The sequence below is a fragment of the Nocardia sp. NBC_01388 genome (assembly GCF_045040085.1).
Classification (GTDB): Bacteria; Actinomycetota; Actinomycetes; order Mycobacteriales; family Mycobacteriaceae; genus Nocardia.
In genome coordinates this window covers 2,178,857-2,234,085 of the sequence record NZ_CP109553.1, presented here as the reverse complement: position 1 = coordinate 2,234,085, position 55,229 = coordinate 2,178,857, and the positions used below count along the sequence as shown (strand labels likewise).

58 protein-coding genes and 2 pseudogenes (1 of these 60 cut by a window edge) are annotated in these 55,229 nt (G+C 64.9%); 23 read left to right on the top strand and 37 right to left on the bottom strand.

Annotated features, from left to right (window positions below; all coding sequences use genetic code 11):
* The first annotated feature begins 74 nt into the window (after positions 1-74).
* From OG716_RS10475 to narI, 4 genes and pseudogenes are all read left to right on the top strand, one after another.
* Complete coding sequence (locus OG716_RS10475; protein WP_405137431.1) at positions 75-815, top strand: ADP-ribosyltransferase; 741 nt, start codon at positions 75-77, stop codon at positions 813-815.
* A gap of 560 nt (positions 816-1,375) precedes the next feature.
* Positions 1,376-1,852 (top strand): annotated as a pseudogene (gene narY / locus OG716_RS10470) (nitrate reductase subunit beta); the annotation flags it as partial.
* Complete coding sequence (narJ, locus tag OG716_RS10465) at positions 1,849-2,487, top strand: nitrate reductase molybdenum cofactor assembly chaperone (RefSeq protein WP_405137430.1); 639 nt, start codon at positions 1,849-1,851, stop codon at positions 2,485-2,487. The pseudogene narY and the gene narJ, both read left to right, overlap by 4 nt.
* A pseudogene (gene narI, locus OG716_RS10460) lies at positions 2,484-3,217 on the top strand (respiratory nitrate reductase subunit gamma). Before narJ ends, narI begins: the two are co-directional and overlap by 4 nt.
* Positions 3,218-3,228: 11 nt before the next feature.
* On the opposite strand, the gene OG716_RS10455 reads toward narI, so the two are convergent.
* The gene (locus tag OG716_RS10455) at positions 3,229-3,603 is read right to left on the bottom strand and encodes an avidin/streptavidin family protein (protein WP_405137429.1); all 375 of its coding nucleotides are present in this window, start codon (positions 3,601-3,603) and stop codon (positions 3,229-3,231) included.
* A 123-nt stretch (positions 3,604-3,726) separates the two neighbouring features.
* On the opposite strand from OG716_RS10455, the gene OG716_RS10450 reads away from it, so the two are divergent.
* Both OG716_RS10450 and OG716_RS10445 read left to right on the top strand, forming a co-directional pair.
* Positions 3,727-5,772, top strand: a complete 2,046-nt coding sequence (locus OG716_RS10450; RefSeq protein WP_405137428.1) for a M3 family metallopeptidase — start codon at positions 3,727-3,729, stop codon at positions 5,770-5,772.
* 200 nt (positions 5,773-5,972) lie between these two features.
* Complete coding sequence (locus OG716_RS10445; protein WP_405137427.1) at positions 5,973-6,338, top strand: DoxX family protein; 366 nt, start codon at positions 5,973-5,975, stop codon at positions 6,336-6,338.
* Positions 6,339-6,362: 24 nt separating this feature from the next.
* Here the strand turns inward: OG716_RS10445 and OG716_RS10440 are convergent, their stop codons facing one another.
* The gene (locus OG716_RS10440; protein ID WP_405137426.1) at positions 6,363-7,436 is read right to left on the bottom strand and encodes an aldo/keto reductase; all 1,074 of its coding nucleotides are present in this window, start codon (positions 7,434-7,436) and stop codon (positions 6,363-6,365) included.
* A 71-nt stretch (positions 7,437-7,507) separates the two neighbouring features.
* Here OG716_RS10440 and OG716_RS10435 point away from each other — a divergent pair, with 71 nt between their 5' ends.
* Positions 7,508-8,110, top strand: coding sequence for a TetR/AcrR family transcriptional regulator (locus OG716_RS10435; RefSeq protein ID WP_405137424.1), 603 nt, complete (start codon positions 7,508-7,510; stop codon positions 8,108-8,110).
* Between the two features lie 234 nt (positions 8,111-8,344).
* Here the strand turns inward: OG716_RS10435 and OG716_RS10430 are convergent, their stop codons facing one another.
* Both OG716_RS10430 and OG716_RS10425 read right to left on the bottom strand, forming a co-directional pair.
* Positions 8,345-9,178 (bottom strand): alpha/beta fold hydrolase, encoded by an 834-nt coding sequence (locus tag OG716_RS10430; RefSeq protein WP_405137423.1) that lies wholly within the window; start codon positions 9,176-9,178, stop codon positions 8,345-8,347.
* Positions 9,175-9,759 (bottom strand): TetR/AcrR family transcriptional regulator, encoded by a 585-nt coding sequence (locus OG716_RS10425; RefSeq protein ID WP_405137422.1) that lies wholly within the window; start codon positions 9,757-9,759, stop codon positions 9,175-9,177. The genes OG716_RS10430 and OG716_RS10425 overlap by 4 nt, the downstream gene beginning before the upstream one ends.
* Before the next feature lie 165 nt (positions 9,760-9,924).
* Between OG716_RS10425 and OG716_RS10420 the strand changes: the two genes are divergently transcribed.
* From OG716_RS10420 to OG716_RS10410, 3 genes are all read left to right on the top strand, one after another.
* Positions 9,925-10,389, top strand: coding sequence for a hypothetical protein (locus OG716_RS10420; protein WP_355127739.1), 465 nt, complete (start codon positions 9,925-9,927; stop codon positions 10,387-10,389).
* Positions 10,386-10,697 (top strand): transcriptional regulator, encoded by a 312-nt coding sequence (locus OG716_RS10415; RefSeq protein ID WP_405137421.1) that lies wholly within the window; start codon positions 10,386-10,388, stop codon positions 10,695-10,697. Before OG716_RS10420 ends, OG716_RS10415 begins: the two co-directional genes overlap by 4 nt.
* 78 nt (positions 10,698-10,775) lie before the next feature.
* Positions 10,776-11,678: an SGNH/GDSL hydrolase family protein gene (locus OG716_RS10410; RefSeq protein ID WP_405137420.1), complete on the top strand. Its 903-nt coding sequence runs from the start codon at positions 10,776-10,778 to the stop codon at positions 11,676-11,678.
* A 10-nt stretch (positions 11,679-11,688) separates the two neighbouring features.
* On the opposite strand, the gene OG716_RS10405 is transcribed toward OG716_RS10410, so the two are convergent.
* Entirely contained in the window at positions 11,689-12,090 is a 402-nt protein-coding gene (locus OG716_RS10405) for a heme-binding protein (RefSeq protein WP_405137419.1), read from the bottom strand.
* A 119-nt stretch (positions 12,091-12,209) separates the two neighbouring features.
* Between OG716_RS10405 and OG716_RS10400 the strand changes: the two genes are divergently transcribed.
* Positions 12,210-13,136 carry a helix-turn-helix transcriptional regulator gene (locus tag OG716_RS10400; protein ID WP_405137418.1) on the top strand — a complete coding sequence of 309 codons (927 nt, stop codon included), beginning with the start codon at positions 12,210-12,212 and terminating at the stop codon, positions 13,134-13,136.
* Between the two features lie 26 nt (positions 13,137-13,162).
* Entirely contained in the window at positions 13,163-13,990 is an 828-nt protein-coding gene (locus OG716_RS10395; protein WP_405137417.1) for an alpha/beta fold hydrolase, read from the top strand.
* A gap of 59 nt (positions 13,991-14,049) precedes the next feature.
* Here the strand turns inward: OG716_RS10395 and OG716_RS10390 are convergent, their stop codons facing one another.
* The 3 genes from OG716_RS10390 to OG716_RS10380 all read right to left on the bottom strand — a co-directional run bounded on the left by OG716_RS10390 (position 14,050) and on the right by OG716_RS10380 (position 15,672).
* Positions 14,050-14,370, bottom strand: a complete 321-nt coding sequence (locus tag OG716_RS10390; protein ID WP_405137416.1) for a hypothetical protein — start codon at positions 14,368-14,370, stop codon at positions 14,050-14,052.
* A gap of 101 nt (positions 14,371-14,471) precedes the next feature.
* Positions 14,472-15,308, bottom strand: a complete 837-nt coding sequence (locus OG716_RS10385) for an SMP-30/gluconolactonase/LRE family protein (RefSeq protein ID WP_405137415.1) — start codon at positions 15,306-15,308, stop codon at positions 14,472-14,474.
* Between the two features lie 235 nt (positions 15,309-15,543).
* Positions 15,544-15,672, bottom strand: coding sequence for a hypothetical protein (locus OG716_RS10380; protein ID WP_405137414.1), 129 nt, complete (start codon positions 15,670-15,672; stop codon positions 15,544-15,546).
* A 96-nt stretch (positions 15,673-15,768) separates the two neighbouring features.
* On the opposite strand from OG716_RS10380, the gene OG716_RS10375 reads away from it, so the two are divergent.
* Positions 15,769-15,951: a hypothetical protein gene (locus OG716_RS10375; protein WP_405137413.1), complete on the top strand. Its 183-nt coding sequence runs from the start codon at positions 15,769-15,771 to the stop codon at positions 15,949-15,951.
* 246 nt (positions 15,952-16,197) lie between these two features.
* Here the strand turns inward: OG716_RS10375 and OG716_RS10370 are convergent, their stop codons facing one another.
* Positions 16,198-17,307 (bottom strand): alkene reductase, encoded by a 1,110-nt coding sequence (locus tag OG716_RS10370; RefSeq protein ID WP_405137412.1) that lies wholly within the window; start codon positions 17,305-17,307, stop codon positions 16,198-16,200.
* Between the two features lie 59 nt (positions 17,308-17,366).
* Here OG716_RS10370 and OG716_RS10365 point away from each other — a divergent pair, with 59 nt between their 5' ends.
* On the top strand, positions 17,367-17,744 hold the full coding sequence (locus OG716_RS10365; protein WP_405137411.1) for a MerR family transcriptional regulator: 378 nt from the start codon (positions 17,367-17,369) through the stop codon (positions 17,742-17,744).
* A 166-nt stretch (positions 17,745-17,910) separates the two neighbouring features.
* Positions 17,911-18,066 carry an alpha/beta fold hydrolase gene (locus tag OG716_RS10360; RefSeq protein WP_405137410.1) on the top strand — a complete coding sequence of 52 codons (156 nt, stop codon included), beginning with the start codon at positions 17,911-17,913 and terminating at the stop codon, positions 18,064-18,066.
* Between the two features lie 54 nt (positions 18,067-18,120).
* On the opposite strand, the gene nuoN is transcribed toward OG716_RS10360, so the two are convergent.
* The 7 genes from nuoN to OG716_RS10325 all read right to left on the bottom strand — a co-directional run bounded on the left by nuoN (position 18,121) and on the right by OG716_RS10325 (position 28,657).
* Positions 18,121-19,737 carry an NADH-quinone oxidoreductase subunit NuoN gene (gene nuoN / locus OG716_RS10355; protein WP_405137409.1) on the bottom strand — a complete coding sequence of 539 codons (1,617 nt, stop codon included), beginning with the start codon at positions 19,735-19,737 and terminating at the stop codon, positions 18,121-18,123.
* On the bottom strand, positions 19,734-21,350 hold the full coding sequence (locus tag OG716_RS10350; protein ID WP_405137408.1) for an NADH-quinone oxidoreductase subunit M: 1,617 nt from the start codon (positions 21,348-21,350) through the stop codon (positions 19,734-19,736). The genes nuoN and OG716_RS10350 overlap by 4 nt, the downstream gene beginning before the upstream one ends.
* Positions 21,347-23,218, bottom strand: a complete 1,872-nt coding sequence (gene nuoL, locus OG716_RS10345; RefSeq protein WP_405139627.1) for an NADH-quinone oxidoreductase subunit L — start codon at positions 23,216-23,218, stop codon at positions 21,347-21,349. The genes OG716_RS10350 and nuoL overlap by 4 nt, the downstream gene beginning before the upstream one ends.
* Positions 23,219-23,237: 19 nt before the next feature.
* Entirely contained in the window at positions 23,238-23,537 is a 300-nt protein-coding gene (gene nuoK, locus OG716_RS10340) for an NADH-quinone oxidoreductase subunit NuoK (RefSeq protein ID WP_297617092.1), read from the bottom strand.
* Positions 23,534-24,352, bottom strand: a complete 819-nt coding sequence (locus OG716_RS10335; protein ID WP_405137407.1) for an NADH-quinone oxidoreductase subunit J — start codon at positions 24,350-24,352, stop codon at positions 23,534-23,536. The genes nuoK and OG716_RS10335 overlap by 4 nt, the downstream gene beginning before the upstream one ends.
* Positions 24,349-26,121 (bottom strand): NADH-quinone oxidoreductase subunit NuoH, encoded by a 1,773-nt coding sequence (nuoH, locus tag OG716_RS10330; protein WP_405139625.1) that lies wholly within the window; start codon positions 26,119-26,121, stop codon positions 24,349-24,351. Before nuoH ends, OG716_RS10335 begins: the two co-directional genes overlap by 4 nt.
* A gap of 70 nt (positions 26,122-26,191) precedes the next feature.
* Positions 26,192-28,657, bottom strand: a complete 2,466-nt coding sequence (locus OG716_RS10325; RefSeq protein WP_405137406.1) for an NADH-quinone oxidoreductase subunit G — start codon at positions 28,655-28,657, stop codon at positions 26,192-26,194.
* Between the two features lie 113 nt (positions 28,658-28,770).
* Here OG716_RS10325 and OG716_RS10320 point away from each other — a divergent pair, with 113 nt between their 5' ends.
* Complete coding sequence (locus tag OG716_RS10320) at positions 28,771-29,925, top strand: RNA-guided endonuclease InsQ/TnpB family protein (protein WP_405137405.1); 1,155 nt, start codon at positions 28,771-28,773, stop codon at positions 29,923-29,925.
* Between the two features lie 35 nt (positions 29,926-29,960).
* Here the strand turns inward: OG716_RS10320 and nuoF are convergent, their stop codons facing one another.
* From nuoF to OG716_RS10285, 7 genes are all read right to left on the bottom strand, one after another.
* On the bottom strand, positions 29,961-31,277 hold the full coding sequence (gene nuoF / locus OG716_RS10315; RefSeq protein ID WP_405137404.1) for an NADH-quinone oxidoreductase subunit NuoF: 1,317 nt from the start codon (positions 31,275-31,277) through the stop codon (positions 29,961-29,963).
* Complete coding sequence (gene nuoE / locus OG716_RS10310) at positions 31,274-31,969, bottom strand: NADH-quinone oxidoreductase subunit NuoE (protein WP_327139452.1); 696 nt, start codon at positions 31,967-31,969, stop codon at positions 31,274-31,276. The genes nuoF and nuoE overlap by 4 nt, the downstream gene beginning before the upstream one ends.
* Positions 31,966-33,315 carry an NADH dehydrogenase (quinone) subunit D gene (nuoD, locus tag OG716_RS10305; protein ID WP_405137403.1) on the bottom strand — a complete coding sequence of 450 codons (1,350 nt, stop codon included), beginning with the start codon at positions 33,313-33,315 and terminating at the stop codon, positions 31,966-31,968. Before nuoD ends, nuoE begins: the two co-directional genes overlap by 4 nt.
* On the bottom strand, positions 33,315-34,109 hold the full coding sequence (locus OG716_RS10300; protein WP_405137402.1) for an NADH-quinone oxidoreductase subunit C: 795 nt from the start codon (positions 34,107-34,109) through the stop codon (positions 33,315-33,317). Before OG716_RS10300 ends, nuoD begins: the two co-directional genes overlap by 1 nt.
* Positions 34,106-34,660 carry an NADH-quinone oxidoreductase subunit B family protein gene (locus OG716_RS10295; protein ID WP_327139455.1) on the bottom strand — a complete coding sequence of 185 codons (555 nt, stop codon included), beginning with the start codon at positions 34,658-34,660 and terminating at the stop codon, positions 34,106-34,108. Before OG716_RS10295 ends, OG716_RS10300 begins: the two co-directional genes overlap by 4 nt.
* A 74-nt stretch (positions 34,661-34,734) precedes the next feature.
* Positions 34,735-35,115, bottom strand: coding sequence for an NADH-quinone oxidoreductase subunit A (locus tag OG716_RS10290; protein WP_405137401.1), 381 nt, complete (start codon positions 35,113-35,115; stop codon positions 34,735-34,737).
* Positions 35,116-35,381: 266 nt separating this feature from the next.
* On the bottom strand, positions 35,382-35,717 hold the full coding sequence (locus OG716_RS10285) for a hypothetical protein (RefSeq protein ID WP_405139623.1): 336 nt from the start codon (positions 35,715-35,717) through the stop codon (positions 35,382-35,384).
* A gap of 296 nt (positions 35,718-36,013) precedes the next feature.
* Here OG716_RS10285 and OG716_RS10280 point away from each other — a divergent pair, with 296 nt between their 5' ends.
* The 3 genes from OG716_RS10280 (at position 36,014) to OG716_RS10270 (ending at position 39,498) form a co-directional block, all read left to right on the top strand.
* Positions 36,014-37,393: a dihydrolipoyl dehydrogenase family protein gene (locus tag OG716_RS10280; RefSeq protein WP_405137400.1), complete on the top strand. Its 1,380-nt coding sequence runs from the start codon at positions 36,014-36,016 to the stop codon at positions 37,391-37,393.
* Positions 37,394-37,653: 260 nt separating this feature from the next.
* Entirely contained in the window at positions 37,654-38,892 is a 1,239-nt protein-coding gene (locus OG716_RS10275; protein ID WP_405137399.1) for an RNA-guided endonuclease InsQ/TnpB family protein, read from the top strand.
* Between the two features lie 177 nt (positions 38,893-39,069).
* Entirely contained in the window at positions 39,070-39,498 is a 429-nt protein-coding gene (locus OG716_RS10270; RefSeq protein WP_405137398.1) for a CBS domain-containing protein, read from the top strand.
* Between the two features lie 117 nt (positions 39,499-39,615).
* On the opposite strand, the gene OG716_RS10265 is transcribed toward OG716_RS10270, so the two are convergent.
* Positions 39,616-40,182: a winged helix-turn-helix transcriptional regulator gene (locus OG716_RS10265; RefSeq protein ID WP_405137397.1), complete on the bottom strand. Its 567-nt coding sequence runs from the start codon at positions 40,180-40,182 to the stop codon at positions 39,616-39,618.
* Positions 40,183-40,275: 93 nt separating this feature from the next.
* Here OG716_RS10265 and OG716_RS10260 point away from each other — a divergent pair, with 93 nt between their 5' ends.
* Both OG716_RS10260 and OG716_RS10255 read left to right on the top strand, forming a co-directional pair.
* Positions 40,276-41,487 carry a pyridoxal phosphate-dependent aminotransferase gene (locus tag OG716_RS10260; RefSeq protein ID WP_405137396.1) on the top strand — a complete coding sequence of 404 codons (1,212 nt, stop codon included), beginning with the start codon at positions 40,276-40,278 and terminating at the stop codon, positions 41,485-41,487.
* A gap of 108 nt (positions 41,488-41,595) precedes the next feature.
* Positions 41,596-42,054 (top strand): VOC family protein, encoded by a 459-nt coding sequence (locus OG716_RS10255; protein ID WP_355127721.1) that lies wholly within the window; start codon positions 41,596-41,598, stop codon positions 42,052-42,054.
* Positions 42,055-42,135: 81 nt separating this feature from the next.
* Here OG716_RS10255 and OG716_RS10250 read toward each other — a convergent pair whose 3' ends face one another.
* From OG716_RS10250 to OG716_RS10230, 5 genes are all read right to left on the bottom strand, one after another.
* Complete coding sequence (locus OG716_RS10250; protein WP_405137395.1) at positions 42,136-42,732, bottom strand: DUF4352 domain-containing protein; 597 nt, start codon at positions 42,730-42,732, stop codon at positions 42,136-42,138.
* A 192-nt stretch (positions 42,733-42,924) separates the two neighbouring features.
* The gene (locus OG716_RS10245; protein WP_405137394.1) at positions 42,925-43,293 is read right to left on the bottom strand and encodes a hypothetical protein; all 369 of its coding nucleotides are present in this window, start codon (positions 43,291-43,293) and stop codon (positions 42,925-42,927) included.
* Positions 43,294-43,542: 249 nt separating this feature from the next.
* Positions 43,543-43,887: a hypothetical protein gene (locus OG716_RS10240; protein WP_405137393.1), complete on the bottom strand. Its 345-nt coding sequence runs from the start codon at positions 43,885-43,887 to the stop codon at positions 43,543-43,545.
* Positions 43,888-44,038: 151 nt separating this feature from the next.
* A complete protein-coding gene (locus tag OG716_RS10235; protein WP_405137392.1) occupies positions 44,039-44,518 on the bottom strand; it encodes a MarR family winged helix-turn-helix transcriptional regulator in 480 nt (159 codons plus the stop codon).
* A gap of 4 nt (positions 44,519-44,522) precedes the next feature.
* Positions 44,523-46,289, bottom strand: coding sequence for an MFS transporter (locus OG716_RS10230; protein WP_405137391.1), 1,767 nt, complete (start codon positions 46,287-46,289; stop codon positions 44,523-44,525).
* A 423-nt stretch (positions 46,290-46,712) separates the two neighbouring features.
* On the opposite strand from OG716_RS10230, the gene OG716_RS10225 reads away from it, so the two are divergent.
* On the top strand, positions 46,713-47,906 hold the full coding sequence (locus OG716_RS10225; protein ID WP_405137390.1) for a hypothetical protein: 1,194 nt from the start codon (positions 46,713-46,715) through the stop codon (positions 47,904-47,906).
* A 46-nt stretch (positions 47,907-47,952) separates the two neighbouring features.
* On the opposite strand, the gene OG716_RS10220 is transcribed toward OG716_RS10225, so the two are convergent.
* The 8 genes from OG716_RS10220 to OG716_RS10185 all read right to left on the bottom strand — a co-directional run bounded on the left by OG716_RS10220 (position 47,953) and on the right by OG716_RS10185 (position 54,263).
* Positions 47,953-48,273, bottom strand: coding sequence for a YciI family protein (locus tag OG716_RS10220; RefSeq protein WP_405137389.1), 321 nt, complete (start codon positions 48,271-48,273; stop codon positions 47,953-47,955).
* On the bottom strand, positions 48,242-49,165 hold the full coding sequence (locus tag OG716_RS10215) for a LysR family transcriptional regulator (protein WP_405137388.1): 924 nt from the start codon (positions 49,163-49,165) through the stop codon (positions 48,242-48,244). Before OG716_RS10215 ends, OG716_RS10220 begins: the two co-directional genes overlap by 32 nt.
* Before the next feature lie 304 nt (positions 49,166-49,469).
* A complete protein-coding gene (locus OG716_RS10210; protein WP_405137387.1) occupies positions 49,470-50,051 on the bottom strand; it encodes a TetR/AcrR family transcriptional regulator in 582 nt (193 codons plus the stop codon).
* Positions 50,052-50,074: 23 nt separating this feature from the next.
* A complete protein-coding gene (locus OG716_RS10205) occupies positions 50,075-51,325 on the bottom strand; it encodes a KasA/KasB family beta-ketoacyl-ACP synthase (protein WP_405137386.1) in 1,251 nt (416 codons plus the stop codon).
* Positions 51,326-51,338: 13 nt separating this feature from the next.
* Entirely contained in the window at positions 51,339-51,644 is a 306-nt protein-coding gene (gene acpM / locus OG716_RS10200; RefSeq protein WP_355127711.1) for a meromycolate extension acyl carrier protein AcpM, read from the bottom strand.
* A 216-nt stretch (positions 51,645-51,860) separates the two neighbouring features.
* Entirely contained in the window at positions 51,861-52,817 is a 957-nt protein-coding gene (locus tag OG716_RS10195; protein ID WP_405137385.1) for a MerR family transcriptional regulator, read from the bottom strand.
* Positions 52,818-52,851: 34 nt separating this feature from the next.
* The gene (locus tag OG716_RS10190; protein ID WP_405137384.1) at positions 52,852-53,265 is read right to left on the bottom strand and encodes a DUF1707 domain-containing protein; all 414 of its coding nucleotides are present in this window, start codon (positions 53,263-53,265) and stop codon (positions 52,852-52,854) included.
* Between the two features lie 122 nt (positions 53,266-53,387).
* Complete coding sequence (locus OG716_RS10185; RefSeq protein WP_405137383.1) at positions 53,388-54,263, bottom strand: LysR family transcriptional regulator; 876 nt, start codon at positions 54,261-54,263, stop codon at positions 53,388-53,390.
* Between the two features lie 124 nt (positions 54,264-54,387).
* Here OG716_RS10185 and OG716_RS10180 point away from each other — a divergent pair, with 124 nt between their 5' ends.
* A protein-coding gene (locus OG716_RS10180) for a form I ribulose bisphosphate carboxylase large subunit (RefSeq protein WP_355131685.1) crosses the window boundary here: on the top strand, positions 54,388-55,229 show its 5' portion. 616 nt of this gene lie beyond the right edge of the window; 842 of the gene's 1,458 nt are visible here — the first part of the coding sequence; the start codon lies at positions 54,388-54,390; its stop codon lies off the right edge, out of view.

The window sequence follows — 55,229 nt, the reverse complement described above, 5'->3', positions numbered from 1 at the left end:
GATCGGCTTTCGTATGTCTTTGGCCGCTGCACACGCGCGATGTCGCGGCCCACCGATGCCCGCCGAGAAGATTCATGGAAGATCCATTAAAAACAGCACTGCGGGATGTGATCACAAGACTCAAGGGCTCGACCGAACATCCTGGATTCTTGCAAGCGAGCGAAACGATCGCGAAGCACATTGAGAATTTCGGTGGGTCGGCTTCGCGTGCAGCTAAATCATTTATAGATGAAGATTCGCTGTCTGCGAGAAACATTTTGGAGCATTATGCGACGATAGGCGAACCGGAAGCTGTAAAACTTGCACCACCGGGTAGCTTGCCGCAATCGGCCAAGACATTCGGGATATGGCGTCGCGATGACATTCTTACCCGGGGCGAGCGTAAAGAGCTTAGGAGATACACCGGTGCCGGGTGCTACGACCTGAACGTTGCACTCCGAAATGATTATGTGACACCCGAACATCAGGTACGAATCGATGCCATCAACAGTGCGCTCGCCAAACTCCCCAACTACGAAGGCGTCGTGCATCGCGGCGCACAGCTACCGGCCGAGGTGCTGGCAAAATATCAACCTGGAGTTGTAGTCACCGAGAAAGCGTTTACCAGCACTTCGCGCGGCCTGTCACAGGCGTTTCTCGGAAACGGAAACGTGAGGTACAACATCTTCTCGAGATATGGTAGTCCACTGGGTAGATACTCGCAGAACCCTTGGGAGCGCGAGGTGCTATTTGGCTCGGGATCGAAATTTCTCGTGGTCCGCAGGATGGAGGATCCCCGTGTAGAAGAAGTCGAAATTGATATGATAGACCTCTAGTGGAACGGACTTCGGATGAGTGAGCACATAGCAGGGAAGACGTTCTCCACGCCGGAGGAAGCCGGCGTTACCCTCCCGGCTCCAGATGTAGTCGCTGAAGCTCTGCGTGCAATCGATGACAGCAAGCGGCTTCGCGACTCCGTTCCACCGAGTGAACGGATGCTGATGTCTCCGAAGTTCTCGGATCATTGACGGATGAACACCGCCCAGGTCAATGGCCACACCCGAGGCCGCCTGACCACCTGATCCACGTCGACACCTCCTGAATTCCACGATTGCTGGACCTTTGCCGGTACGGTTCGGCTATTCGTGTGCTCGAGGAGATCGTGCGACGAGACGCCGCCCGGTCACGGTGAGAGGCAGGGCGGATGGCGCGTAAGAACGGGACTGTGCTCGACGGGGAGCTGACCGAGGCGCTGATCAAGGCGAGACGGTTTTTCACCCGGGCGGACATATCACCGGATCTGCGCAGTGAATACCGCACCGGCGGACGCCAAGCCGACGATTTCTATCGTGACCGCTGGTCCCACGACAAAGTGGGTGCGCTCCACGCACGGCGTGCCGGCGATCCGGCGCCGGTCGACGCCGTACTGCGCCGTCTCGCCGCTATGCGCGGCTATATGCGCGATCTGAATCTGGGCCGCGAGGCGCGCCCGGAGATCGCCGCCAAGGTCGGCATGAGCGAAGAAGACCTCTACGACATGTACCGCCTGCTGGCGCTCGCCAAATACGAGGACCGCTACGTCATTCCGCCCGCGCACGCCGAACAGGCGCACGGCCTGGAGGAATTGGCCACCGACTGCAGCCTCGACTACGACGGCGGCCCCGGCATGACCGGTTCGGGCCCGTTCGGCGAGAGCTCCGGCCCCCTGACTCCCGTTGCGGTGGAGAACTTCCGCATGCTGCAGGAACGCCAGGCCGCCGATACCGGGGCGGCGATCGAAGGAGCCGGACGCGTCAATCTGCTCAATTGGGACGGCCGCGGAGCCCCGGACGGGCTCATGCCACAGACCAACGGCGGAAGGCACCGCAAATGAAGCTGACGGATTCTGTACGTTCCGGAGCGTGGCAGGTGCAATCGATGCTGCTCGGATATCCCGATGAGCGGCTGCTGGATTCGCTGTCGCTGCTGTGCCGGACGGCCTCGGCGCTGCCGGAGGCAGTCGGTGCACCGTTGCAACCGCTGTTGAATCATCTCGAACGCAGCCAACCGCTCACGCTGGCAACCGAATACGTCGAGACGTTCGATCATCGCAAGCGGTTCAGCCCGTATCTGACGTGGTTCCTGTACGGGGACACCCGCAAGAGGGGGATGGCGCTGCTGAAATTCAAACAGCTCTATCGCGCGTCCGGGCTGGTGCTCGATGACGGCGAGCTGTCCGATCACCTGTGCGTGGTGCTGGAATTCGCTGCCGCGTACCCGGAACCGGGGCAGCAGCTGCTCGAGGATCACCGCGCGGGAATCGAGGTCATGCGCCTTGCCCTGCGTGCCGCGCAGTCGCCGTGGACCGGGGTTCTCGAATCGCTCTCGGCGACGCTGCCCGCCCTGCGTGGCGACGAACACGATGCCATCGCACGGCTTGTCGCTGCCGGACCGCCCGGTGAGGACGTCGGCCTGGAACCGTTCGCCCCGCCGACCTACATGCCGCAGGTGATCGGAGCGCGGCGATGACGCTCAGCGCCGAGGATGTCCTGCTGTGGGTGGCGGTTCCCTATGCCGCACTGGCGATCTGCGTGGTCGGCCTGATCTGGCGGTATCGCTACCACAAGTTCGGCTGGACCACCCGCTCCTCGCAGATCTACGAGAACCGGCTGCTGCGGCTCGGCAGCCCGCTGTTCCACTACGGCATCATCTTCGTCTTCCTCGGGCATGTCATCGGCCTGGTGATTCCGGAGTCGTGGACCGATGCCGCCGGGATCAGCGAAAGCATGTATCACGCGCGTCATTCAGCCTCGGCGCGATCGCGGGGGTGGCCACCGTCGCCGGGCTGCTCATCCTGATCTATCGGCGGCGGACCGTCGGCCCGGTGTTCTCGGCGACCACGCGCAACGACAAAATGATGTACGTCCTGCTGGGTCTTACGCTGGCGCTCGGCCTCGGTGCGACGCTGCACGGCAATCTGACCGGCTACGCGCACAATTACCGCGAGGACATCGCGCCCTGGTTCCGCTCCATCTTCTACTTCCGGCCGAAGCCGGAGCTCATGGTCTCCGCACCACTGGGCTTCCAGCTGCACGCGCTCTGCGCCTGCGCACTCTTCGCCTTCTGGCCGTTCAGCCGTCTGGTGCACGTGTTCTCCGCGCCGGTCGGCTATCTGACCCGCCCGTACATCGTCTACCGCAGCCGTGAGGAATCCCTCGGCGCCCAGCGCCCGCCGCGCGGCTGGGAGCGGGTCCAGTAGTACTCGCTGGATCAGCTTGTGCGAGTGAAGGTATCGCTATTGGTCAGTACCGCGTGCGCCCAGGGCAGAGCCATCAGCTTGGGCTCTGCTCCCGGATAGGGCGGTTTGATCGCCTCGTCGGAGACCGCATGCCAGGCGGCGTGCAACTTCTCCTCCCGCAGCAGCCCGGTGAACGAGCAGATGCTGGCAATATCACCGGCCGCCACGAACGAGAACTGCGCGCACGGGCCGCGGTGCAGGCCGATGATGGGCACCGCGGAGGCGGCGAAGGCGCTGTCGCCCAATGCCGTCTCGAAGGTGCCGGTCAGCCGCCCGTCCGCATCATCGGTGATCGTCAATCGCGATCCGTACTCATTGACCCAGGAGCCATTCCAGTGCAAATCCATCACAGCTCCCGTATACCCGGATGACGCGAGGCTAATTCGAGATGATCGAGCCGGTGCGACCGCCCCGCGCGCGAGCACCGGGTTCGGTGGGCTTCCCGCGCGGTTCCGGCATAGGGTTCGGTGGTGACGAGCAACCCGTTCTTCGAACCCAGCACCCTGCCGTACCAGCTGCCGCCGTTCGCGGAAATCCGCGCGGAGCACTATCTCCCCGCCTTCGAGGCGGGCATGGCCGAGAAGCTGGAGGAGGTCAACGCCATCGCCGCCGCGGCGGACGCGCCGACCTTCGCGAATACGGTCGTGGCGCTGGAGCGTTCGGGGGCCGTGCTGACCCGGGTCGCCAATGTGTTCTTCAATATCGCCTCCTCGGACTCCACCAAGGAGACGGAGGCGATCGAGGCCGAGCTGTCGCCGAAGCTGGCAGCGCTCAGTGATGCGATGCTGTTGAACCCGCAGCTCTTCGCTCGCATCCGGGCGCTCCACGAACAGCGCGACAGCTTGGGTCTGAGCGCCGAGGAGTCGCGGCTGCTCGAGCGGTACCACACCCGATTCGTCCGGGCGGGCGCCGCGTTGAACGACACCGAGCAGGATCAGCTGCGGGCCTGGAATATGGAGTTGGCCTCGGCGACAACCGAGTTCGGGCACAATATTCTGGCCGCAACCAATGCCGCCACCCTGCTGCTGGATTCCGAGGAGCAGCTCGCCGGGCTCGCGCCCACCGCGGTCGCCGCGGCGGCCGAGAACGCCAAGTCGCTGGGACACGAGGGGGAGTGGGCGCTGAGCCTGCAGAACGTCTCCAACCAGCCGGTTCTCGCCGATCTGGCCGACCGCGATGTGCGGCACCGGATGATGATGGCCTCGCTGGGCCGTGGGTTCGGTGCCAGCAGCCCCAATAGTGAACTCGCAGGCCGGATCGCGAGCCTGCGCGCCGCGCGGGCCGCACTGCTCGGCTACCCGGACCATGCCACGTACATCGTGGCGGACCAGACGGCGAAGACGCCGGAGGCGGTCGAGGAGATGCTCACCCGCTTGATCGGACCGGCCGTGGCCAATGCCGAGCGCGAAGCAGCCGAGTTGACGGTGGCCATGCACGCTGCCGACCCGGCGGCGGGTGAACTGCACTCCTGGGATTGGCTGTATTGGTCGGAAAAGGTGCGGGCCGAACGGTTCTCGGTGGATGCCGATGCGCTGCGCCCCTACCTGGAACTGGAGCGCGTCCTGCGGGACGGCGTTTTCTATGCCGCGCAGCAGGTTTACGGCATCACCTTCCAGGAGCGTACGGATCTGGTGGGCTACCACCCCGAGGTCCGGGTCTTCGAGGTCTTCGACACCGACGGGAGCGGTCTGGGCCTGTTCCTCGGCGATTTCTTCGCTCGCCCGTCCAAACGTGGTGGCGCCTGGATGAACTCGCTCGTCGACCAGTCCGGTCTGGAGGGCACCAAGGCGGTGGTGATCAACAATCTGAATATCGTGAAGCCGCCCGCCGGCGACCCGGCGCTACTGACCTGGGACAACGTCCGCACCCTCTTCCACGAGTTCGGGCACGCGCTGCACGGGCTGTTCTCGGATGTGCAGTACCCGTTCTTCTCCGGCACCCAGGTGCCGCGTGATTTCGTGGAATTCCCGTCCCAGGTCAATGAGATGTGGGCGGCCCGGCCCGAAATCCTGGCCAATTACGCCCACCATGTCGAGACCGGCGAGCCCATGCCCGCCGAACTGATCGAAAAGCGTGTGGCCGCAGAACAATTCGGCGAGGGCTTCCGCACCGTCGAATACCTCGGTGCGACGCTCCTGGACTGGGCCTGGCACCGCATTACCACCGACCAGACCTCCGATATCGACGCCGAACTCTTCGAAGAAGCCGCCCTGCACAAGGCCGGCCTCGCCCTCACCGCGATCCCGCCCCGGTATCGCACCGGCTATTTCGCCCATATCTTCGCGGGCGGCTACGGCGCGGGCTACTACTCCTACATCTGGAGCGAAGTCCTCGACGCCGACACCGTCGAATGGTTCGAAGACGGCGCCGCCACAATCCGTGAGAAGGGCGAACAATTCCGGCGCGGACTGCTCGCCCGAGGCGGTTCCGTAGACCCCCTCACCGCCTTCGAATCCTTCCGCGGCCGCGCCCCGGAAATCCAGCCGCTCCTGGTTCGCCGCGGATTGACCACCTGAGTCTCACAGCCCGACCGTGAGGTTCTGGTTCCCGATCACCGACAGCAGGTCGAGCTTTTCCTGGCTGCTGCTGCCGGGTGTGTGATGAACAGCAGCAGGGCCTGATGCTGATCGGGATCGAGCAGGGTCTGGCAGTGCACTTCGATGATCCCGACCTCCGTGGGTGCCCCCGACAACTTGTAACAAGAGGGATGTGCTGAATGAACGTGGCGTATTGGATCGTCGGCGGCGTGCTGGCCGTGTTCTACCTGTATTCCGGTGGGACCAAAGTGGTGCAGTCCAAGGAAAAGTTGCGGCCGATGATGGGCTGGATCGATACCGTGCCGATGAGCTTCGTGCGCGGTATCGGCGGGCTGGAGGTGCTCGGCGCGTTCGGGCTGATCCTGCCGCCGCTGACCGGTATCGCGCCGGTGCTCGCCCTGCTCGCGGCTGTCGGTCTGGCATTGGTGCAGGTCGGTGGGCTGGCGCTGCACATCAGCCGGCGCGAGTTCCAGGTGATCGGGTTGAATATCTTCCTGCTCGTCCTGGCATGTGTTGCCGCTTGGCTCGCGACCACCTGGCTGTAGTGCGAACGTATCGGAACACGTCGCTCAGGCCTGTGCGCTGTAGCCGGCCGGCTTGTTCCGGACATCGGCATTGAGGCCGCCCTGCAGCAAGGTCATGAAGCTGTAGGGCACGGCCGCAGGGGGAGCGCTGATCTCGTCCAGCCGGTGGCGGAGTTCTTCGGGGAGAGTGAAGTCGAGAGACGTCACGGTCGACTGGATCTGGTGAAGTTTGCTGGCGCCCAAGAGAACCGAGCCCACCGCAGGCCGGTTGGCCACCCAGTTCACGGCCACTTCGGCGGGGCTGCGGCCGACCTCCTCGGCCACCGCGGCCAGTTCGGTCACGATGCGCCAATTGCGCTCACTGCGGTTGTCCTGCGAAGGCCGGTGGATGGCAGCGACTTTGACGCGGCCCTCGGGCAGGTCCTCGGTGGCCGAGGCATCGGCGGAGTACTTGCCCGACAGCAAGCCCTTGGCCAGCGGACCCCATGTCATCAGACCCATGCCCAATTCCTGCGCCAGGGAAGGGAATTCGTATTCCAGTCCGCGCTCGGCCAGTGAGTACTCCAGCTGCAGTGCGATCAGCGGCGCGTAATCGCGCCACTCGGCCAACGTCTGGGCACGTGCGGCGTACCAGGCGGGGACGTCCGAGAACGCGATGTAGCGCACCTTGCCCGAGGACACCAGATCGTCCATCCCGCGCATCACCTCCTCCACCGGAGTCAGGCCGTCCCACGCGTGCATGATGTAGAGATCGATGTAGTCGGTGCCGAGCCGGCGCAGTGAATCCTCCAGGCAGCGCAGCATGGCTTTGCGGCCGTTGCCCGCCAGATTGGGATCACCGGGCCGCGCCCCGAGGGTGAACTTGGTGGACAGCACCGTGCGATCCCGAATCCCGCGCTCGGCGAGCAGTTTCCCGACCAGTTCCTCGCTCGCGCCACCGCTGTAGGCGTTCGCGGTATCGACAAAATTGCCGCCAGCCTCCAGGTAGGCGTCGAAGATCTGCCCCGAGGTCTCGGCATCCGCGCCCCAGTCCGACTGCCCGAACGTCATGGTGCCCAGAGCGAGTGGGCTGACCCGCAGTCCCGAACGGCCCAGCGTGTAATAGGTATCGAGCGCCATGATGCCTCCGTGCTGATCAATTTCTCATTACGATACTGAACGTGCAGTATCGTAATAGTAGGCTGGTCATCATGACAACCCCCGGTGAACCGGCCACCCCCGGCAGGCCACGCAGCGAGCGCGCCCGCCAAGCAGTCCTCACCGCGGCGCGCGAGCTACTCACCGATAAGGGTCTCCCCGGCCTGAGCGTCGACGACATCGCCCGCAGCGCCGGCGTCAGCAAGAACACCATCTACCGCTGGTGGCCCAACAAAGCAGCAGTCCTCATGGACGCCTTCGCCGAAGCCACGAGCCCCAAACTGGAATTCCCCGCCGACGGCGATGCCCTCACCAATCTCCGAACCCAGGTCCGCCAGGTCGCCCACCTGATGAACGCCCCCCGCGCCCGCCGCCCCTTCGTCGCCCTCGTCGCCGCCAGCCAGCACGACCCCGAACTGGCCACAGCCCTCCGCGAACGCTTCATCGCCACCCGCCGAGCAGGCGCCCATGCCCTGATCTCGAAAGCCATTGATATGGGCGATTTCCGCCAAACCTTGGACCCCGACATCGTCATCGACCTGATCTACGGCGCCCTCTACTACCGCCTCCTGATCACCGGTGCCCCCCTCAACGCCGACTACGCCGACCACCTACTCGACAACATCGAACCAGCCCTCCGGCCGGACGGACGATAAGCCGATCGCCGAACCGGTGGTTTAGCGGAAGGCTTCGGCGTGGGTTGTGGCCCACTGGGCGAAGGTTCGGAGGGTGCGGCCGGTGACGTGTTCGACGGTGGGGCGGACTAGGGATTCGTCGATGGCGCCGTTGACGTAGAAGTCGAAGAAGGCGTCGATGTATTCGACTGATCATGGATCGACGCTAGCAGTGCGCGGTCATCCGCTTCGGCCGATCACGGGGTGCGTCGAGCGTCAGCTCCGCACCGGGGCGAGCAGCGTTTCCAGCAGCAGGCGGGCGAACGCTTCGGGTTCATCGGTGAAACCGCTGTGGCCGCCCGGGAATTCGGTGACCTCGATGCCGAGCCGGTTGGCGAGTTCTGTCGCTGGACGTGCCGGAAGGTGTGTTCCGGTCTCCCGGCCCGAGCCCAGCACCAGCCGATCGACAACACCGGCGAGCGCATCGACATTCGGAATATGCGAAGTGAACTGGCGCAGTTCGTGTTCCATCATGATCGGGGAATTGGCCTGCAGGCGCGTCATCATGGCAGCGGCCCTGGGCGGCAGCTCCGCAGGCGCCGGCATCGGCTTCAAAGTTCCGCCGATCCCTTCCAGGAATCGCATACCCGCCGCGACCAGGCCCTCGGTGCGGAAGAGCGTGTACACCTCTTCGACGAAGGCACGCTGCTCCTCGGCATCGGGAAGGATTGCGAAGCACGGCGGTTCGTGCGCGACCAGCCGCCGGATGCGCTCCGGATGCCGAGCCAGCAGATCCAGGCCGGCAATCGCCCCGCTGCTGCCGCCGAATACGCAGGCGGGCTCATCGGTGAGATGCGTGATCAGCCGGTAGGCGTCATCGCTCTGCACCTGCACCCGCTGGTCCCGCGGCTCCGCGCCGTCGAGGGTGCTGCGGGAGTAGCCGCGCGGATCCAGGCAGGCCACGGTGAAGTGCTCGGCGAGCAGATCCGCGATCGGATCGACCACCGCGGCATCCCCGCCGCCACCCGGAATCATCAGCAGCAGTGGACCATTGCCGCGCACCTCGTAATAGAGGTGTGCGCCGGGCACGCGGAGGGTATCGGATCTCATCGGTTCTCCTTGACAGTCGGCCACTGCAGTAGCAGGACGTGCAGGGCATCCAGAATGTGCGCCCACGAGCTGTCGGTCTCGCGGGAGTGTGTGAAGCCACCGCTCGTCTCGAGCGTGGCGTAGCCGTGAAAAGTGCTGCGCAGCAACCGCCCTGCGTCGATGAGGTCGTCATCGTCGAGGTTGTAGGCGCGCAGCATGGCGGTCGTGAGTTCCACACTGCGCCGCAGGCCGGGGGCGTCGGCGATCGCGGTGGGATCGACCCGGCCCTGCGTGGCGGCATAGCGGCCCGGATAGCGAACCGCGAAGTCGCGGTACGCATCTGCGAAGGCGACAAGCGCATCCTTGCCCGCGCGTCCCGCGACGGCCGCGGCAATCTTGTCGGTCATCTCGACGGCACCCAACAGCGCGATACGCGTGCGCAGATCCTGCAGATTGCGCACATGCGAGTAGAGGCTCGGATCCTTCACGCCGAACTTCCTGGCGACCGCGGACAGCGTCACATTGTCGAACCCCACCTCGTCGGCGAGTTCGGCGGCGGCGCGGGTAATGCGATCGGCGGACAGACCCGCTCGGGGTGCCATCGCAGCTCTCCATTCTTCCTATGATGATTAGGCAAAAACCTAATATACATAGGTTTCCAGCATCGGCAAATGGTCCCGAACCCGTCTACCTGCGCGATGGCCCTTGACTTTCCTGGTGGGAAAGTGGGAATCTTACTTTCCTAGTAGGAAAGTAAGGGAGTCGTCATGGACAACACCGCACCTGATCAAGCCCGCGCCGCACTCGATGCGGCCGCCGCCGCGCAACGCCGAGTGGCCGAGGAGGTCGGCCTGCCGCGCGGTTACTGGTGGGCAATGGCCGCAGGGTGGCTCGTGCTCGGAGTGATCGGCGGTGTCGGGCCGACGTGGCTCATCACGGTCGCCACCCTGGCCTTCGGCATGGGGCATTCGGCCCTCGCGTCACGATTGCTCGATGGTCGGCGGCGCACGGATCAACTCCAGGTCAGCTCATCTGTCGCGGGTCGCCGCACCCCGCTGGTTGTGATCGGCATGCTGCTGGGGCTCGTTGCGCTCACCATCGGTGTGGCATTCGCGCTCGATGCCGACGGAGCCAGGCATGCCGGTATCTGGGCGGGCGTATTCGTCGCGGCCGTCATCGGATTCGGCGGCCCGGAGATGCTGCGGGTGCTGCGCCGCTGGGCCCGGGCATGACAACTGCGCGGTTCGACGAACTGATTCATCCGAGCACCCGGCTCACCCTCGTCGCGACTCTCGCCGCCGCCGACTGGGCCGAGTTCGCCTTCCTCAAAGATCGTCTGGGGCTGTCGGATTCGGCCCTGTCCAAACAGCTCGCGACGCTCGAGGAGGCCGGATACGTCCTCACCGAACGGCGGCTCGACGGTGGCCGGCGCAAGGTGCGCGCCCAATTGACGAGTACCGGGCGCGACGCCTTCAACGGTCATATCGCGGCACTGCAGGAAATTGTCGCCGGTGTCGCGTCACCGGTGGTAGGTGAGTGAGGCAGCGGAATCTAAGGTGAGGGCGCGCGTTCGTCGATGCCCGGCACGAGAGATCGTCTGCCGAGCGAGGAGTTGGTCATGCCCACAGCCGAGATCGCGAGCCGGCGAAGTCTGCGTCGGCTCGCCGCGGTGGCGGCGGCGTGCACCACGGCGGGCATCGCGACCGGTACGGCACATGGCAATTCGCCCCTGATCGAGGCGGGAACGACGTACGTCGCGCTGGGCAGCTCCTATGCCGCCGGTCCGGCTCTCGAGCCGATTGCCGACGTCGATTGCCTGCGTTCCGGGGCCGACTACGCGCATCTGGTCGCGGACCGCTTCCATCTGAATCTGGTCGACGCTACCTGCAGCGGCGCCACCAGCGCCGATATCCTGACCAACCACCTGCACGGAGTCACCGGCCGTAGCCTCGCACCGCAGATCGATGCCGTCACCTCAGACGCACGTCTGGTCACCATCACCATTGGCGGGAACGACCTCGGATACGTCGGGGCGCTGACAACACTGAGTTGCCGAAATAACTTCGGCCCCAATGCCTGTAGCGGCACGGCCGTGCAGGCCACGGCCGCCGACCTGGACCGGGTGAAAAGTTCGCTCACCGAGGTGGTCAATACCGTTCGTGCGAAGGCCCCGGACGCGACCGTCATGCTGGTCGACTATCTACCCGTTCTCGACGCATATGCCGAGACCTGCGCCGCCGTGCCCCTCACCCCGGACCAGGCAACAGCCTTGCGCGCCACCTACACCGGCCTGCTCGACGCGACCCAGCACGCCGCCGACGCCACAGGTGCGACAGTGGTACGCGCTGCCGCGGACGAATCCCAGCACGCCGCGTGCGGGCCCCAACCCTGGGTCACCGGCTTCGAGCTGCCGAACCCGATGGCGGGCAAGGGCGCTCCGTACCACCCCAACGCCGCCGGGATGGCCGCCGTCGCGGATGCGATCACCACAATTCTCGGCCACGAGACGAGTGAGCTGTAGCGCAGTTCCGCTACAGCGCCGCGAGGCAGGCCTGTGCGATCTGCACGTCCTGATCGGCGGTGCCGCCCGATACTCCCACCGCGCCGATCGCCCGGCCGTCCGCATCGGTGACGGGCAGTCCACCACCGAACGAGATCAGTCCGCCATTGCTCACTTCGATGCCGTAGATCGGACCGTCCGGGTGCGACAGGGTGCCGAGAACAGCGGACGGCATGCGGAAGAGGATGGCGGTCTTGGCTTTTCGCAAGGCGATGTCGATAGAGCCGAGCAGCGCATCGTCCATGCGAGAGAAATGCAGCAGATGACCGGCGGCATCGACCACCACGATGTTCATGGGAGTGTTGATGGTTTCGGCGGCCTTGTGGCCGGCGGCGGCGAGGCGGGCTGCGGTATCGAGCGTCAATTGCGTCATGACATCGAGATTCGCGGTGCGCGGCGTTGTGAACCAGGGTGGTGTCGTGGCTGGGGTGGTCGTTCCGGGGGATGACAGCCCCAGGAACCGGACGGTCGGAAAATGCGAGACTGGGCGACGTGAGCGAGCTCGGCGATTTCCTCAAGGCAAAACGCGCGACCCTGTCCCCGGAGGATGTCGGGCTGCCCGCGGTGGGGAATCCGCGGCGGGTCGAAGGGCTGCGGCGTGAGGAAGTCGCACTGCTGGCGGCGGTGAGCGTGGACCACTACACACGTCTCGAACAGGGCCGGGTAGCGGCGGCCTCGGACAATCTCTTGGCAGGGATAGCGCGAGCACTGCGGTTGACCGACGAGGAACATGAGTACCTGCGAATGCTCGTGCAGGCGCGACCCACTCGGCGCGGCCGGTCCGAGCCGGAGGTGAGCACCGCCATGCGGGATCTCCTCGACGCCCTGCCCACTCCCGCACTCGTCTTGGGCCCGCGCACCGATATCCTCGCGTGGAATGCCGCTGCCGCGGCACTATTCGTCGACTTCGCCGAGATCCCGGCGCATCAGCGGGCCCTGGTCCGCCTGGTGTTCCTCGAACCCCGTATACGCACCCTGTTCAAGAACTGGGAGCAGGTCGGCGCGGAAGCCGTGGACCGCCTGCGCATGGCGGCCGCCCGCACACCCGGCGATCCGCGCCTGCTGCAACTGGTGGGGGAGCTGTCGGTCCACGATATCGACTTCCGCCGCTGGTGGGCCGGACACGGCGTGCGCACGATGGCGGGTGGCCGTAAAACGCTGCGCCACCCGGTGGTCGGCGATCTGGAAATCGATTGGCAAGTGCTGCAGGTGCTTTCGTCACCCGGCCAGACTCTGGTCACCTATACCGCGCCCGCGGGCTCGCCCGGTCACGAGGCGTTGCGGATCCTGGGTTCCTGGTCCGCCGTGGCTCCGGGTCGCAGCGAGCCGACTGTGGCCGGTGAAGTGCCCGGCGCCGATCTCGCGGAGTTGGCAGGTTCCGATGAATCCGGTCCGGGCGTACCGTCTCGAGTGGTGTAAGCGTCGCCTGCCCATTGGGAGTAACCATGACCTCGACCACCCCCGTGACCACCGGCTATCTGACCGTGCCCGACGGCCGCCTCTACTACGAAGTACGCGGCAGCGGGCCGCTGCTGGCGCTGGTGGGTGCGCCGATGGATTCGGGGCCGTTCGTTCCCGCCGCGGAACTGCTCGCGTCCGACTACACGGTGCTCACCCCGGACCCGCGCGGGCACGGCAAGAGCACACTGAACGATCCGAATCAGGACTCCACCCCCGAACTGCGTGCCGATGATCTGGCACGGCTGATCACCGATCTCGATGTGGGCCCGGCCATTGTGATCGGCTCCAGCGGCGGCGCCATCACCGGTCTCGCGCTGGCCCTGCATCATCCCGGCGTGGTGTCCACCCTCATCGCGCACGAGCCGCCGCTGCGTGAACTCCTCGACGATCGTGACGCATTGCGCGCCGAGGCCGAGGACGTCATCTCTACGTACAGCTCCGTCGACGCCGAAGCCGGCGTGCGCAAGTTCTTCGCCATGACCGGATTGGCCATGCCGGAGCCGGTCATGCGGCAGATGTTCGCCAACCCGCGCAATCCCGAGGCCGTCGCCTCCGAGTCCTTCTTCTACGAGCACGAATTCCGCGGCACTGCCGGTTGGGAGCCGGACCTCGAGGGTTTGCGTACGACGCCCACCCGCGTCATCATCGGCATCGGTGACACTTCCACCGACAAGTTCTGCGATCGCACTTCCCGCAAGCTCGCGGCGGCGCTGGGTATCGAGCCGGAGCTGTTCCCCGGCGGCCACGGCGGCTTCGCGGAGGATCCGGAAGCCTTCGTCAAGCGGGTGCGAGAAGTACTGCGGGACAACTGAAGACCGTGCGGCCGGGTCGAGATCCGGCCGCATCCGCTCGCCTGTCGTAGGACATTCCGTCAGTTCGGCGGGATGACCCAGCGGGTGTAGGTGTTCTCCGGATTGACGATGATCACATCGGCCAGATCGATGATTCGGTCGGGAACTTCGCCGTCGAAGTGTTCGAGGCCGACCGTGATGACCGCATCGGCCTCGAGCTGCGATACCGCATCACAGAGCTGCTCGATCGGCTCGTCCGTCTCCGGTCCGAACACCAGCATCTTGCACAGGTCATAGCCCAAACGTTTTGCCAGGTGCTGTATTTGGGCGATATCCCACTGCTGATGCGCGGCAGACACATCATGGCGCAGGTATCCGATCGCCCCCGGTTGCTGTCGCATCTGCCCCTCCTTCCGCGAATCCGGCTCGGTTCTACATCAACGCTATGGCACTGCCCGGCATCTCGCGAGAGAAACTCCTGGGAGTGCGGGGCAATTGCCCATCAGGGTTTCCCTGCGCCCGGAGCGGGTGCGGGGAACGCGACGACCTGCCCGGTCGGTTCCGATGCCTCGGGCCCGCCCCAATTCTGGCCCACCACATACAGATACGGATTTTCACCCCGGCTGAGCGCGCAGGCGAACGCACCCCGGTCGAGCTCGACGGTGGCCAGCACCGCCCCGCCCTCGGCGACCCGGACGCAATGCCGATTGCCCACATCGGCGTACCAGATCGCATTCTCGGCATCGATACAGATCCCGTCCGGGTGATCGCCCGGAGTTGCCGCCCAGACCCGGCGGTTGCCGAGGCCGCCGTCGGGCTCGATGTCATAGCCGGTCAGCTGTTCCGCATAGGATTCCGCGACGATCAGCGTCCGCCCGTCCGGCGTGATCGCCATCCCGTTCGGGAAGGCGAGGTTGTCGGCGACCTGCCGAACGGTGCCGTCCGCGGTGACCACGACAACGAACCCCGGCGCGAATTCCTCTGCGGGGAAATTGAATCCGATGCTGTTGACGTAGGCATAACCCCGGTCATCGACCACAATGTCGTTCCACGGCTTCTCCGACACCGTGGACAGATCGGCATGCCGAACCAGCGATCCGTCGGCCGCGCGGCGCAGCAACTGGCGCTGCGCCGAATCCACGATCAGCAATTGCCCGTCCGGCAGAAAGCCGATGCACATCGGAAACGACGGAATCTTCACGATCACCTCGTGCCCGCCGTCCCGGCCGAGCGCGATCACCTCGTTCGCTCCCCAGTCGGAGAACCAGAGTTGTCCCTCGTGCCAGCGCGGAGACTCACCGAACACGATTCCCCGCATAAGAATCTCGGGCTCATTCACGTCGCGACGTCCTTTCTCGGTCGGTAGTAATGGTGACGGTCCCAGCCTCGAAAACTCATCGTTCGACACGCGCGCAGTTCGGCGTGTATTCCGATGCCACCGCAGACTGACATGCCGCCCGCCAAGGATCGCGATCCGTCCCGGACAGCGATAGGGGTCGGCCGCAAGGGAATGTCTGCCGATCGGCGGTGCGTGGGAGAACGTGAAAGGTATTGGGGCGGATGAGAATCGATCATTATGGAGTCGTATCGAAATGAGTGCCGGCATCGGCGGTGGCGACGGGAATGCTGGTGCATATCGCCCCGGCGAGCGCGGGGCCACAGGACAGCCCGGGCGCATCGGGAATCCAGGCGGGTTCCGACATCGAGCCGCCGATCGACTGCCGTCCCACCACCTCGGACCCGAATCCGGTGATCGTCCTGCCCGGCCGCTGGTTCAGCCGGGTGTTCAGTATTCGGTCATGGAAACCAAGAACGACCAGGTCGCCACGCCCGCCGGAACGTGCTCCTTCATTACCGAGCCCGGTGTCACGAACGACTTCTACGAGGATCTCTTCCCGGACAGCCCGGCGGTCGATCACTCGACCCTGCGCTCGAGCCCGCAGACCGCGAACTGGGTTGTGGACCAACTCTATTCACGCTGAAACCGAACGAGGCGGTCCCGCCGTCTGCCACCGGTGGGACCGCCTCGTTCGGGCACGATCGGGTCAGCCGAGAGGCGGTTCCAGACAGGAGGGGGCATCCTCGGGCGAGCTGATACTGATCGCCGGCCCGCCTCGCCCTCGGCGGTCGACCACACCGGAGCATGGCCGCGGTCGATCTCCTCATGTCCAATCAGGCTGGCGCAGTTCGTCCCGTACAAACCAACCGCCCGGGCAATGCCGGTTCGGTCATGCCGCGTCCGTGAGTCCCTTGCCGAGGACCGGGTAGTCGGTATAGCCCTCGGCGTCGCCGACGTACATGAGGTGGGCATCGCGCACCAGGTTCAGTGGGGCTTTGCTGCGCAGGCGGTCGATCAAATCCGGATTGGCCAGGAAAGACCGTCCCAGTGAGACGAGATCCGCGCCTGCGGCGAGCAGTGATTCGGCTGCCCGCTTCCCGCCGTCCTCGGGCAGGGGCACGCCCCAGCCCAGGTGGGGGTTGGCGATGAGCACACCCGGCCATAGTGCGCGGAGCTGCTGGAACAGCCGGCTGGTGGGGTCGGCGAAGACGAGGTGGAGGTAGGCGAGCGGCCGTGCTGCCAGCGCCGCCACCAGGACCGGGTAGAGAATGTCGGTGTCGTTCTCCGCAATACCGTTGGTGGTGTTGCCCGGTGACAGCCGCACGCCGACACGCTCGGGTCCGATGGCAGTGGCCACAGCCTCCACGACCGCGAGGGTGAACCGGATGCGGTTGTCGATGCTACCGCCGTACTCGTCGGTGCGGTGGTTGGTATTGGAGGCCAGGAACTGGTGCAGCAGATAGCCGTTGGCGCTGTGGATTTCCACGCCCTCGAAGCCCGCATCGATGGCATTGCGCGCGGCCGTCACGAAATCGCCGATGGTGGAACCGATCTCGGCCAGGTCGAGCTCCTTCGGAGTTACCGCGCCTTGGCGCCCGGAGGGGGTATGGATACCCTCGGGCAGTGGAATCGCAGACGGGGCTACAGGTATCAACCCACTGTTGTCGGGGTGGCCGACCCGTCCGCCGTGCTGGAGTTGCACGAACATGTGCCCGCCCGCCGCGCGCACCGAGTCGGTGACCGTCCGCCAGCCCGCGATGTGTGCATCGTTGTACAGGCCTGGGATGTTGGGGTAGGTCAGTCCGACCCTGCTGGGGGTGGTGGCCTCGGCAATGATCAGGCCCGCAGCGGCGCGTTGGGTGTAGTACTCGGTCATCAGCCCTGACGGCGCACCGTCGTCCTCGGCGCGATTACGGGTCATCGGGGCCATCACCAGACGGTGTGAAAGCTCCAGGTCACCGAGCCGGAAGGCAGTGAAGATGTTCTCGTTCTCGATCATGCCGATACGATAAAACCTGACATTGATGTGAGAGGCAAGTGCGGGACCGAGGTTGACGTATGCGAATCGGTGAACTGGCCCGGCGTACCGGAGTGAGCGAACGATCGCTGCGGTACTACGGGGAACAGGGGCTGCTGCCCGCGGACCGAACCCCTGGCGGACAGCGGGACTATCCGGAGCGCGCTGTCGACCGGGTCATCCACATTCAGGAGTTGTTCGCCGCGGGCCTCAACAGTAAGAAGATCTTCGAGATCCTTCCCTGCATGCGCGACAGCGACGGCGGCGCGAACGAGCGCGCTACGCCCGAGCTGGTCGAGGAATTGCGCGCCGAACGCAATCGCATCGACCAGACCATCAGCGACCTGCTTCGTTCCCGCGAAGTGCTCGACGACGTGATCGGCCGCGCGAACGAGCGATTCGCATCTCCGGTGAAGTAGCCGGACCGGCGATTACTACCGGGACCCAGCACGACAGCACAATGCAAGTGTGACGACAGTTGCCTTCTGCAGACTCTGTTCATGAGCAAAGCGGCAGTCACGACGACGATGACCATCAATTCAGTCCAGGCGCCGGATGGCACCCGAATTGGGTACCGGCAGATCGATGAGCATCGGCTATCTCCGGGACGCTTCGGACACTCTGGAGAAGCTGCTGCCGGATGTCCGCCGCGTCACGCTCCCCGGCGTCGGTCATATGGCGGCGCTCAATGACGAGAAGCCGGAACTCGTCGCCGCCGCGCTCCGCAACTTCTTCCGGTGACAACAAAAAGCCCGCCGCGAAGAAGTCGCGGCGGGCCTTGTTCGTGCGGTCCGATCAGTGTGCGAAGGTGGCCGCGTTCTTGGCGAGGTCCAGCAGGGGCTGGGGGAAGATGCCGAGGACGAGGGTTGAGGCCGCGGTCAGCGCGACCACCGTGGTGGTGAGGGTGGGGGAGACGACGGTGGCCGAGGTGGTCGGGGCGTCGGTGAAGAACATCAGGACGATGACGCGGATGTAGAAGAAGGCGGCGATGGCGCTGCTGATTACACCGACGATGACCAGGGTTGCGGCCTCGCCGGAGGAGGCGGCTTCGAAGACTGCGAACTTGGCGATGAAGCCGCTGGTCAGTGGGATTCCGGCGAAGGAAAGCAGGAACAGGGAGAAGATGGACGCCAGCCAGGGAGAGCGGCGTCCCATTCCCGCCCAGGCCGAGAGAGACGTTGCCTCGTCACCGTTTTCGTCGCGGACCAGGCTGACCACGGCGAAGGCGCCGAGGGTTCCGAGGCCGTAGACCGCGAGGTAGAACAGCACGGAGGAGACGCCCGCCGTATTGGCGGCGACCAGGGCCGTGAGAATGAAGCCGGCGTGCGCCACCGACGAATACGCGAGCATGCGCTTCATATCCGTCTGCGTGATGGCGAAGACCGCGCCGACCACCATGGTGGCAATGGCGATGGCCGCGAGCACCGGCCGCCAGTCATTGCGCAGCCCGGGGACCGCCACGTAGAGCACCCGCAACATGGCGCCGACCGCCGCGATTTTGGTTGCGGCGGCCATGAATCCGGTGATCGGAGTAGGCGCGCCCTGGTACACATCGGGCACCCAGGACTGGAACGGCACCGCACCGATCTTGAAGAGCAGCCCGACGGCCAGCATGCCCACACTCAGCACCGCCAGGGTGTGCGAGGAGCTGGTGTCGCGGGCAACCGCATCGGCGATCCCGGAGAGCCGTACGGTCCCGGCGTAGCCGTAGAGCAATGCCATTCCGTAGAGGAAGAACGCCGACGAGAACGCGCCCAGCAGGAAGTACTTCAATGCCGCTTCCTGCGACAGCAACCGCTGCCGGCGGGCCAGCCCGCACAGCAGGTACAGCGGCAGCGACAGCACTTCCAGCGCCACGAACATTGTCAGCAGATCATTGGATGCCGGAAAGAGCATGAGTCCGGCCACCGCGAAGAGCGTGAGCGGGAAGACCTCGGTGGTGGCGACTCCTGCTCGCGTAGCGGCGATTTCGTCGGAACTGCCCGGCATGGAGGCGGCCTGCGGAGCAAAAGCGTCCACCCCGCGCGAGGCGGTGAGACTCCAGGTGCCCGGCCCCTCCTTGTGCACCGGCTGCCGATCGGACCGGCGCTCGGCAATGAACAGCAGCCCGAGGATCGAGACGACCAGGATGGTGCCCTGCAGATACAGCGTCACCCCGTCGATGGCGACCGCCCCGACCACCGCGGTCTCATTGGTGCCGCGCAGCCCGATCACCGCGCCGAGCGCGACACCCATGCCGCCGAGCCCGAGGATCAGTTGAATCAGGTACCGGGATTGCCTGGGCGCGAACGCCTCCACCAGTACGCCCGCGACCGCGACGCCGAACACGATGAGCATCGGCGCGAGATCGCGGTATTCGATACTCGGCGCGGGAACGGACACGGTGGCGAGGATCAAGGGTGTAGCACTCACTTGTGAGCACCTCCGCTAGGTGTCTGTGCGGCTTCGGGTTTCACGGCCGGCGCCGGATCGTGCTGTCCGATGGTGTCGAGCGTGCGGGCCACCGCCGGATCGATGCGGTCCAGAACAGGTTTCGGGTACGCGCCGAGGAACAGCAGCGCGGCGATGAGCGGGACCACGACCACCATTTCCCGTGGCAGCAGGTCGTAGAGCCGCTCATTGCCCTCCTTGACCGGCCCGGTCATCATTCGCTGGTACATCCACAGCACATACAGCGCCGCGAGCACCAGCGCGCTGGCCGCGAAGATCGCCGCTACCGGGTACCGCGTGAATGTGCCGATCAGCACCAGGAATTCGCTGATGAAAGGTGCGAGCCCGGGCATCGAGAGCGTCGCCAGACCGGAGATGAAGAAGGTGCCCGCCAGAATCGGCGCGACCTTCTGCACCCCGCCGTACGCGGCAATGAGCCGACTTCCCCTGCGCGACACGAGGAATCCGGCAATCAGGAACAGCGCCGCGGTGGAGATGCCGTGATTGACCATGTACAGCGTCGCCCCGGTGCCGCCCTGCGTGGTGAGCGCGAAGATCCCGAGAATGATGAAGCCGAAGTGCGAGATCGAGGTGTAGGCGATCAGCCTCATGACATCGGTCTGCCCGATGGCAAGTAGCGCCCCGTAGATGATGCCGATCACCGCGAGCACACTGATGAACGGCGCGTAAGTCGCTGTGGCGGAGGGGAACAGCAGCAGGCAGTAGCGCAGCATGCCGAAGGTCCCGACCTTGTCGACCACCGCCATCATGAGCACCGCACTGGCCGGTGTGGCGGCCACGGCCGCATCCGGCAACCAGGTGTGCAACGGCCACAGCGGAGCTTTCACCGCGAAGGCGAACATGAATCCGAGGAACAGCGCGTTGAGCACCGCGGGCGTCGCGCCCAGCTGCCCGGAGTTGGCGGCATGCATCACGACCCGGAAATCGAACGTCCCGGCCCCGTGCAAGCCGAGCTTCTCCCGCGCGGTCAGCACATACAGCCCGATGACCGCCGCCAGCATGATGAGCCCGCCGAACAGGTTGTACAGCAGGAACTTCACCGCCGCCCGCGACCGCTGGGCCCGCATGCCCGGATCTCCCACACGCGGCCCGAACCCGCCGATGAGGAAGTACATCGGGATGAGCATGACCTCGAAGAAGACGTAGAACAGCAGAATGTCCAAGGCGGTGAAGGAGATCAGCACCATGGCTTCCACCACGAGCATGAGCGCCACGTAGTAGTGCGCCACGCGCGGACCGTTGCCGACCTCGCGCTCGTCCTGCCAGCCGGCGAGAATGAGCAGCGGCGCCAAACCTGCGGTGAGCAGGATCAGCACCAGCGCGATGCCGTCGATGCCGAGCGTGTATCCGGCCCCGAAGGCCGGAATCCACTCCCGCGATTCGACGAATTGATACTGCGCCCCACCGGTTTTGAACTGCGTGGCCAGCCAGATCGCGATCCCGAGCGTGCCCAGCGACACCAGCAGCGCGAAGATTCGCGCCCCGCTGCGCCAGGCGGCCGGGAAGAACAGCACCAGCGCGGCCCCCACCATGGGCACCGCCCACAGCATTGTCAGCCAGGGAAAGTCACTCAAAACAACCTCACCGCCAGCAGGGCGGCGGCCACCAGTGCCGCGCCGGTGAACATGGACAGAGCGTACGAGCGCACAAAACCGGTCTGCAGCCGCCGAACTCGGCCCGACAGCCCGCCGATCATGGCGGCGGTGGTATTGACCAGACCGTCGATGCCGCGATTGTCGACGAAGACCAGCGAGCGGGTCAGATGCTGACCGGGCCGCATGAACGCGCCCTCGTTGAACGCGTCGCCGTAGAGATCGCGGCGGGCCGCCTGGGTGAGAGCCGTTCCCTCCGGGGCGATTTCGGGAATCGGATGCGCCGCGTACTGGTCGTAGGCCACCCATGCGCCCGCGGCCACCACGGCCAGGGCGAAGAAGGTGATGGCCCACACCGGGATGATCGGCTCACCGTGATGCGCGCCGACCACCGGCGCCAGCCAATTCTGCAGCGAGGAACCGTAGGCCAGCAGTGCGCCGGAGGTGACGGAGCCGATGGCCAGCAGGATCATCGGACCGGTCATGGAGGCGGGGGATTCGTGCGGATGTACCCCTTCCTTCCAGCGCTTCTCACCGAAGAAGGTGAGCAGCATGACGCGGGTCATGTAGAACGCGGTGATACCAGCACCGGCCAGTGCCGCGAGTCCGGTGATGATGCCGCCGAATCCGCCGTGCGCGAAGGCTGCTTCGATAATCCGGTCCTTGGACCAGAACCCCGCGAAGGGCGGCACTCCGAGGATGGCGAGATAGCCGAGCCCGAAGGTGACGTAGGTGATCGGCAGCAGCTTGCGCAATCCGCCGTACCGCCGCATATCGGTTTCGTCGTCCATGGCGTGCATGACCGACCCCGCACCGAGGAACAGCCCGGCCTTGAAGAATCCGTGGGTCAGCAAATGCATGATGGCCGCGGCATATCCGACCGGCCCGAGGCCCGCAGCCAGAATCATGTAGCCGATCTGACTCATGGTCGAGGCCGCCAGGGCCTTCTTGATGTCGTCCTTGGCGCAGCCGATGATCGCGCCGTAGAGCAGCGTGACCGCGCCGACCGCCATGACCGCGGCCTGCGCGCCCGGAGCCAGATCGAAGATCGGATTCGAGCGCGCGATCAGATACACACCGGCGGTGACCATGGTGGCCGCGTGGATGAGCGCCGACACCGGAGTCGGGCCCTCCATCGCGTCCCCGAGCCAGGCCTGCAGCGGCACCTGAGCCGACTTACCGCACGCACCGAGCAGCAGCAGCAGGCCGATGGCAGTGAGTGTTCCGCTGCTCGCCTGATGCGCCGCCCCGAAGACCGTCCGGAAGTCGATGCTGCCGAAGGTCGCGAACATGATCATGAGCGCGATCGCCAGACCCATATCGCCGACCCGGTTGACCACGAACGCCTTCTTGGCAGCCGTTGCGGCGGAAGGCTTGTGGTACCAGAACCCGATCAGCAGATACGACGCCAGACCGACGCCTTCCCAGCCGAGGTACAGCACCAGGAAGTTGTCCGCGAGCACCAGAACCAGCATGGCCGCCAGGAACAGATTCAGGTAGGCGAAGAACCGCCGCCGTCCCTCATCGTGGGCCATGTACCCGATCGAATAGATGTGGATCAGCGATCCGACACCGGTGATCAGCAGCGCGAAGCACATCGACAACTGATCCAATTGCAGTGCGGCATCCACCTTGAACCCGGTGACCGGCACCCAGCTGAACAGGTTGTAGTGCACGGCGCGAGTGGGATTGGAGCGATCGAGCATCTCCGAGAAGGCCCAGATCGCGACACCGAAGGATCCGAGCGCCAGCGCGGTGCCGACCCAGTGTCCCCAGCTATCGCTGACCCGTCCCAGCATCAGCAGGAATACGGCGCCGCCGAGGGGCAGCGCCGGCAGCAGCCACAGCATCATCTGTGCGGTTGTCATATCAGTACCGCAGCAGACTTGCGTCGTCGACCGAGGTCGAGCGGCGGGCACGGAAGATGGTCATGATGATGGCCAGGCCGACCACGACCTCGGCGGCCGCGACCACCATGGTGAAGAAGGCGAACACCTGCCCGTCCAGATTGGCGTGCAGCCGGGCGAAGGTGACAAACGCCAGATTCACCGCATTGAGCATGAGCTCGATGCACATGAACACCACGATCGCATTGCGCCGCACCAGCACTCCGGCCGCGCCGATGGTGAAGAGCAGGGCGGAGAGATACAGATAGTTGTCCGGGTTCACCGCGAGCCTTCCTCTGAATTGTCGTCACCACTGCCGCTGCCGACCGTGCGCACCACCGCTTCCTCGTGGGCGCGGTTGCGGCGGTGCCGCAGAATGGAACTGACCGAGAGCTCCTCGAAGGAGCCGTCCGGCAGTCGCGCCGGTGCGTCGACGGCATTGTGGCGGGCGTACACGCCGGGCGTCGGCAGCGGTGTGACCCGCCTGCCGTCCCGGAATCGCTGTTTGGACAGTTCGCGCTGATCGGTGCGCGGGCCGAACTTCTCCCGGTGCGCGAGCACCATGGCGCCGATGGTGGCGGTGATGAGCAGTGCGCCGGTCAGTTCGAACGCCCAGACGTAGCGCACGAAGATGAGTTCGGCGAGCGCCCCGATAGCATCCTTACCGCCCAGCCCCGGGCCGGTGGCGGCGACGCTGGTGGACTTCATACCGCGCGCGAGCGCGGCGATGATCAGCATGCCGAATCCGACACCGACGACGATCACCGCAATTCGCTGGCCCCGCAATGTCTCTCGCAGCGATTCCTGCGAGTCAACGCCGACCAGCATCAGCACGAACAGGAACAGCATCATGACCGCGCCGGTGTAGACGACGATCTGCACAATGCCCAGGAACAGTGCGTTCTCGGCGATATAGAAGGCCGAGAGCGTGATCATGGTGGCCGCCAGGCACAGTGCCGAATGCACGGCCTTGCGTGCGCACACCATGCCCAGCGCGCCGACCACCGCGATGACGGCCAGAATCCAGAACTGCACGGCCTCGCCGGTGGAGGTGTGGGTGATGACCTGCTGCGCCGGTTGGGCGTAGAGGGAATTCATCGCTTGACCCCTCCTTCGACTCCCGCGAGTTCGACTGCCGCACCGGGGACTTCACCGCGGTAGTAGGTGCCCTCGTCCGCGCCCGGGTACATGGCGTGCGGCGCCGGCTGCATACCCGCCAGCATGGGCGCGAGCAGATCCTTCTTCTCGAGAATGAGATCGGCGCGATTGTCATCGGCCATCTCGTACTCGTTGGTCATGGTCAGCGCCCGGGTCGGGCACGCCTCGATGCACAGACCACAGCCGATGCAGCGCAGGTAATTGATCTGATAAACCTGGCCGTAGCGCTCACCGGGTGAGAAGCGCTCCTCCTCGGTGTTGTCCGCGCCCTCGACATAGATGGCGTCCGCCGGGCAGGCCCAGGCACACAGCTCGCAGCCGATGCACTTCTCCAGCCCGTCCGGATGCCGATTGAGCTGGTGCCGCCCGTGATAGCGCGGCGCCGTCGGCGTCTTGACCTCCGGGTACATCTCGGTATTCGGCTTCTTGAACATGGTGGCGGCGGTGACGTAGAACCCGCCGAGCGGTTCCAGCAGACCGGATTTCGGTGTCGAGGCCATCGGCTCGGCCGGCATGGGCGGCACCGGGAAGTCCGAATACATGCGGGTCGCATCCGCATCCGGTGCGGCCTTGGACCGATCGTCGCCCGCATGCCCGGCGCGCAGCACCATGCCGATCATCACCCCGGCGACCACCAGGCCGCCGATGACCATGCCCGGCGTCTGGACGTGAATGCCGTTGTTCTGCAGCGCGCGCAGCGTCGCCACGAACATGACCCAGGCCAGCGAGATCGGAATCAGTATCTTCCAGCCGAGATTCATGAACTGGTCGTAGCGCAGTCGCGGCAGGGTGCCGCGCAACCAGATGAATACGAACAGGAAGGTCCACACCTTGGCGACGAACCAGATCATCGGCCACCAGCCGTGATTGGCGCCCGCCCACAGGCTGATCGGGAACGGTGCGTGCCAGCCGCCGAAGAACAGCGTGGTGGCCAGCGCGGAAACCGTTGCCATATTGATGTATTCGGCCATCATGAACATGGCGAACTTCAGCGAGGAGTACTCGGTGTGGAAACCGCCGACCAGCTCACCCTCGGCCTCGGGCAGATCGAAGGGCGCGCGGTTGGTCTCACCGACCATGGACACCGCGTAGATGAGGAACGAGGGCAGCAGCAGGAAGACGTACCAGGTGCCGAACTGCGCCCGCACGATATCCGAGGTGGCCATACTGCCCGAGAGCAGGAAGACCGCCGCGAAGCACAGCGCCATGGCGATCTCGTAGGAGATGACCTGCGCGGTGGAGCGCAACCCGCCCAGCAGCGGGTAGGTCGAGCCGGAAGACCAGCCCGCCAGCACGATTCCGTACACACCCACCGAGGCCATGGCCAGCACGTAGAGCACACCCACCGGCATATCCGTCAGCTGCAACGGCGTGCGGTGCCCGAACATGGAGACCTCGGGTCCGAACGGAATGACGGCGAACGCCATCACGGCCGGAATCAGCGAAATGATCGGCGCCAGAATGAAGATGGGCTTGTCCACGATGGTCGGGATGATGTCCTCTTTGAGGAGCATCTTCACGCCGTCGGCGATGGACTGCAGACTGCCGCGCGGGCCGACCCGGTTCGGGCCGACGCGCATCTGCATGAACGCCACGATCTTGCGCTCCGCGTACACCGCAAGCATCGGGATGAGTAGCAGGAAGACGAAGATGCCGACGGATTTGATCAGCACCAGCCACCACGGATCGTGGCCGAACACGGCCGTCAGGTCAGGCCCGGAGGCGGCAGCCTGCGTCACCACGGAGGGCCCCCGGACGGCCAAAATGGATACAGCCAGATCACTCACGGTGGTCCTCCCGACGGATGCGCACGAGGTGGCCGGGCGTGGTGCCGAGCTGCACCAGCACATCGGCCCCCGGGGAATTCATGGGCAGCCATACGACCCGGTCCGGCATCTCGGTGATGACCAGGGGCAGGGTGATATGACCGTGATCGTTGCCGACCGTCACCGGATCGCCTGTGGTGGCGCCGATTTCGGCAGCGGTATCGTGCGAGAGCCGCACCACCGGAGGGCGGGCGGTGCCGGCCAGATTGGGTTCACCGTCCTGCAGGCGGCCGCGATCGATGAGCATGCGCCAGGCGGCGAGCACGGCCGTGCCCGAGACCGCCTGCGCGAGCGGTTGCGGCGGCAGCGCCGGGGTGGCGGCGGCCGGGCCGTCCCACACCCCCATATCCGCCAATTCGGCTCGGGCACTTGCCACATCGGGCAGCCCGAGTCGCACACCCATCTCCTGGGCGATGGCATCGAGGACACGGTGTTCCGGCATGGGCGCGGATTCCCGGCGCACGGTCGAATCACGCAGTGCCGCATCGAATTGCCGGTGGCGGCCCTCCCAGGTGAGGAAGGTGCCGGCCTTCTCCATGGCCGAGGCCACCGGGAAGACGACATCGGCGCGCTCGCTGATATCGCTGCCCCGAAGTTCCAGGCTCACCACAAAACTCGCGGCATCGATGGCGGTGAGCGCGGCATGTGGATCGGGCATATCGCCGACCTCCACGCCGCCGATGAGCAGTGCGCCCAGCGTCGGTGCGGCGGCAAGAATGGCGGCCGTATCGCGGCCCGGAGCAGTCGGCAGCTCTCCGACACCCCAGGCATTGCGAACCTGTTGGCGTGCAACAGGATCAGCGACCGGTCGGCCGCCCGGCAGTAGCACCGGCAGCGCACCCGCTTCGAGCGCACCGCGTTCACCGGCACGCCGCGGAATCCAGACAAGCCCGGCCCCGGTCTCATCGGCCAGGCGCGCGGCCGCCGACAACCCGCCGGGGATGCCGCCGAGCCGCTCGCCGACGATGATGAGCGCATCGGGCTCGCGCAGCATGGTGGCGACATGCTGCAGATGACCGGGAGCGATGGCGACGGCGGCGGAATCACCCGTGCGGATGGCCTCCAGGAGATACGCCTCGGCGCCCGGCGAGGTTGGCAGCAGGGTGCCGTTCATGCGCTGCAGACCGCGGGTGGTGAACGGCGCGAGCGAGTAGATCTCGGTGCCGCGCTTGCGTGCGGCCTTGCGCAGCCGCAGATAGATCATCGGCGACTCTTCTTCGGCCTCGAACCCGGCGAACAATACGATCGGCGCCCGCTCCAGCGCCGCGTAGTCGACGGTGATGCCCTGCCCGGCAATGCGAGCGGCGAGGAAGTCGGCCTCCTCCGCGGAGTGCTCGCGGGCGCGGAAGTCGATGTCATTGGTATCGAGGGCGACTCGCGCGAACTTGGAGTACGCGTAGGCGTCCTCCATGGTGACGCGACCGCCGACCAGCACACCGGCATTGCCGTGCGCGGCGGCCAGCCCGCGCGCGGCGGCCGTGATGGCCTCCGACCACGAGGCGGGCTGCAGCGTCCCGTCCCAGGTGCGCACCAGCGGGGTGGTCAGCCGATCCCGCTCGGTCGCGTACTGGAACGCGAATCGTCCCTTGTCGCAGTTCCATTCCTCATTGACCTGCGGATCGTCACCGGCGAGACGCCGCATGACCTTGCCGCGGCGGTGATCGGTGCGCTGTGCGCATCCGGAAGCACAGTGCTCGCACACTGCCGGACTCGACACCAGATCGAAAGGCCGCGCCCGGAATCGGTAGGTGCTGCCGGTGAGCGCGCCCACCGGGCAGATTTGCACGGTATTGCCGGAGAAATAGGAGTCCATCGGCTCCCCGGCGGCAATGCCGACCTGCTGCAGCGCACCACGATCCATCAGCTCGATGAACGGATCACCGGCCACCTGCTGTGAAAAGCGAGTGCAGCGGGCGCACAGCACGCAGCGTTCCCGGTCCAGCAGAATCGCCGAGGACAGCGGAATCGGCTTGGGGTAGGTGCGCTTCTCACCGTCGAACCGCGATTCGGCGCGACCGGAGGACATGGCCTGGTTCTGCAGCGGGCATTCGCCGCCCTTATCGCACACCGGGCAGTCCAGCGGGTGATTGATGAGCAGCAGCTCCATCACCCCCTCCTGCGCCTTGGCGGCGGCGGGGGAGGACAGCTGGGTGCGGATGATCATGCCCTCGCTGACCGTCTGCGTACAGGAGGCGACCGGCTTGCGCTGCCCCTCCACATCGACCAGGCACTGCCGGCAGGCGCCGACCGGGTCGAGCAGCGGGTGATCGCAGAAGCGTGGGATCTGAATGCCCACGAGCTCCGCGGCGCGGATCACCAGGGTCCCGACGGGGACGGAAACCGTTGTGCCGTCGATGATCACGCTGACCATATCGGTGGGGGTAACTCCGCTGGCGCTGGAGTTGACTATTGCGGTCATCGGGGGTTCGGCGCGGACCTGCCCCCGCTTACGAGGGTGATACTGCGCCAGCCTCCTTTCGAGGGCTCTCGAGTCGGGGCAACGTGTCGGTGGTCTCGGCTAGGTTGTCTGCCATGGAGGAGGTGGTGCGATACAGCTATCGATTGCGACCAAGTCGCACCACCGAATCCGTGTTGCTCGCGGAATGGCATCGTTGCCGGTTCTTGTGGAATGAGTCTGTGAACCATCAGAAGTCGGGTAACAAGCCGACTCTCAGCACACTGAGCAAATTTCTGACCGACGCTCGTTCGTGTAGCGCGTGGCTGCGGGAAGGTTCGCAGGTTGCCCAACAACAGACGCTCCGCACGTACGCGCTCGCGCTCAAGCAGTCCTTCACTGTCAAGGGTCGGGGTCGGCCCGCGTTCAAGCCACGCAAGGCGACTCGTCCGTCGCTGGAGTACACCCGGCGTGGGTTCAATATCCGCGGCGGTCGGCTTGTGCTGGCAAAGGGTGTGAGTATCCCGGTCGTTTGGTCGCGAGAGTTGCCGTCCGAACCCACAAGCGTGCGCGTCGTACAGGATTCGCTCGGACACTGGTACGCCTCGTTCGTCGTTCGCCGAGCCGTCGAACCCTGTTCCGTGGCCGACAGTAATATCGGTGTCGACTGGGGTGTCTGTACAACGGCAACTACTACCGATCCAGGATTTGATCTGCCGTACCTCGGACACCGCGCACGCTGTGCCGCGGAAATGTGCCGGGCGCAACGAAAGATGGCCAGGCGCCGTCGCGGAAAGACTGGCCCGCAGTCGGGTGGATATCGTCGGGCCGCTCGTCAGGCAGCGAGGCTTCACAAGAAGGCGGCACGCCAGACCCGGCACGATTCGTGTGTGTGGGCGAAACATGTAGTCGACCAGCACGATCTGATCGCGGTGGAGGACTTCACTCCCAAGTTTCTCGCCAAGTCCACGATGGCAAAAATGGCAGCCGACGCGGCCATAGGCGCCGCGAAGAGAGAGCTGATCAACCGAGGCGTGCGGGCTGGCCGGAAGGTGGGGTTGGTACAGCCCGCGTATACGACAATGACTTGTTCGAGTTGCTTTGCGAGAGCCAAGCAGCAACTCGGACTTGGGGAAAGGACCTTCCGGTGCGACGACTGCGGGTACTCCGACGGTCGAGATCGGAACGCCGCCAGAGTGATTCTGGCTGTGGCAGAGCGTGGCCACACACGTGTTGACGACGTCAGACAATCGGATCACCTCCTTCGGGCAGATGGTGCGGTTGCGGTCTGAGCGTGGAATCTCCCGCCTTCAAGGCGGGCGAAGCGTTAACGCGCTCCTTCGGCCCAGACGGTGGACCGGGCCGGGTCGAACGGGCACGCGCCGAGGCGCAGATGCTCGACGTACTCGTCGCGGAAATACTTGAGGGAGGAGAAGATCGGGCTGGCCGCACCGTCTCCGAGCGCGCAGAAGGACTTGCCGTTGATGTTGTCGGCAATGTCCAGCAGCTTGTCGAGGTCGGTTTCGTCGCCCTGACCCTTCTCCAGCCGTTCCAGCAGCTGGACCAGCCAGTACGTGCCCTCACGGCACGGTGTGCACTTGCCGCAGGATTCGTGGGCGTAGAACTCGGTCCAGCGCAGCACGGCGCGCACCACACAGGTGGTGTCGTCGAAGATCTGCAAGGCCTTGGTGCCCAGCATGGATCCGGCGGCGGTCACGCCCTCGTAGTCGAGCGCGACATCGAGGTGCTCGTCGGTGAAGATCGGAGTGGAGGAACCACCCGGGGTCCAGAATTTCAGGGTGTGCCCCGCGCGGACGCCGCCCGCGTGTTTCAGCAACTCCCGCAGGGTGATTCCGAGGGGTGCTTCATATTGCCCCGGTCGCGTCACGTGACCGGAGAGCGAGTACAGCGTGAAGCCCGGCGACTTCTCGGTGCCGAAGGACCGGAACCACTCCACGCCATTGGCGATGATCGCCGGTACGGAGGCAATCGATTCCACATTGTTGACCACGGTCGGGCAGGCGTAGAGACCCGCGACGGCCGGGAACGGGGGCCGCAGGCGCGGCTGGCCGCGACGGCCCTCGAGGGAATCGAGCAGCGCGGTCTCTTCACCGCAGATGTACGCACCCGCGCCCGCGTGCACCACGATCTCCAGGTCGTAGCCCGAACCCTGGATGTTCTGGCCGATATAGCCTGCGGCATAAGCCTGTTCGACAGCAGCCTGCAGCCGGCGCAGGACCGGCACCACCTCGCCGCGCACATAGATGAAGGCGTGTGAGGCGCGAATGGCGTACGACGCGATGATCACACCCTCGATCAGGGTGTGCGGGGTCGCCAGCATGAGCGGAATGTCCTTGCAGGTACCCGGTTCCGACTCATCGGCATTGACCACCAGATAGTGCGGCTTGGTCACGCCGTCGGGGCCGGGGCCCTGCGGAATGAAGCCCCATTTCATGCCGGTGGGGAAGCCCGCACCGCCGCGTCCGCGCAGACCGGAGTCCTTGACGGTGGCGATGACCTCGTCGGGCTGCATGCGCAGCGCCTTCGGGAGCGCGCGGTAGCCGCCCTGGCGGCGGTAGGAGGGCAGCGTCCACGAATCAGGCTCGGCCCAGTGCTTGGACAGGACCGGGGTCAGTGTCGTCACTTGACGCCTCCATCGGTCGAATCCTGCTCGGCCGCATGCAGTCCCGCGAGCGTGGCCGGACCGGCGACGCCGTCCGTGGCACCCGGGCGCGCATCCGGATAGCCCGCGAGAATGCGCGCGGTCTCCCGGAAATTGCAGAGCGGAATACCGCTGCGCGACCCGGTCACCGGGTCACCGCGGCGCAGCGAATCCACCAGTTCCCGTGCCGATTCCGGCGTCTGGTTGTCGAGGAACTCCCAGTTGACCATGATCACCGGCGCGAAATCGCACGCGGCATTGCACTCGATGTGTTCGAGGGTGACCGCACCATCGGCAGTCGTCTCCCCGTGCCCGATGCCCAGGTGCTGCTTCAGGTCCGACATGATCTCATCGCCGCCCATGACCGCGCACAGCGTGTTCGTGCAGACGCCGACATGGAAATCGCCGGTGCGGCTGCGCCGGTACATGGAGTAGAAGGTGGCCACCGCGGTCACCTCGGCATCGGTCAATCCCAGCTGCTCGGCACAGAATTCGATGCCGGTGCCGGAGACATAGCTCTCCACCGATTGCACCAGATGCAAAAGGGGCAGCAGTGCCGAGCGCGGATGCGGATAGCGCTCGATGATCTCCTTCGCCTCCAATTGCAGGCGGTCGTGCACCTCCTGCGGATACGGAATGGGGCGCACGGTCAGGTTCAGCAGAATCTCTGTCAACGGTCCACCCCGCCCATCACCGGATCGATACTGGCCACCGAGGCGATGACGTCGGCGAGCAGACCGCCCTCGCACATTGCCGCCACCGCTTGCAGATTCGTGAACGAGGGGTCGCGGTAGTGGACCCGATACGGGCGGGTGCCGCCGTCGCTGACCATGTGCACGCCCAGTTCGCCGCGCGGGGATTCGACCGCCACGTAGACCTGGCCGGGCGGGACCCGCATGCCCTCGGTCACCAGCTTGAAGTGGTGGATGAGGGACTCCATGGAGGTGCCCATGATCTTGGAGATGTGCTTGGGGGAGTTGCCGAGACCGTCCGGACCCAGCTCCAGGTCCGCGGGCCAGGCGATCTTCTTGTCCGCCACCATGATCGGGCCCGGCCGCAGCCGGTCCAGGCACTGCTCGACGATCTTGAGCGACTCCTTCATCTCGTTCACCCGGATGAGGTAGCGGCCGTAGCAGTCGCAGCCGGTATCGACCATGACATCGAAGTCGTAGGTCTCGTAACCGCAGTACGGCTGCGCCTTGCGCAGATCGTGGGGCAGACCCGTCGAGCGCAGCACCGGACCGGTGATGCCCAGCGCCATACAGCCGGTCAGGTCCAGCACACCGACATTGCGGGTGCGGGCCTTCCAGATGGGATTCTCATTCAGGAGCAGTTCCATATCCCGCAGGCGCTTCGGCAGCAACTCCAGCAGCTCACGTACCTTGGCGACACCGTCGTCGGGCAGATCCTGGGAGACGCCTCCGGGCCGGATGTAGGCGTGGTTCATGCGCAGGCCGGTGATGTTCTCGAACACGTCCAGAATGAGTTCGCGCTCCCGGAATCCGAAGAGCATCGGCGTCAGCGCACCCAGCTCCATACCGCCGGTCGCGAGTGCGACCAGGTGCGAGGAGATGCGATTGAGCTCCATGAGCATGACGCGAATGACGCTGGCGCGCTCCGGAATATCGTCGGTGATGCCGAGCAGCTTCTCCACGCCCAGGCAGTACGCCGTCTCATTGAAGAACGGCGACAGATAATCCATCCGGGTGACGAAGGTGACGCCCTGCACCCAGCTGCGATATTCGAGATTCTTCTCGATACCGGTGTGCAGATAGCCGATGCCGCAGCGGGCCTCGGTGACGGTCTCGCCCTCGATCTCGAGAATCAGCCGCAGCACCCCGTGTGTGGAGGGGTGCTGCGGGCCCATATTCACGACAATGCGTTCCTCGGCGGCCCCGTCCAGGGCCGCGGAGATCTCATCCCAGTCATTGCCTCCGACGGTGATCGTGCGCTCCGGGCGCCCGGCGGGCTCGGGATGGGACTGGTCCTGCTGACTTTCGAATACGTCCGTGTCGTTCATCAGTGGTACGCCCTCCGCTCGTCGGGCGGCGGGATGCGCGCACCCTTGTACTCGACCGGGATCCCGCCGAGCGGGTAGTCCTTGCGCTGGGGGTGACCGCGCCAGTCGTCGGGCATCGAGATCCGGGTCAGCGAGGGGTGACCGTCGAACAGGATGCCGAAGAAGTCGTAGGTCTCGCGCTCGTGCCAATCCGTGGTCGGATACACGGAATACAGCGAGGGGAGATGCGGATCCGCGTCGGGAACCGAAACCTCCAGGCGCACCCGGCGATTGTGGGTGATGGAGTTCAGGTGGTAGACCGCGTGCAACTCGCGGCCGGTGTCCTCCGGGAAGTGCGCGCCGTTCACGCCGAGGCAGAGCTCGAAACGCAAAGCCTCGCTGTCGCGCAGCGTCTTTGCGACCACCGGCAGGTGCGCGCGGTGCACGTGCAGGGTGAGTTCGTCGCGGAAGACCACGATCTTCTCGATGACATCCGCGAACGCGATGCCGGCGCCTTCGAGCGCACGGCTCAGCGCCGTCACCAGATCGTCGAAGTAGCCGCCGTACGGGGGCGCGCTGCCACCGGGCAGGCTGACGGTGCGCACCAGCCGGCCGTAGCCGGAGGTATCACCGGTGCCGGTGACGCCGAACATGCCCTGGCGGGTGCTGATCACCTCATCGGCCGGGGGCTGCCCGGATTCGATTGCGGCAGTATCGATCTCGTCCGGAGTGGACTCGATGTCCCGCTCGGACTCGGCGGGTGGCTGCACGGTCGCCTCCTCCGGAGGGCTTTCGGTCGGTGAATCGAAGCTCATCGCAACAGCCCCTTCATCTGAATGGTCGTGGGGCTGGCGAGCGCGGCGGCCTCGGCGGCCCGCACGGCTTCCTCGCGATTGACGCCGAGCGGCATTTCCTGAATCTTCTCGTGCAGCTTCAGGATCGCGTTCAACAGCATCTCCGGCCGCGGCGGGCAGCCGGGCAGGTAGATGTCCACCGGCACGACGTGATCGACGCCCTGCACAACGGCATAGTTGTTGAACATGCCGCCCGAGGATGCGCAAACACCCATGGCCAGCACCCATTTGGGTTCGGTCATCTGGTCGTAGACCTGACGCAGGACGGGGGCCATCTTCTGGCTCACCCGTCCGGCGACGATCATCAGATCGGCCTGGCGCGGCGAGGCGCGGAACGCCTCCATGCCGAAGCGGGCGATATCGAATCGTCCGCCGCCGGTGGCCATCATTTCGATCGCGCAGCATGCCAGGCCGAATGTTGCGGGCCAGAGCGAACTCTTGCGCAGATAGCCCGCGAAATCTTCCACCGTGCTCAGCAGGAATCCGCTGGGCAGTTTCTCCTCGAGACCCATGTCGAACTACATCTCCCGGATCGAAACACCCCGCACAGGGCGGGGTGCAATGTTTGGAAACCCCTGTACGCCACTCAGTCCCAGCTGAGTCCGCCTCGCCTCCACTCGTAGGCATAGGCCACCGAGACGTTGAAGACGAACAGCGCCATCGCCGCCAGCCCGAACAGGCCGAGCGAATCGAAGTGCACCGCCCACGGGTAAAGGAACACGATCTCGATGTCGAAAATGATGAACAGCATGGCGGTGAGGTAGTACTTCACCGGAAAGCGTTGTCCACCAGTGTTTCCCGGGCCACCGCCGACAGCGTGCGGCGTAGGCTCGATACCGCACTCGTACGGTTCGAGCTTGGCCCGGTTATTGCGTTCGGGGCCGATCAGGGCCGCCAGAAATACGGAGAACACCCCGAACGCGGCAGCTACCGCGCCGAGGACAAGCGTCGGCACCTCGATATTCACAACAGCACTACCCCTCCTGGTTGCAACCTTGCGCAGGGGCGATGACGCCCCGGACGGCCCGGATTTTCGGAGATCGGGCATGGCGGCGATTGATACCGTCAGCCAGGCTCGTGTGAGCTAGGGCACAGCCTACAACTCACGCGACAAGATACATGACGTTTCGCGAGGCCGTTTGATTCAATTCGGAACGGTCTTTCATGACCGATTCGACGGAATCGCGAATGTCACGTGACACAGATATCCCCAGGTCGCGGGGAGGGGAGAACTCAGGCCGCGGAGCGGTTCCGCAGTACGCCGAGTACGGCCTCGGTCAACCGGATCGGATCCAGCGGATGCGAGACAGCCGCATCGGCCCGCGACCAGTTCGCCAGCCAGGCATCATCCGGGCGACCGGTGAGCACCACAATCGGCGGGCAATTATCGATTTCATCCTTGAGCTGCTTGGCCAGACCGAGACCACCGGTCGGCGCGGACTCGCCATCGAGGATGGCCAAGTCGAGCCCATGGGCATCCATGTGCTCCAAAACAACAGCGCCGGTGGCCACTTCGACATATTCGATGGGCGGCAGATCCGGATGCGGCCGTCTGCCCAGAGCCAGCATTACCTGGCTCCGAGTATCGGCATCATTGCTGTAGACGAGAACCCGCAGCGCGGCGGGACGCTTGGCATCGACCACGCACCGGATGGTACGGGTTAGCTATGGGTGCCGGTGGCAGGTTCGCCGGAATCCATTCGCGCGTCGGGGCGAACCAGACATCAGGAACAATTCGGCAATAGCCGCAAGTTGTGAAATTTTCGGAACGTGCCGATGCGCATCGGCGTGCGGGGGCAGTGTCGCGCCATGCTGGTTGGGTAGTTCCGTCCGGTGAGTTGCCTGTCGAGCAAAGGAAGCACGCAATGCCTGCTGAAGTCGTGGATGCCGTGGTGGTCGGAATGGGACCGGGCGGTGAGGACGTCGCGACACGGTTGGCTCAGGCCGGATTGACGGTGGTCGGGGTGGAGGGGCGGTTGGTCGGGGGCGAATGTCCGTACTACGCCTGCATTCCGACCAAGATGATGGTGCGTGCGGCCGGGGTGCTGCAGGAGGCGCGGCGGGTCGACGAGCTGGCGGGGTCGGCGACGGTGACGCCGGACTGGGCTCCGGTGGCGGCGCGGATTCGCGACGAGGCGACCGACAATTGGGATGACACCGTCGCGGTCGAGCGGTTCGAGAAGGCCGGCGGGACCTTCGTGCGCGGCTGGGGCCGGATTTCCGCGCCCGGCGAGGTGACCGTGGCGACCGAGGGGGGAGAACGGGTCTTTCGGACAACCCGGATTGTGCTGAATCCCGGTACCGCTCCGGCCGTTCCACCGCTGGCAGGCCTCGAGGGCACGCCCTACTGGACCAATCGCGAGGCCGTCACCACCACCGAGGTGCCGCGCTCGCTGATCGTGCTCGGCGGCGGACCGGTGGGTGCGGAATTCGCGCAACTGTTCGCGCGCTTCGGTGCGGACGTCACCGTCATCGTGCCGCGCAGGCTGCTGCCACAGGATGAACCCGAGGCCGGTGACCTGCTCGCGAAGGTCTTTGCCGCCGAAGGCATCACGGTGCGCACCGGTGCACATGCGGCAAGCGTGGCGCACGACGGTTCGGACTTCACCGTCGAACTGGATAACGGGCAGTCGGTGCAAGCGCAGCAGTTGCTGGTCGCCACCGGCCGTCGAACAGACCTGTCGGCCTTGGGAATCGGCGTGCTGGGCCTGGACGAGACCGCGAAGACTCTCCCGGTCGACGAGCGTATGCGCGCCGCCGACGGCGTCTGGGCCATCGGTGATGTGACCGGTCAAGGGGCCTTCACGCATATGTCCATGTACCAGGCTCGCATCGCGGCGCAGGACATTCTCGGATCCTCCGACGAAACCGCGCAGTATCGCGCCGTCCCGCGCGTGACATTCACCGACCCGGAGGTCGGAGCGGTGGGTCTCACTGAGGAGCAGGCACGCGCGGCGGGCCTGACCGTGCGCACCGCGAGCACCGCTGTCCCTACCTCGGTTCGGGGCTGGATTCACAAGGTAGGCAACGAAGGCCTTATCAAGCTCGTCGAAGACGCTGACCGAGGTGTACTGGTAGGCGCCACATCCATAGGCCCGGTTGGAGGTGAGGTGCTTAGTGCTCTCGCTGTAGCCGTTCATGCCGAAGTACCAATAGCCAGCCTTCGCGAGATGATCTACGCCTACCCAACGTTCCACCGCGCGATTGAGGCAGCTTTCGATGTACTGGCATCGGATGAGCGTTGAGCGCCCGAGGTCGGGATCGAGGCAAACTTTTCGAAAGTCTGAGTTGCGGGGAGCGCGTCGGCAGGACCCTACTGAACTGTGCCGGAAACCCCTGCACCACACCGAGATCCGTACCTAATTCGGCGATTCCCGACATGCTCATACGATCTCGAACATAGTTTCGATCCACGAGCTAATGTGCTGCTCATGGCCAGCGTTAAGCATCAAATGATGACCAACCGAATCAACACCGTGCCAGGCGGAAGGCGGCGTGGGTAGGCATGCTGGTCGGGAGAAAGTATCGGGTGGCGTTTACCGCAGAGCAAGTAGACCTCTCCCATCTGATCGGAGATGCATGTCGAGCTGTCTGGAACACCGGTCTCGAGCAGCGCCGCGAATATCGGCGGGGCGGGGCGTTCATGAACTATGTACAGCAGAGCGCCGAGCTGACGCAGGCAAAGATGGAATTCCGGTGGCTCGCACAGGCTCCGTCACATTGTCTGCAGCAGACGTTGATGGATCTGGACCGCGCCTGTCGTGATCACGGCACGTTTCGCGTGCAATGGCGGTCACAGCGGCGCTGGGTGCCGTCCTTCCGGTTTCCTGACGGCAGAGGGATTCGCGTCGAACGCCTGAGTCGACGGTGGGGGCGCGCGAAACTACCGAAGCTGGGCTGGGTGCGGTTCAGGTTCTCGCGCCCCCTCGATGGAGATGTGCGGTCTGCGACGATATCGCGCGATGGGGATGTGTGGTTTGTGTCGTTTCTGGTGGACGACGAGACCTGCACCCCCGAAAAGCATGCCAGTACATCGGCGGTCGGAGTGGATCGCGGTGTCGTGGTGGCGATTGCCTGCTCCGACAACACTTTGCGCGACCGTCAGTTCGCTACACCGGGCGAGGATGAACGGTACCGGCGGCTGCAGAAGAGGTTGATGCGGCAGCGGAGGAATTCTGCCAATCGAAGCAAGACGCGTGTGGCGATGCGGCGTTTGAAGCGTCGGGAACGGAACCGGCGAAAGGACTTCGCCGCCTATAGTGCGGACCAACTGGCCACCCGGTACGGCATGGTGGTGATCGAAAATCTGTGCGTCCGCAATATGACCCGCTCGGCACGTGGCAGTGTCGCCGAACCGGGGACTGGGGTTGCGCAGAAGTCGGGCCTCAACCGTGCCATCTTGGACAAGGGCTGGCACATTTTCGAGTTGGCCTTACGCAACGTAGCCCGGCGGACAGGTTGCCATATCGTGAAGGTTCCACCTGCTTACACGTCACAACGCTGCTCGCAATGCGGTGCGGTGGACCCGAAATCCCGTGAGAGCCAAGCGGAATTCCGGTGCACCGCCTGCGGCTATCACGAGCACGCCGACATCAACGCGGCGAAGAATATTCTGGCCGGCGGGCAGTCGGTCACAGCCTGTGGAGACCTCCAGCCGATGGGCGGGTCGATGAAGCAGGAACCAGCACCCCCGCGAGGGGCCAGTGCGCCAACCCGCCTCTGGCGAGTTGAAATCCCGAGCTAACTGTTGGGGAGGAAGTCAAGAATCCCTCGTTGCCCACAGCGGCGCGAGTCGCATTGCACACGGACCGGATGCCCTTGCAACCGGTTAGGCATCGCCGCACAATCATTGCTGTTCAGCGGGTCATGAAGGCGCCATCCTGATAGGTGTAGATGGTTCGAGCAAATGGGCGGTGGACATATGCGAATATCCGAGATCTTGCGGCGTAAAGGGCCGGGTGTGGTCACGATTGCACCCGATGCCACAGTGCGTGAACTACTGCGAGTGTTGAACGCGCACAATGTCGGCGCGGTGGTGGTGTCGCCGGACGGAGTGCTCATTTCGGGCATCGCCTCCGAGCGCGACATTGTGCGGCGACTGCACAGCAGAGGGGCCGAGCTACTGGATGCACCGGTGTCGGACATCATGACCGCGGCGGTGCATACCTGCTCTCCCGAGGATCAGGTCGAAACACTCAATGCCACGATGACGGAACATCGGATCCGGCATCTTCCGGTGCTCAGCGAGGGGCGCATGGTCGGCATAGTCAGCATCGGCGATGTGGTGAAGAGCCAGATCTCCGAACTGGAAGAGGAGCGCGAACACCTGGTGCGCTACCTGCACGGCTGACCCCTCGGGCCGCACAGCCTTCGCACGGACCGAACAGCGCTTGTACGGCATGTTCGGTCGGTACACGTGCTGTGCGGCGGGGAGTCAGCCGCGAGATGCGCTGTGTGGCGCGGGGAGTCAGCGGACGTCTGCGAGGGCGCGTGCGCCGGTGGCCACGTCGGTGGCGGTGGCCAGGTCGAGGTGGAGCTCGAGGTCGGGTGCGGTCGCGGGGCCGTCGTGGTGGGTGATGCCCGCCTCGGTGATGACGTAGTGCAGCGTGGTCTCGCCGATGTGCACGGTGGCGGTCCCGGATGGAAGCAGTTCGGTCACAGCGCGCCCCAGCGGTAGCGCGAACCAGTGTGCGCGGACGGCGTCGGTGGGGCGGCGGTCGCCGAGCAGCTGTGTGCCCCAGATCGAGAGTGCGTCGAGTGCGGGGCGCAATGCCGTGCCCGCCTCGGTGAGTTCGTAGACCGCGGTCGCGGCGCGGGGGCCGACGCGGCGGCGGGTGAGGATGCCGTCGCGTTCCAGATCCTTGAGCCGGGCGGCCAGCACATCGGTGCTGATACCGGGCAGATCGGCGAACAGATCGCTGTATCGGCGCGGGCCGGAACATAATTCGCGGACGACCAGCAGGTTCCAGCGGTCGCCGACAATGTCGAGGGCGCGGCTGACGGTGCAGTAGTGGTCGTAGCTTCGGCGTGACACGTCTCCCACTGTAACCTGGAACTTGGAAAAACAAAGTGCAAACTTGGAAATTCCAAGTAGAGTGTGGCTCAACCGCATTCAGAAGGGACGTCCATGCAGGTCAAGCAGTCGAGCAAGCTGGCGGGTGTGTCGTACGAGATCCGCGGACCGGTGGCCGAGCACGCGGCCCGGCTCGAGGCCGAGGGCCATCACGTGGTCAAGCTCAATACCGGCAACCCGCTGACGTTCGGATTCGAAGCACCTGCGGACATGTTGCAGGACATGATTCGCAATCTGCCGTCCTCGAGCGGGTACTCGTCCTCGAAGGGGCTGCTGTCCGCGCGGCGGTCGGTCGTGCAGTACTACCAGACCCTCGGCGTCGAGGATGTCGACGTCGAAGAGGTCTTCCTCGGCAACGGCGTCTCCGAACTGATCATGATGGCCATGACGGCACTGCTGGAGAACGGTGACGAAGTACTCGTTCCCGCACCGGATTTCCCGCTCTGGACCGCGGCCACGGCGCTCAATGGCGGTAAGCCCGTGCACTACATCTGCGATGAGGGCTCCGACTGGTTCCCGGATGTGGCCGATATCGAATCCAAGGTCACCGACCGCACGCGGGCCATCGTGCTCATCAATCCGAACAATCCCACAGGCGCGGTGTACTCGCCCGAGGTGGTGCGGCAGGTGCTCGAGGTCGCGCGGCGGCACAACCTGGTGGTGTTCTCCGACGAGATCTACGACAAGATCCTGTACGACGATCTGAAGCACACGGCGACTGCCTCGCTTGCGCCGGACCTGTTGTGCCTGACCTTCTCCGGGCTGTCGAAGTCCTATCGGGCCGCCGGATTCCGTTCCGGGTGGCTGGTGGTTTCCGGGCCGACGCAGCACGCGCAGAACTACCTCGAAGGCCTGACCATGCTCGCGGGTCTGCGGCTGTGCGCGAATGTGCCTGCGCAGCAAGCCATTCAGGCGGCGCTCGGCGGGCATCAGAGCATTTTCGATCTCACCGCGCCCGGCGGGCGGCTGCACGAGCAGCGTGATCGCGCATGGGAGGCTCTCAATGCCATTCCCGGCATCTCGTGTGTGAAGCCCAAGGGTGCGCTGTACGCCTTCCCGCGCATCGATCTCGAGATGTACCCGATCCACAATGACGAGCAGTTCGTGCTGGATCTGCTGCTGCAGGAGAAGATCCACATCGTGCAGGGCACGGGCTTCAACTGGCCGCGCCCCGACCACTTCCGGATCGTGACGCTGCCGCACGCCGATGACCTGGAGGCGATCATCGAACGCATCGGCCGCTTCCTGGCCACCTACCGGCAGTGACGGGCGGCGCGAAAGATATCTCGAGAAATGTCCGGAGATACGTCGAACTGATGTGATGGGCTCCGACCAGTAGGTGAAAGCAGGTCACCAACTCGTCAGGAGCCCATCATGAGCACCACCGTCACCACCTTCCTCTGGTTCGACACCCAGGCCGAGGAGGCCGCGGAGTTCTACACCACGCTGGTCCCCGGTTCCCGGATCACCGATATTTCGCGCGGCCCTGATGGCGCGGCCTTCATCGTCTCCCTCGAATTGGCAGGTCACTCCCTGACTCTGCTCAATGGCGGCCCGGCACATCCGCACACAGATGCCGCCTCCATCCAGGTGGTCGTCGACGGCCAGGAAGAGGTCGACCGCCTCTGGGACGCCTTCACCGCCGAGGGCAAGCCCGGCCCGTGCGGCTGGCTCACCGACAAGTACGGCCTCTCCTGGCAGGTGGTCCCCTCCGGCCTCCCGCAACTCATGGGCGGCACCGACCCCGCCCGCAGCGCGGCGGCCTCCGTCGCCCTGCGCACCATGTCCAAGATCGACCTGAAAACCCTGCAGGACGCCTACGACAACGCCTGAACCAGCACACCGCATTCGGCCGGCCCGGAAACACCCCGGGCCGGCCGAATCATGCGATACCTATTTCTGAGCTGTTCAGGGCTATTTCAGGGCGACGCGTGCACCGCCCGAGAACATCGAGTCGTGAAACTCGACGGTGACCGGGACCGTGCCTTTGGGAACATCGAACGGGATGCTCACGGAAATCTTGTTGCCAGGATTGATTTCGGCGGTCAGGTCTCCGTTGGCCGCAAGCTCGGCCGAGGTGTCATTGCTGTACTGTTTGCCCTGATCGTCGATCAGCTTCTGATTCTCACCGAAGTAGCTCTGCGCCTTGTCGCCGATATTGGTGATGGCGACATGTACGAGGACATACTCGCCCTGCGCGGTCTTGCGCAGGATCTCATTGTCGCCGACTGTCGTGACGGGCGGGTCGACCGCGGTAACGGCGAAGGCGAACTTGCCATCTCGCACTTCCGAGCCTGCCGCCGCCACCGCCGTGCTCTTGTCGGTGCCCTTCGAAACCTCATGTGCGGCAGTGCCGACCAGGGCGAAGCACCCACCGAAGAACAACACGACCACAGCGAGCAGAATCCAGGGCCAGAGCTTCCGCTTCTTTCTGGGCGGCGGGGGATACCCCTGCCCGTACATCGGCGGACCACCCGGAGGCGGAGGTACCGGCTGATTCGGAATGGACATGGGCAACCTTCAATTCACTGTTCGCGCAAGGGCCGACCCTTCCCTCGCGGATGGATCGATCAATGTTGCCAATTATGAACCAGTTTCGCGGAATTGATCGCAGATCGAATTACCGAGAAGGCTGCTTGGTGTTTAAAAGGCCTTACAGGAGTAGATATTCGGACATTTCCCCCGTAGGAAACTCTCCGGCATCTAACTATTAGCTGATGCGCGGCGACTGAGGCATATTCCCAGGACCAGCAGGGCCGTGATGCCCCCGCAGCTCAGGACCGCGGAGGGGGAGGTGCGGTCCAGGAGCAGGCAACCGGCCAGGGCGCTCAGGGAGAAGGTTGCCTGGAAGGAGGCGGTGAACAGGACGGAGGAGACTTCGGCGTGATCGGGGACGACGCGGGCGAAACAGGTCTGCAGGATGACCGGGATGCCGCCGTAACCGATGCCCCAGATGAGCAGCAGGGCTGCGGCGCCGAATTCCGCTCGGCCGAGTGTCGGCAATAGGAGCATGGCGGCCGCCATCGCAGCGGCTGCGGAGATCAGTGCGGCGCGGGGGTGGTTGGTAATCATGCTGCCGCCCAGGGCATTTCCGGCGATTCCCGCGATGCCGTAGAGCAGCAGGAGGGCGGTGACGCTGCTTTGGTTGCGGGAGAGGGCGCAAGAAGTATGGACACAGGGTCCAGTCCAGCAACTCGCGCGCCCGATCACCGGCGGGTCTGCGCCACCATAGTGCGGCCGACCAAGATCACCAGGAACTGCGGGCGGCATTGTGCGAGTGGTCGCCGCACTCAGTTCCTGGTCGATGACGGCAGGCCGACTTCAGCGGCCCCCGCCTCGATCGCGGTACGGGCGGCGGGGTTCGATGGTTCTGAGGTCTTCTGGGTTCAGTGCGAAGCGGCGAGGTCCACTGTGCAGTTGCCGGGACGGGTCGGCGCCGGCTGCGCCTGAGTGGCGGCTTGCGGTATTGATGATTTGCAGCGTGGCGACCAGGAAGTCCATCAATTCCAGGCCCAGTGGACCGGTGTAGTCGTAGTCCGAGAGTTTCCGGAACTCGTCGGCGAAGCGGATACGCAGCCGGTTCGCCTCCTCGGAGGCGTAGGCGCCCTCGGCGATTCGCTGTGCATCCCGCGCAATGGCGTTCAATCGATCTGCGCTGTAGGTCATCTCGCGCCTGCCTTCATCGGCTGGCCGCCACAGCCGAATTTCAGGGTACCGCGTTCACGATGCGAACAATGTTGCACCGCGGGGTTCGGGTGCACGCAATTCGGCCTCTCGACAGCGGTTTACGCGCTGCCGAGAGGCCGAATGCTGTTGCTCAGGAAGGGTTGGTCTCCTGATCGAGCGCGTCGATCAGAAAGCCGAGCGAGCCCTTGAGCGCCTCACGCTGCGGCGCGTCGAGGCGCGCCATGGCCGCCGCGAAGCGCTGAATGCGGGCCGAGGTCAGGCCGGTGACCAGATCGTGAGCACGGGAGGTTGCGCTCAGGAGTTGGGCACGGCCGTCTTCCGGGTCGGCGTCGCGGACGATATAGCCCGCCTTCTCCAGGCCGGTGACCATGCGCGACATGGTCGGCGCGCTGACGCGTTCGATATTCGCCAGATCGCTCAGTCGCATCGGCCCGCCGCGGGCGACCGACGCCAGGGCCGAAGCGGCGCCGGGGCTGAGCTGGCCCAGATCGCCCGAGGTGCGCAGCAGCCGCAGCAGGCGGCCGATCGAGTGGTAGAGATCGGCCGCCTCCGTCAGCTGGTCGGGGTCGGCGACACTCGTGGGCTGTTGCAGCGTGGCCTCCTCGATCATCGGGTCAGATTCCCGCGCGGTCGGCTTCGATGAGTTCCTCGGTCTCGTCGGGAACCTTCCCGCTGCCGGCGAACCACGAAGCCACTGCGCCGATCAGCATCATAAATGCGGCGACCAGGAATACGACGATCAGACCCGAATGGAACGGCCCGGAGATCAAGTGCGGGAAGAACTCCTGACCGGTGAGGACATCGCTGTTCACGCCCGGCTTGTCGAGAGTGCCGCTGGGGCCGAGCAATTCCTTGAACGGGTTGTAGCCCAGGAAGGTCGCGAACAGGCTGCCCACCGGGGGCATATCCGCAACCTGACCGGCGACCTGCGCGGACACGCCCTGGCTCTGCAGACCGGAATTCATTGCACCGGGCAGGGTTCCGGACAGACCGACGATCATGAGCGAGAAGAACACGCCGATCGACAGCGCCATGCCGCCGTTCATCAGCGTGCCGCGCATGCCGGAGGCGACGCCACGTTGCGATGCCGGTACCGCGCCCATGATCTCGGCGGTGTTCGGCGAGGTGAAGATGCCGGTGCCGAGACCGTTGAGCAGGATGATCAGTCCGAACAGCCAGTAGTTGAAGTCGACCGGGATGATCACCAGCAGCACGAAGGTGACCGCTGCCAGCGTGAGACCGCCGGCCGCGAACAGCCGGGGGCCGTATTTATCGCTGAGCCAACCCGAAACCGGGCCCGCCACCAGGAATCCGACGGTCAACGGCAGCATGTAGATGCCGGCCCACAGGGGAGTGGATTCGAAGTCGTACCCGTGCAGGGGCAACCAGATGCCCTGCAGCCAGATGATGAGCATGAACTGCATGCCACCGCGTCCCAGCGATGCCATCAGGCCGGCGAGGTTGCCGAGTCCGAAGGCCCGATTGCGGAACAGCGACAGCTGGAACATCGGCTGGCTGACCTTGGATTCGATGTAGCAGAACAGCAGCAGCAGTGCGATGCCGCCGAAGACGCCGGCGAGCACCCACGGGTTGCCCCAGCCGGTCTTCGAATCACCGTACGGCTGGATGCCGTAGGTGATGCCCGACAGTAGTGCGGTCAGGCCCAGCGCGAAGGTGAGGGTGCCGGGGATGTCCAGCGATCCGGGCGTGCGGGTGCCGGTGTCGTGCAGCGAGCGGTACGACCACACGGTGCCGAGGATGCCGAACGGAATGGTGACCCAGAAGATCGCCTTCCAGTCCCACTCCGAAAGAATGCCGCCGATGAGCAGACCCAGGAACGAACCGGCAACGGCCGCAACCTGATTGATGCCCAGCGCCACACCGCGACGGTTGGCGGGGAAGGCATCGGTGAGGATCGCCGCCGAGTTGGCCATCAGCATGGCGCCACCGACGCCCTGCACCACACGCCAGCCGATCAGCCACAGTGCTCCGGCCCCGTGCGTGAACGGATCGAAGGACAGGGCGATCGCACAGAGGGTGAACACCACGAACCCGAGGTTGTAGATCTTCACCCGGCCGAACATGTCGCCGAGTCGCCCGAACATGACCACCAGTACCGCCGAGGTCAGCAGGAAGCCCATGAGCAGCCACAGCAGGTAGCTCACATTGCCGGGTTCGAGCGGATTCAGGTCGACGCCGCGGAAGATCGCGGGCAGCGAGATGATCACGATCGACGAGTTGATGGTGACCATGAGCATGCCCAATGTGGTGTTGGACAGCGCTACCCACTTGTAGTGCGGATGGTCCCGGTCGACGCGAAGGCGCCGGCGAATGGTCTGGACATCATCTTTGTCCAGATCGGTGGTCGGTGCCGCAGCCAACTTAGCCTCCCAAAAACGCAACTTACGAACCTGTCCAATATAGTTGCATAAGGCTAACTAACTAAATGGTGGGCTGGCTCACCTCGCTGACCAGGCCTAATGCGCCGGGAGCGAGCCGATTGTTGAACGAAGTTCGGCGCGTCGAGTCGGTCGGACCTTTTGGCGGGTAGGTGGGTGCCGGTGAGCTGCCCGGCGGTTTCCCAGAGCCCGGCCGCGACCTTGCGATCGCGCGCGCGGCGGGCGATAGAGGCCGGACCCGACGGACCGACCAGGCCGAATCGCTCTGTGGGGCCGTAGTATTCGCCGCTGCGCACAGCGGGATGGGCGGGGGCGTAGCGAGGGGCACGAAACCCATCTCCTGCAGGGTCTTAGTACCTTGAGGCCGGTAGTTTTCGAAACGATCGATCAGGGGAGGGGCAGGCGATGCCTGTACCGGACTACGACGAATTCGACCTCGTCGCAGTAGGGCAAGACGGAACGCTGGTACTGAATATGCGGGAGGACCGTTCCGTCAACGACGTCGGCGTGGACGCGGAACTTCTGATCAGGGACTTCCGCCGCAAACTGGATCACTACGTACACGCCATCTCCTCGGGCTACGCCGCCCAGTTCGCGGTGCGGAAGGGGGTCACCAAGGTCACTCGAATACGGATCGAACTGTCCAGCTTCGAGCGTCCGGCTCCCGGAGTAATGGCAATGCTCGAGTCCGTGGGTAGGGAGTTGCCCGGCGTCAATGTGACCGGTGTGTGGGTCGATCTGTCCGATGTCGGTCTGGACGTCATCGAACAGGCTTTGGTTACCACGCTCACCGAGGAGCTTCGGCCGGGGTGGAAATCCGTGCAGCTGTGGGTATATGCGGTCGGCGGGTTTCGATACGCCACGATCGAAGCGACGTACGGCCTGATGAAGACGGTGCGCTCCGAGCCGTCGGAAAATGTGTGGGCGATGCTCGGCGAGCACAAGCGCGTCTCCTACGACGAGCGCACCGGCACCTGGATGAGCGGGCATGTCCTGATCGAGCGAGACGACTTCAAATGTGTCTTCCACAATGACGGCGCCCCAGAGGGCATGCCGCCGCTCGACCAGCAGGACTATCGGCGAGAGTTCGAGCTGTATCCACGCGTCCTCGCGCATATTCCCGAGTCGATCAAGCAGCTCAACGGTTCGACACTACTCATTACGCCCATTATCGAGGGTATATCCGCAACGGATGTCGATGCCGAGACTCTCGAGGCCGAGGTGCTGAAGGTCTTCCTGCCCTTGTTACCGCGCAAGTGGACCTTCGCTTACATGTGGTTCTCGATGGTGGGCGGCGAAGGGCATGCCGGAATATCGGTGACGGTCGGCAAGGGCGCGGTGCAGAATCTGCAACCCCCGGAGGCGATGCTCGCACTCCTGACCAGGCTCAAGAAGGCGGCTTACGATCCGCGGACCGGCACCTGGATGAGCGGGCGGCTCGAGTTCAAACCCGGGGGTCAATACCGTTCGCAGTTCTCCAATAGCGAGACGCCGGAATGGGTTCCGGCCCCCACCGCGGCCGAGTATCGGTATGAGTTCGAGGTCTATCCGCGCGATCCGAGTGAGATTCCCGAGAGTATTCGCCGCCTGGTGATGTGACGCGTGGAGCGGTAGTCGTCGCCTCCGTGGGTCGGAATCCGAAAACTCATGCGGCGATCTGCGCGAGCAACGATCGAGTCGGTTGTACCTCCGTGATCGTGTACTCGGCCAGGTCCTCACGATGGAACGGATCCTCGGTGACCAACTGCTCGATCGTGGCGCGGTCCATGCCCTGAGCGAGGATCACACCTCCAGTACGCGGGACTTTCCTTCCGGACATCAGGAATTCGCCGGTAGCCAGGTGCCGGTCGATGTATTCGTAGTGCTCGGGAATCCAGCGATCGAGCTGGTCGAGTGCGCCGTCACGGTAGGTCAATTCGAGAATGAACATGACCTCAGGGAACTCCGTGGTCGCGAATTCGTCCACGAGGCAACGCCTTACGAACGTTTCGAGATGCCTGGCGCGCGAGGTCGGTGGCGAGCTGCGCGAGCGCGAGGTGGCGGGTGTCACGCGGATACGCCAGTCCGAGTCGTAGTCGCGGGGCATCGACCGTCAGCGGCCGCCACACCAATTCCGGCGCTTGCGCACCGTCACGCTCCGGTCGTAGGGCGACACATGCTGTGCTGTAGTCGAGTTCGGCCACCATGATGGATCGGCGCGCGGTCGCTGTTCGGATTCTCGGCTGCCAGCCATTGCGGTGGCACACCGCGAGGACCTCATCGTGGTAGCCCGGGGCGAGGTCACGGCGAAACCACAGCAGGTCTTGGCCTTCGAGGTCCGTCCAGTCGATGCGATCGAGTGCGGCCAAACTGTGCCGGGAGTGCATCAGCACACCCAATGGTTCATCGGCAACAACTGTCAGGACCAGGTTTTCGACCTCGACCGGCAATGACAGCACACCGGCATCGAGCACGCCGCGCTGCAGCATCGGAAGCTGGACGGCGGTCGCGAGGTCCTGGAACTCCACCACCGCACCCGCCTGCCGGGCTGCCGAGGCGATCAGCGCGGGCAGGTCGGACAGCACGCCGGGCGGAATGCCGATCGACAGCGTCGGATTCGCCGCTGCGGCCGCCACCGCCCGTGCGCCGCGATCGACGGCAGTCAGCGCAACCTGCGCCTCGGGAAGCAATGCCCGCCCCGCCGCGGTCAACGTCATACCGGCGGGCGAACGCTCGAACAGGGCGGTCCCAAGCTCCTGTTCCAACGCCCGCAATTGCTGACTCAGCGACGGCGAACGCAGTCCGAGTGCCTCAGCGGCCCGGGTCAGGTTCTCCTCCCGCGCGATCGCGCAGAAATACCGCAGCTGTCGAAGTTCCACTCACGCAGCTAACCAGATGCGCGCAGTCCGGCAGGCGACCTGTTCATTCCGCTACCGCTCATGGGCTCATCGGGACATCCCAGCGGTCGGTGAGTCAGCCGTCGACGGGTCGCGACACGCCCACGGCGGGTCGCTGCGATCGCGGGCCGCCGCGTCCGCACCGAACCACACCGTGCCGGTGGCGAATACACCGGAATCCGGTAGTTCGCCGGCCTCGCTTCCGTCGGCCAGTATCCGCAAGGTGCCGCGCGCATGAGGGAATCATGAGGTCGGCAGCCGTGATTCGCGCGCTGACGGCGACGGTTCAACGAGACGTGAGGTGATGGCGGAGCAGAACCGCGAGTTGGGCACTGGCGCAGTCGAAGGGATGGCTGGATTGCAGGGCACGGCTCTGCACGATCGCTCCCTCGATCGTCAACAGGAGCAGGGCGGCCATCGAGCATGCGGGGGCGCGGTCGATGCCGGCGGCGATCAGGCCGTCGGCCAGACGGGCAGTCCATTCGGTGAAGGCCTGACCGGCCGCGGATTGCACGGCCGGGTCCTGTCCGTAGAGTGCCGCGGCCATCATGAACGAGCCGACGCGATAGTCGCTGGACTCCAATGGATCACGCCAATAGGCGAACAGCTCGTCGAGCCAGCCTTCCAGCGAGGGAGCGGTCGCGAGCGCGTCCGCCATCCGGCTCACATGCGAATACCCCATCCGGGAAACGGATTTCGCCGCCGTACCTACGAGTTCCTCTTTACCGAGCGGAAAGTGCCGGTACAGCGAATCGGGTGAGGCATCACTGCGTTCGAGCAGTTCGGTGAGCCCGGTGGCGTGCACACCATGCTCCATGACCGTCAGGATCGTGTTCAGAATCAGTCGGGCGCGCGGTCCGGCGGGCATGGAGCTTCCTCGATCTCGACGTGTCAGTAGCGGCCGAAGGCGAGCGCGACATTGTGCCCGCCGAATCCGAACGAGTTGTTGATCGCGTACTCGATATCCTGACGGCGCGCCTCGCCGTGCACGACATCGAGGTCGATCTCCGGATCCTGGTTCTCCAGATTCAGCGTCGGGGGCACGATGCCGTCCCGAATGCTGAGGACCGTGAGGATCGATTCGAGCGCCCCGACGGCGCCGATCGAGTGGCCCAGGGCGGATTTCGGCGCGTACACCGAGGCGTGGCCGACTCCGGCCCGGTGAATCGCATTCTTCTCGGCGGTGTCACCGATGGGAGTGGCGGTGGCGTGCGCGTTCACGTGCGTGATGTCCCTGGCCGACAGACCGGCGGTCTGCAGGGCCCGCGTCATCGCCCGGCCTGCCCCGGCGCCCTCCGGATCCGGCGCCACCAGGTGGAATCCGTCGGAGGTGATGCCCGCACCCAGGAGCCGCGCGTGGATCGTCGCGCCCCGGGCCTTGGCGTGCTCCTCGGTCTCGATGACCATGAGCGCACCCGCTTCGCCGAAGACGAAACCGTCGCGATCCTTGTCGAAGGGCCGGGAAGCGCCCTTCGGATCGTGATTACGGGTGCTCATGGCCCGCATCATCGAGAATGCCGCGATCGGCACCGCATCGATATAGCCCTCGACGCCACCGGTGACGGCGATATCCGCGTCGCCCATGACGATCATGCGCCATGCGGTGGCAATGGCCTCCGAACCCGAGGAGCACGCGGACACCGGAGTGATCACTCCCGCACGAGCTTTCAGTTCCAGACCGACCACGGCCGACGGACCGTTGGGCATGATCATCTGCACGGCGAGTGGCGAAATCTTGCGGTAGCCCTCACTTTTCAGGCGATCGTTCGAGCTGACGACGGCATCCGCGCCGCCGAGCCCGGTGCCGATCGCGACGGCCAGCCGCAGCGGGTCGACGTCCGGGCTGCCCGCGTTCTTCCAGACCTCGCGCCCCATGACGGTGGCCAGCCGCTCGACATAGGACATGCGGCGGATCTCGACCCGGCTCAGCAGCGTGTCCGGCGACACCTTCAGGTGACCGCCGATGTGCACCGGAAGGTCGTAGTCCGTGATGAAATCGTCGGTGAGCGTGTCGATGCCGCTCTCGCCGTTGAGAAGGCCCTTCCACGTCGCATCGACATCGCTGGCGATGGAGGTGGTCGCCGCCATGCTGGTGACGACAACGCTGGGGAATTTTCCGTTCGAACTGAAAGGGTTGGTCATGACGACCCGCCCGCTATTCGCCGTGGCTCTCTTCGAACTTGGACTTGAGTTCCGCCGCGAGCTCGGAGTTCTCGACCTCCATCTTCTGCACGTAGGCCACCGCGTCACCGACGGTACGCAGGCTGGTCAGGTCCTCGTCCGGAATCTTGATGCCGTACTTGTCCTCGAGCTGCACGGCGATCTCCACCAGCGACAGCGAATCGATGTCCAGATCGTCGACGAAGGACTTCTCGATCGTCACCTCGGCGGCCTCGATACCGGTCACTTCCTCGACGATCTCGGCAATGCCCGCGACGATCTGTTCCTGCGTGGTTGTCATAAATATCCCCTAGCTCGTTGCGTTGGATACCGATAGTCCACCTGCTCAGCGCACTGCATGACCGGCGACCGGTTGGTTCTCTCAAACCGATTGCCGCTCAACGTCTTTTGCTTTGACTACCGCCGCCAAACTTATAGACCGCCGCTGCCTCTTCGAGACGGACGCCGCTACGAACGTACGTGAGAGTCTTTGTGGGAACCCTCTAAGAGTGATGTCTCACAACAAGTCACTGGATGCCGTGCGCTCCCGGAGCCAGCGAAGCACTTGATCGGCATGCTGATCAGGCGGAAACACCGGGTAGAAGACGTGCTCAATCACCCCCCGGTCGACAATGAGCGTCATGCGCCTATAGAGCGACACACCCTCGACATCGAAGGTCGGAATCGAAAGCGCCTTTGCCAGAAGCAGTTCCGGATCGGACAGCATCGAGAAGGGCAGATGCAGCCGTTCGACAACTTCACGCTGATACGTGGAGTCCTGGCTGGACAACCCGAACACACGCTGCGCGCCCGCGACAATAAGATCGTCGTGGTGGTCGCGAAAGTCGCACGCCTGGGCCGTGCAGCCACGAGCTCCCGGTATCGCATTCCAACCGGCGGGCAGGTCGATATCCGGGCGACCGGTCATCGGATAGAGGTAGAGGACCGTGCGGCCCGCACCCAGCATGCCGAGATCGATGGTCACGTTATCGGTGCTGTCGAGAGTGAGTGCGGGTAGCCGCAGGCCGGGAAGGTGTGCTGCCGCACCGTCATCGACCGGGACCGGCAGATCCGCCGGGAGCGTGAGCAGATTCGAGGCGGGTGGCTGCGCAATCGCGCTCTGCCGGTAAGCCGCCGTGCGCAGCCGAAGCGTCAAGGCGTCCCGGCGTTCTGTGAGGGCCTCGATGTGGTCATCGAGTGTGTCGATCGCGTGCTGGTACTCGGCCAGGGAGGCCGGACAATCGTCGCCGTGCTCACCGCCCGATGCCAGGCAGTCCAGGAACGGCCGGGTCTCTTCGACCGGGATCCCGAGGCGATTCAGCGTCCGGATCTCGCGCACCAGACGCACATCGTATTCGTCGTATTCGCGGTAGCCGCTGGCATTGCGGGCCGGGGATACCAGGCCGAGCGCCTCGTATCTGCGGATTGCCTTCGGGCTGACCTCGGCCGCGTGGGCGAGTTGACCAATTCTCACCGGGTGAACGTAAGCCCTGCCCCCGAGGGCAAGGTCAACCCATGCGGCGGGGGCCGTAGTGCGGGCCGAAGCGGCGGCCGCGCAGGACTACGAAGAACAGCAGGGGGAAGATGAAGAAGGGGACGATATGGGTTGCTATCACGAAGGCTGTTGCGAAGGCGAGGACGCCTGCCAGGCCGATTGCGGGGAGCAGTAGGCGCGGGTCGCGGCGGTGCTGGGGGACCGGCGGGGTTGGGGCGGGTGCCGGTTGGGGGAGGTCGGCGAACAGGATGGTCAGTTCGTCGGTGGTTTTGGCGGCGTAGGCGCGGCCTACGCGGTCGTCGTATTCGTCGAGGTCCAGGCGGCCGGCGGCGAAATGCCTACCGAGCGCCTCGGCCGCTTGTTCACGCTCTGCCGTGCCGACGCGCACGGCGGGCGGCCCGAATACCGCAGGGCTGAAATCGGTCATATCAACCTTCTCACCGGGGAACCAATGACGCTGTCAACCACAGTAGGCCGATTTTCGGCGGTTGGCCTGCGCCCCTGGACGTATAGCGACCTACACCCGGAGGCGTACTCGCACCGGCCGGTTCACGCGGCGCGGAACGCTTTGTCGCCGACGCGGTCGGGGTCGGTGATGTGGGAGAGGAACAGGCGAGCGGTGGGGGGCGGTGTACGGGTGGTGACAACGTGCCAGGGGCGGCTGAGTGGCGTTCCGTCTATAGGGAGAACTTCCAGACGCCGGCCGACCAGATCGTTTTCGACGGCATCGGTGTGGATGAGGGTGATGCCCAAACCTTCTCGAGCAGCCGCGAGAGCTGCGCCGTGGGTGCCGAGAGTCAGTGTCGGCGGACGTATTTGGAGCCGATCGAAGAGTGCGAGGGTGGTGTCACGGGTGCCGGAGCCGGTGCCGCGCAGGAGCCAGGTGGCTTCGGATGGGTCCGGCCAGAGACCGGGTGCGCCGACGACCACCAGTTGGGAGGGTCTGCGAGCGCGTGTCACCAGCCCAGCTTCTCGTGGTGGGCGACCTGCCACCACGAGATCTGTTTCGTGGTGCGTCAATTCGACAAAGAGCACATCGCGCGGCTGGATGGAGAACCCCAATTCGATGTCGGGGTAGCGGTTTCGGAACGAGGCCATCAGGCGCAGGAGGACGAACTCGCCCGCGGTGGCGACCACCCCGATGCGCAGCCGACCGGTTTCGGCGGCCCGGACCGCGGCGTGAGCCTCCTTCATCAACCCGAGAATGCTGCGGCAGTAATCGGCGTAGACGCGGCCGGCTTCGGTGAGTGCGATACCCCGGCCGGATTTGGCTATGAGCTTAGCGCCCAACTGTTTTTCGATGTGCGAAACGGCCGCGGAGGCAGCGGCTTCGGTGATGTGCAACTGCGCGGCCGCCCGGCGGATGCTGCTGTGGCGGGCAACCGCGAGGAAGGTTTCCATGCGGACCGCGCTCACAGTACCCATCATCAAAAGGTAGCAAACACGACGAAATGGTTGAGGGAGACGAGAAACAATCGAATTGTTTGTCGATAACTCTGCCGTCATCCTGGGAATCGCAAGTGGCCCAACCCAGTTCGCAGGAGGAATGATGGCCGGATCTGTGGACGATCGAGACGGTGCACGCGGCAGATGGGATCCCGGCGTGCAGACCTACGCGTCGATGGGATACTACGCGCCCGATTATCAGCCCAAGGACACCGATGTGCTGGCGGTGTTCCGGGTGACCCCGCAGCCGGGGGTCGACCCGATCGAGGCCTCGGCGGCGGTGGCGGGCGAATCCTCCACTGCCACATGGACGGTCGTCTGGACCGACCGCCTCACCGCGCACGAGCGCTATCAAGCCAAGTGCTACCGGGTCGACGAGGTGCCGGGGCGGCCGGGGGAGTACTTCGCCTACGTCGCCTACGATCTCGACCTCTTCGAGGAGGGTTCGATCACCAATCTGACCTCCTCGGTCATCGGCAATGTGTTCGGATTCAAACCGCTGCAGGCATTGCGCCTGGAGGATATGCGGATTCCCGTGGCATACGTGAAGACTTTTCAGGGTCCTCCGCACGGAATCGTTATGGAACGGGAACACCTGAATAAATACGGTCGACCGTTGCTCGGCGCCACGGTGAAACCGAAACTCGGTCTCTCCGCACGCAACTACGGTCGCGTAGTATACGAAGCCTGTAAGGGCGGACTGGATTTCACCAAGGACGACGAGAACATCAACTCGCAGCCGTTCATGCGCTGGCGTGATCGCTACCTGTTCGCCATGGAGGGCGTCAACCGTGCCATCGCCGATACCGGCGAGCTGAAGGGGCATTATCTGAATGTCACCGCCGCCGACATGGAGGATATGTACGAGCGCGCCGAGTTCGCCAAATCCCTTGGCAGCGTGATCATCATGATGGATCTGACGGTCGGCTACACCGCCATGCAGTC

Excerpts from the sequence above, each read along its gene's own strand:
- OG716_RS10475 (WP_405137431.1), top strand. The coding sequence starts at position 75 with ATGGAAGATCCATTAAAAACAGCACTGCGGGATGTGATCACAAGACTC.
- narJ (WP_405137430.1), top strand. The coding sequence starts at position 1,849 with ATGAAGCTGACGGATTCTGTACGTTCCGGAGCGTGGCAGGTGCAATCG.
- OG716_RS10455 (WP_405137429.1), bottom strand. The coding sequence starts at position 3,603 with ATGGATTTGCACTGGAATGGCTCCTGGGTCAATGAGTACGGATCGCGA.
- OG716_RS10445 (WP_405137427.1), top strand. The coding sequence starts at position 5,973 with ATGAACGTGGCGTATTGGATCGTCGGCGGCGTGCTGGCCGTGTTCTAC.
- OG716_RS10440 (WP_405137426.1), bottom strand. The coding sequence starts at position 7,436 with ATGGCGCTCGATACCTATTACACGCTGGGCCGTTCGGGACTGCGGGTC.
- OG716_RS10435 (WP_405137424.1), top strand. The coding sequence starts at position 7,508 with ATGACAACCCCCGGTGAACCGGCCACCCCCGGCAGGCCACGCAGCGAG.
- OG716_RS10430 (WP_405137423.1), bottom strand. The coding sequence starts at position 9,178 with ATGAGATCCGATACCCTCCGCGTGCCCGGCGCACACCTCTATTACGAG.
- OG716_RS10425 (WP_405137422.1), bottom strand. The coding sequence starts at position 9,759 with ATGGCACCCCGAGCGGGTCTGTCCGCCGATCGCATTACCCGCGCCGCC.
- OG716_RS10420 (WP_355127739.1), top strand. The coding sequence starts at position 9,925 with ATGGACAACACCGCACCTGATCAAGCCCGCGCCGCACTCGATGCGGCC.
- OG716_RS10415 (WP_405137421.1), top strand. The coding sequence starts at position 10,386 with ATGACAACTGCGCGGTTCGACGAACTGATTCATCCGAGCACCCGGCTC.
- OG716_RS10410 (WP_405137420.1), top strand. The coding sequence starts at position 10,776 with ATGCCCACAGCCGAGATCGCGAGCCGGCGAAGTCTGCGTCGGCTCGCC.
- OG716_RS10405 (WP_405137419.1), bottom strand. The coding sequence starts at position 12,090 with ATGACGCAATTGACGCTCGATACCGCAGCCCGCCTCGCCGCCGCCGGC.
- OG716_RS10395 (WP_405137417.1), top strand. The coding sequence starts at position 13,163 with ATGACCTCGACCACCCCCGTGACCACCGGCTATCTGACCGTGCCCGAC.
- OG716_RS10390 (WP_405137416.1), bottom strand. The coding sequence starts at position 14,370 with ATGCGACAGCAACCGGGGGCGATCGGATACCTGCGCCATGATGTGTCT.
- OG716_RS10380 (WP_405137414.1), bottom strand. The coding sequence starts at position 15,672 with ATGTCGGAACCCGCCTGGATTCCCGATGCGCCCGGGCTGTCCTGTGGC.
- OG716_RS10375 (WP_405137413.1), top strand. The coding sequence starts at position 15,769 with ATGGAAACCAAGAACGACCAGGTCGCCACGCCCGCCGGAACGTGCTCC.
- OG716_RS10370 (WP_405137412.1), bottom strand. The coding sequence starts at position 17,307 with ATGATCGAGAACGAGAACATCTTCACTGCCTTCCGGCTCGGTGACCTG.
- OG716_RS10365 (WP_405137411.1), top strand. The coding sequence starts at position 17,367 with ATGCGAATCGGTGAACTGGCCCGGCGTACCGGAGTGAGCGAACGATCG.
- OG716_RS10360 (WP_405137410.1), top strand. The coding sequence starts at position 17,911 with ATGAGCATCGGCTATCTCCGGGACGCTTCGGACACTCTGGAGAAGCTG.
- nuoL (WP_405139627.1), bottom strand. The coding sequence starts at position 23,218 with ATGCTGTGGCTGCTGCCGGCGCTGCCCCTCGGCGGCGCCGTATTCCTG.
- OG716_RS10335 (WP_405137407.1), bottom strand. The coding sequence starts at position 24,352 with ATGAATTCCCTCTACGCCCAACCGGCGCAGCAGGTCATCACCCACACC.
- OG716_RS10325 (WP_405137406.1), bottom strand. The coding sequence starts at position 28,657 with ATGACCGCAATAGTCAACTCCAGCGCCAGCGGAGTTACCCCCACCGAT.
- OG716_RS10320 (WP_405137405.1), top strand. The coding sequence starts at position 28,771 with ATGGAGGAGGTGGTGCGATACAGCTATCGATTGCGACCAAGTCGCACC.
- nuoD (WP_405137403.1), bottom strand. The coding sequence starts at position 33,315 with ATGAACGACACGGACGTATTCGAAAGTCAGCAGGACCAGTCCCATCCC.
- OG716_RS10300 (WP_405137402.1), bottom strand. The coding sequence starts at position 34,109 with ATGAGCTTCGATTCACCGACCGAAAGCCCTCCGGAGGAGGCGACCGTG.
- OG716_RS10295 (WP_327139455.1), bottom strand. The coding sequence starts at position 34,660 with ATGGGTCTCGAGGAGAAACTGCCCAGCGGATTCCTGCTGAGCACGGTG.
- OG716_RS10285 (WP_405139623.1), bottom strand. The coding sequence starts at position 35,717 with ATGCTGGCTCTGGGCAGACGGCCGCATCCGGATCTGCCGCCCATCGAA.
- OG716_RS10280 (WP_405137400.1), top strand. The coding sequence starts at position 36,014 with ATGCCTGCTGAAGTCGTGGATGCCGTGGTGGTCGGAATGGGACCGGGC.
- OG716_RS10275 (WP_405137399.1), top strand. The coding sequence starts at position 37,654 with ATGCTGGTCGGGAGAAAGTATCGGGTGGCGTTTACCGCAGAGCAAGTA.
- OG716_RS10270 (WP_405137398.1), top strand. The coding sequence starts at position 39,070 with ATGCGAATATCCGAGATCTTGCGGCGTAAAGGGCCGGGTGTGGTCACG.
- OG716_RS10260 (WP_405137396.1), top strand. The coding sequence starts at position 40,276 with ATGCAGGTCAAGCAGTCGAGCAAGCTGGCGGGTGTGTCGTACGAGATC.
- OG716_RS10255 (WP_355127721.1), top strand. The coding sequence starts at position 41,596 with ATGAGCACCACCGTCACCACCTTCCTCTGGTTCGACACCCAGGCCGAG.
- OG716_RS10250 (WP_405137395.1), bottom strand. The coding sequence starts at position 42,732 with ATGTCCATTCCGAATCAGCCGGTACCTCCGCCTCCGGGTGGTCCGCCG.
- OG716_RS10245 (WP_405137394.1), bottom strand. The coding sequence starts at position 43,293 with ATGATTACCAACCACCCCCGCGCCGCACTGATCTCCGCAGCCGCTGCG.
- OG716_RS10240 (WP_405137393.1), bottom strand. The coding sequence starts at position 43,887 with ATGACCTACAGCGCAGATCGATTGAACGCCATTGCGCGGGATGCACAG.
- OG716_RS10235 (WP_405137392.1), bottom strand. The coding sequence starts at position 44,518 with ATGATCGAGGAGGCCACGCTGCAACAGCCCACGAGTGTCGCCGACCCC.
- OG716_RS10225 (WP_405137390.1), top strand. The coding sequence starts at position 46,713 with ATGCCTGTACCGGACTACGACGAATTCGACCTCGTCGCAGTAGGGCAA.
- OG716_RS10210 (WP_405137387.1), bottom strand. The coding sequence starts at position 50,051 with ATGCCCGCCGGACCGCGCGCCCGACTGATTCTGAACACGATCCTGACG.
- OG716_RS10205 (WP_405137386.1), bottom strand. The coding sequence starts at position 51,325 with ATGACCAACCCTTTCAGTTCGAACGGAAAATTCCCCAGCGTTGTCGTC.
- acpM (WP_355127711.1), bottom strand. The coding sequence starts at position 51,644 with ATGACAACCACGCAGGAACAGATCGTCGCGGGCATTGCCGAGATCGTC.
- OG716_RS10190 (WP_405137384.1), bottom strand. The coding sequence starts at position 53,265 with ATGACCGATTTCAGCCCTGCGGTATTCGGGCCGCCCGCCGTGCGCGTC.
- OG716_RS10185 (WP_405137383.1), bottom strand. The coding sequence starts at position 54,263 with ATGGGTACTGTGAGCGCGGTCCGCATGGAAACCTTCCTCGCGGTTGCC.